This window comes from Xanthobacter autotrophicus ATCC 700552 (assembly GCF_043194565.1).
Taxonomy (GTDB): Bacteria; Pseudomonadota; Alphaproteobacteria; order Rhizobiales; family Xanthobacteraceae; genus Xanthobacter; species Xanthobacter autotrophicus_F.
In genome coordinates, this window is record NZ_JBAFVS010000008.1 from 170,106 (window position 1) to 212,658 (window position 42,553).

The following is a 42,553-nucleotide window of genomic DNA, read 5'->3' on the forward strand; positions in this document are numbered from 1 at the left end:
GGTGCAGCTTGATGGAGCCGTCGTCCTGCCGAACGGCGATCACGGCGTCGCCCAGCTCGATCAGATATTCCTTCTGGAGCTTCAGCAGCTCCTGACGCGCGGCCTCCGCTTTGGCCTCAGACTCATAGGCAATGATAACAAGGTCGGCCATGTCACTCTCCAAGGCAGTGCATTCGGGTTCGCATACGACCCGCCGCACGTCATACAGAGCATGTGCGTACAATACGCAACCCCGTCGATGCCGAGAAAAACGCGCGCCAGGGCGAGCCGGTACGCGTGGCCCATAAGACCGCGTCGAGCACCCTGCGATGATCGCAGGGCGGGCGACCGCCCTGCGCGCCGCTCTCAAGCAGGAACGGCGCGAAGAACTATAGTTGACTTCCAAAATGTCCGACTGCGCTACGTCCAGTAGATATAGGCACATCGTGCCATTTCGATTATTCGTGCGTAACATTAATTCAACATCGAAATGAAATTATTAGTTTGAAATATAGATATAAACATTATAAATAAACCTGCCGCGTTCAATCCGATAATTATTAACGCCATAATCACACCTCTATTGACGTTCTGAAATTCTGGATCTTTTTGCGACGCCCTGTCATAACTGCGATCAAACCGCGACACAAATTTATCCCATGAAAAATATATGTAATACATATAAATTGTCATAATAAAAAGCATAATAGGTGGCAAAAATAGATATTGTTCTATAGATACAGATTTATTTCCATTTGGCAATTTCACTTCTAAAAATTCTTTGTAGTTTATGTTGTACGACATTATTGAATAAAATATAGATATAAAAAGAAATAACGTATTTATTGCGCATGCTATTTTAATCCACAATATTTTATATCTTTTATTTCCATTTTGTATCATGTTTCATTCCATAGAAATTAAGTATTTTTTAATATATACTTTTGTTAGATGAGTTCTGTCTCATCACCTCTCCCTCCCGGCATCATGCCAGTACCTGATCTGCGGCAACAGCAGGAACGCGATGATCCGCCGTTGCCCGGTCTTGATCTCCGCCGTCACCGCCATGCCGGGCTCGATGGTTCGCCAGCCCTGCTTGGTGTCCAGGCCGTCCTCACGCACCGTGATGTGGGCCACATGGGCCGGCTGGCGCGCCTGCCGCTCGCGCCCCCCGGGCGGCCGGGCGGATGAGCCGGGGCGCCACGGGCCTGACTGATGCCATGATCTGCATGTTTTTGTCGATGCCAGAGCGACCTTGAGACTGCGGGACCGCGCGGATGCTCACCGGCTTTGGCGCGCGGCAAGCCCCGCGTTGCGAAGCGCGAGCTTGCCAGTCGACGCGTGAGCCGGCATACACCCGCTCAGCAAGACGCCCAGCGGGTGCCGGAGTAATATTTCGTCGGACAACAAGACATGGGAACTGCCAGATCATGATCATGGACGGTGAGAATGCCGCGGCCGGCGAAATCGACGAGGTCGCCTTCCCTGGGCTTCGGGCGGGATCGCTCAGCCGCCGGTCGTTTCTGTTCGGCTCTGCCATCGGTCTCGGTGCGCTGGGGCTGGCCGGTTGCGCGTCATCCGATGGCATGAGCCTTGCCGAGGCGGAGAAGGTCTACGGGCCGGTGCCCACCGAGAAATTCCCGATCCCGGCGGTCGATGTCAAAAAGGTCAATCCGAAATATTTCCGCCGGACAGTGAGTTACGACACCAAGGAAGCGCCCGGTACGATTATCGTCGATCCCGGCAATTACTACGTCTACCGCGTCGAGGATGATGGCTCCGCCACCCGCTATGGGGCCAATGTCGGCCGCGCCGGGTTCCTGTGGAGCGGTGACGCTTATGTCGGGCGCAAGAGCGAATGGGCGACCTGGACACCGCCCAAAGAGATGATCCAGCGCCAGCCCGAGGCGGCCAAATACGCCCGCGGCATGCCGGGCGGCCTCGACAATCCCCTCGGTGCCCGCACGCTTCATCTCTATCAGAACGGCACCTACACGCTCTATACGATCTACGCCACCAGCGATCCCGAGTCGATCGGCAGTGGCGTCACGAGCGGCTGTGTCGGCCTCCTCAGCCAGGACATGATAGACCTGTACTCACGAACGCCGGTCAAAACAAAGGTGGTCGTCCTGCCGGCATAGCAACGATCGTTCGTCGCCGCGTTCACCGCTTTCCTCGGCCGGGCGGATTCGGCGATCGGATGGCCCGCATCACCACGCCCGAATGCCGGCCCGTGCGCCCACTGATCCGGCTCGATGAGGGGAACCTCCCCGTGGGTCATGGCGTGTCGCAGTGATCGACCTCTGGTCCAGCAGTACCAGCCATAGGGACAAACGTTGGCCGAGCCGCCCATTGCCTGAGCGTCCGCCTGCGCCATGATGGAGGGCGCGCTTATCCGACCATCCTCCCTCTTCCTGGGCCGCCCATGCAGCACATTCTCACGGCCATTTCCGCCCTCGACCCGCTCATCGCGCTCGGCGTCTTCATCGCCACGGCGGCGACAGATGCCTGCTACGTGGCCTTCACATCGGCCGTGGTGGCGCGCAAGCGGCTTTCTGCCGCCAACTGGTCGAGCGTCTGGTACATGCTCTCGTCCTTCGCCGTGATCAGCTACACGGAGAACTGGATGTACGTGGTCTTCGCGGCGGTGGGGTCCTGGGTCGGCGCGTTCCTGTCGCTGACTCTGCTGCATCGCCCCGGAAAGGTGCCGGCGCCGGTCGGCTCCTCCCCTCCGGAGTAGCGTTGCTCGGGACCGGAGGGGCGGAGCGCTCACGAGGAGCAACCAACATGATCCAGGTAACGCGATGGGTCCGCGGTGCAATCGGGAGCGATTATCTTCAATGTATCGCCCGGAAACACGCTCATTTCGACACCAGGTCACCCATTTGGGGGACGCCAGATCTCGAGGGATAGCTAATATCAATGGCCCGTGAGCTTGACTCATGGGCCATTGGTCAAGCCCGCGCGGCGCTTGAGCGTACCCACTTGGCATCGGTCGAAGACCGAGGCCGATGGTATAAGTTGAGTGAAAGAGGGGGCTGAGTTCATCCCACTCAAGAATCCGGGCCCGCAAGAATCCGGGCTCGATCGAAGGCCCAACAGCTCGCGGCACCCAAGTGGGACGCCGCGTTGCGCCGGTCCGGTCCATACGGGTAGCGGCGGGTAAGTGCGTTGATCAGTTCAGCTTTGCGAGGCGAATATGGTCGAGCATCCGCGAGATGGCGGCATCCATCCCTTCTTTGGTGAACCGACCGGGCCGTTCGAGCCGCCGCGGCGCGTCTATGCCCGCTGGATCGAGGGGGAAGAGGGTGACTTCGCCCTGTTCGACGCCGTCGATGCCACCTCTTTCCACCACCTGTATGCCGATGTTGAGCGCGCCGACCGCGCCCCATGGCGCGAGCAAGTCAAAGCCGCGCAGATCTACGCCATAGAGGTCAATCCGGCCATCTCCGGCGATGCCGCCTTGGCATGGCTCGAAAAGTACGGGCCGGAGCCGATGCCGGGCTGGCTGGACATCGCGATCGCCCCGGATCCGGGAGGCCCGGCCGCCGCCTACAACACCATCACCGGTGAGCCGGCGCGCGTCGATATCAGCATCAGGCGTGCGTCGGAAGAGATGGCCGTGATCCTCGATGAGGCCTCTGATCTGACCGAATTTGCAGTCGAAGACGGCGTTATCAGCACAGCTCTGGGTTCTTTGGCCATCGACCAGGTGTTCGTGCTGGACGTGGGGCAGGGTTCGGCCAACGCGCTTCTTTCGAACCAAGGTAACGTCGTCGCTTATGTGGATCTCGGCGGCGGCGTGCAGAACGATACGGGCACCTGGCCTCCCGCGCTCACCGGCCTGTGCCTGTGCCACAGCCCGCCGGTCATTCTTACCCATTGGCACTATGACCATTTCGATGCCGCGAACCGCGTTTCGGCCGCGCAGGCGCTAACCTGGATCGCGCCGCTGCAGCAGCTCTCGACGGGCCCTCAGTTTGCCATGGCCGCGGGCATCGCGACCCAAAGCAAGCTCCTGCTCTGGAATGCGGCACCCGGCACGATCCTTTCGTCAGGCAACCTGCGCCTCGAACGCTGCGACGGTCCGGCCGGCGACCAGAACCGCACCGGCATCGCCGTCTGGGTGGACGGATCGGCGTCCGCCGGTCCGATGCTGCTTCCCGGCGATGCCGGATACCTGGATATCAACAGCCTGACCAATGGGATGGGCGTGACGGCCCTTGCCGTTGCGCACCATGGTGGCCGCGCCGCGGGTAGCCCACCGTCGCCCTCAATCCCGGGAGGGAGTCGAGCCGCCTTCTCCTATGGCTACAACAACAGCTACCGCCATCCGCTGTCGCGCACCATCGTTGCCAGCGGCGGGACCGTCTCCCCCGCGCTCACCGCCCTCACAACCGCCGGCTGGGTGATCGGCTATCCCACGGCGAGCGTCGACGAGCGCCGCACCGAGGACCGCAGGAGCAGCTACGGCGCACCCAGCAGCCCCGGCGGGAGCGGGCTCGGCCACATCCGGCTGAGCTGGCCGGGGAGCAATCATGCTCCGTTCACGTGCAACTGCGGCGCGCCGTTCGAACCGACGCAATGACCGGGGCGCCGGGTCTTCATTCGGGGGACCGCACATGAAAGACGTCGTGCTGGCGCCGGGGGACATGGGGAGCATCCTGACGACGCCGGACAAGGAGGAGGTCTGGCCGCCCACCATCATCGAAGCCCTCGGCCGTTACGGCCGCACCGACAAGCTGCTCCGCGACGATCTCGAGGTGGGCGGGGTCATCCACAAGGTCGCCCGAAGCGGGCGGCGGACACCGGGAGGATGAACCATGCCACAGCCGGGCGACAACACCATCGTGATGCTGAAATACCTCGATTCCGACCCCGGTCATGCCCCGCCGGACGCGCGCACCCTGATGCAGGGATGGAAATTCACCCCCGAGGAACCGCTGCTCGATGGGCCGGTGTCGCGCCGTGTGGCGGTGATCGATTTCGATCCGGTGACCGGCGCGGGCGCGGCGGGCGCGAAGTTCGTGCCGCCGAAGGACCGGGCGTTCGGCTATTACCAGATCGCCGACGAGCGCGACGTGGATTCGGCCGGTTTCAAGCAGGTCAGCGTCTTCACCGCGGTGCTGAAGATGATGGACATCTTCGAGGCGCCGGATGTGCTCGGCCGCAAGCTCAGATGGGCCTTCGACGGCGAGCAGCTTCTCGTGGTGCCGCGCGCGGGCAAGATGCCCAACGCCTTCTACCACCGGGATTCCCGCAGCCTGCAATTCTTCTTCATCGACGATCCAGCCGCCGCCGGCAAGACCGTCTACACCTGCCTGTCGCCGGACATCGTCGCCCACGAGACAACCCACGCCATCCTCGATGGCATCGCCCCCGACCTCTACAACGCCACCTCGCCCCAGTCCCTCGCCATGCACGAGGCCATCGCCGATCTCGGCGCGGTCATGCTCGCGGTGGACACCGACCGCCTCAAGAAAAAGGTGATGGCCGAGACCCGCGGCGACATCCGCAAGGCCGAGGCCTTCAACAGCATCGCCCAGCAGTTCGGCGCGGCGCTCTACGGCGCAGGCCGGCCGCTGCGCGACCTCTTCAACAAGATGGTTATGCCGGTACCAAGTGACCGCGCGCGCAACGAGCCCCACACGCTCAGCACCGTGCTCACCGGCGCGCTCTACGCTCTTCTCGTCTGCGAATACGAGGAGATCCAGCAGGAGGACTTCGAGAAAAAGCGCGCCGTGGAACAGGCGTCCCGCGCCGAGAAGGGCTTGCCGGCGCCGGACGCGGCAGAAGAGGCGGACTTTCGCTTCTCCGTCTCGGGGTTCGCCTTGTTCAAGGCGAGCGAGAAGTTCAAGCGCATCGCCTTCCGTGCCCTCGACTATTTGCCGCCGGGCGAGATCTGCTTCGCCGATTATGGCCGGGCCATGGTGGCCGCGGACACCCATTCCAACCCCGATGACAGCGAGCCGCGCGATTTCATCAAGGCCGAATTCGCGCGCCGCGGGATGGTGGCGGATCCGGCATCGCTCGAACCCGTCGATCCCGGCTTCACGCTGCCGCAGGATCTCGACCTCGATCTGCTCGTGCGCAGCGACTGGGCGGCCTACCGCTTCGCCGAGGAGTGGCGCGACAAGCTCCTGATCCCCGCGGGCCTGCCCTTCGAGGTGCGCCCGCGGCTGGACGTCACCCGCACCACCTGGCGCAAGGGCGGGGCGGAGGGATTGACGCGGGCGCTGCTGTTCAAGGTCGCCTGGCAGACGGTGCAGGCCGTCCCGCGATATGGCGACCTGTTCCAGGAGTTCGCGGTGGCCCGGGGCACCATGCTCGCGATCGACTGGCAGACCCGCAAGGTGGCCTGCCTGCTGTCCACGAGCGACTTTCATCCCTCGCAGGTGGATGCCTCCACCTCCAGCAACAATGCCATGCGGGCCACCTTCATCGAGGCCGGCCTTGAGGACGGCGTGCTGGAGCTCGGCTCCCCGAACGTCCAGATCCAGAACGGCATCCTGCGCATCAGGGCCATGGGCCAGATGCTGCACATGATGGGGCATTGAGATGACGGGCGATCTCAGGGTGCGGATCTACAACGTGCTGTTCGGCGACGCGATCCTCCTGACCATTCCGGAGGTCGGCGCCGGGGGCGAGGAGGCCCTCGTCCATGTGCTGATCGATCTCGGCAATGCCCTTGCCGGGGAGGCCGGGCGTGACGAGGTGTTCGCCCCGGTCCTGCGCAACATCCGCGACGAGCTCGCCGGCGCGCCGCTCGATCTTTACGTGATGACCCACGAGCACATGGACCATGTGCAGGGCCTGCTGTTCGGCGCGCAGAAGCTCGGCATCACGCTTGAGGCGCGGGATGTCTGGATGACCGCCTCTTCCGAGGGCGACGCCTATTACGCCGACCACCCCGAAGCGCGGCGCAAGCGCCTCTTGGCCCTCGACGCTTATGAGGGGGTGGCGGCCTTCCTCGCCCTGAACGCCGTCCAGGTGCCTTCCGGCATCCAGGGGCTGCTGGAGATCAACAATCCACGGGCCACCGCCGATTGCGTCAGCCACATCAGCGCGCGCGGCGTCGGCGGCAAGGCGCCGCTCTATATCCACCGCGGCACGGACGTGGACGGCCGGCATCCCTTCCGGCGCACAAAGGTGCGGCTGCTCGCGCCCGAGGCGGACACCTCCATCTATTACGGCGCCCTTCCCCCGCGCACCGCCGGCCCGCTCATCGAAGGCGCCGGCCTGGCCACCCTCGACCCAAAGGCGATCACGCCACCGGCGGGGGTCTCCGCAGGGCATTTCTTCGACCTGGTGAAGTTCCGCTCCAGTGGGCTGATGGCCAATCTGCGGACCATCGACAAGGCTGCCAATAATTCGAGCGTGGTGATCGAGCTCGAATGGAATGGCTGGCGCCTGCTGTTTCCCGGCGACGCCGAGGAGAAGAGCTGGGAGATGATGGACCGCAACGGCGCGCTGCGGCCGGTGCATTTCCTGAAGGTGAGCCACCATGGCAGCCACAACGGAACGCCGCGCCATCAGATCGACAAGGTGCTGCCGGAGCAGGGCGATGGCCGGGACCGCATCGCCATTGTGTCCACCCACGAGGATGCCTATTCCGGCGTCCCCGACCAGGCGACGCTCAACCTGCTCGCGAGCCGCGCCGAGCTTGGCGACACGCGGATGCTCGCCAAAGGGGGCTGGTTCGATGTGCTGTTCTCAGCGGATCCACAGGCCTCACCCCGGCTGGTCGAGGGCGCACCGGACTGAACCGATCCGGCCTGGCCGGCCGCATGAGGTTTTGAGACCGTTGAGCCTGTGCCGAGATCCCCGTCCTTTTCGTCAAACCGGCGACGGGCAACCGCCCGACATCATATCCAGGAAAGAGCACGCGTTTTCCGTTCGTACCGGCTCACGGCAATCGCTCTAGATTCTTGTATCGACGCGTTTTCTTCACGCGAACCGGTATCCACTTCGCTCGAAAACGCTCTGAACTTCTGAGTTAACGCATTTTCTTCACGCGAACCGGTATCCACTTCGCTCGAAAACGCTCTGAATCTCTGAGTTAACGCATTTTCTTCACGCGAACCGGTATCCACTTCGCTCGAAAACGCTCTCGTGGTTCGACCGCGACAGATGGGTTCCATCTGTCGCGGTCGAACCACAACCCTTTGATCTAGTGGATCAATTTTTCGAAACGGATGGGTACCATCCGTTTCGGTGAATCGCCCTCTAAACTTAAGGAAAGAGAACGCGTTGTCCGATCAGATTGCGATGCAATCTGATCGGCGCGTGCTCTAGGCCTCGCTGCGGACCTGGCGACGCACCTCGTTCGCCAGCGGATGCAGCCGATCCGGCGCCATCGCGCCGACAAGGCTGTAGCCGAGGCCATTGTCGGCCCAGGCGAGGCCGTTGAGCTCGCCCTGCGCGTGGGGCGACATGGGCATGTCGCCGTCGCTCCGCATGGGACGAGCCTGCATCACGAGCCGCGTGCCGCGGTCGTCGTCATACATGAAAAGCGCCGCGGGTCCGTGCTCGGTCGGCACCACCCGCCCGCCCATGAGACGGTAACCTGCTGCTGCCAGGTCCGGAATGGCAACCGGGCGGCCGACGCGCTTGGCGGTCCATGCGGCGAGCGTGTCGCGGTCGCTGGCGCGGATCTCGACCGGCCGGACCTGATCGGGAACATAGGCGACATAGCTCGCCGCCGCCTCGCGCGCCAGCGCCTGCACGCCTTCGGAGGGCGGGACCGCCATGCCGCGAACCGACCAGCCGCCAAGCCCACCGACGCAGATGAGCAGAGCCGCCGCCGCGGCCATCGCCCAGCGTGGCGGCCGCTGCGGACGGTGACGGTCCTCGATCATGCGGGAGAGGTCGAGCTCGGTCGGCACGGGTTCCTCGATCACCGGCGCGAAAGCGGCGCGCAGCATGTCGCGTTGCTCGCCATAGCGGGCGATACGCCCGGCCACCTCGGGGTGGGCGTCGAGCCAGGCCCTCACCTCGACATGGCGAGCGGGGTCGAGCGTGCCGTCGATGAGGCCGTTGAGGTCGTCTTCGGTGATGGGGCGAGAGCTCATTTCACGCTCCGGAGATAAGGCGGCGAGAGGGTCGCCCGCGGCTCAGCGGACATGAGCCGCGAGAGGCGTTCGCGGGCGCGCGACAATCGCGACATCACCGTGCCGATCGGAATGTCGAGCACGCGTGCGGCATCGGCATAGGAGAGTTCCTCGACGGTGACCAGCAGGAGCACGGTGCGCTGCTCCTCCGGCAGTTGCGCCAGCGCATCGAGCAGGTCGCGGTGGCGCAGCCCGTCCTCCTGTTGCGCGGCAAAAGACAGGTTCACCGCCTCGACTTCGTCAAGCGCGACATGGACCGGCCGCTGCGTCGCGCGGCGCAGCCGCGTCATGGCGAGATTATGCAGGATGGTGAAGATCCATGCTCGCGCATCATCCTCCTGGCGCCGTTGGTGCCAGCGGCTGATGGCGCGCTCCAGGCAGTCCTGCACCAGATCATCCGCCGCCGCCCGCTCGCGCATCAGCGCGCGGGCATAACGCCGCAAGGCGGGGATGAGCGGCTCGATGAGGCACACCATCTCGTGGTTCATGGCATCTCCTTCCCGGAAGGCGGGCCTCTCGCGTGAGAGCGGCCCGCCTTCCCCTCCATCCTGGGCCAGAGGCGTCAGTCGAGCGTCTGGGACTGGACGACGGCGCCGGGCTGCGAGCTCGTCCCTTCGGCGATGACGAGATAGCGCCGCTGTGCCTTCGCATTGCTCTGCACGATCTGCCGGATGGGTCCGGTGGCGTTGACGATAGCCGAACCGGCCGGGTTGGTCATGAACGCCGAGAGCGGTTCCAGCGCTCCCTTGCCATCGGGCTGGCTGGCCAATGCCAGCACATAAGGCTTCTTCGGCATCAGCCCGGTGACGGAGGCCTGCAGGATCTGGATCAGCCCCTGATCGAACAACGAGACGCTGGTCGGAGCCTTCCCCTCTCCCTTGCCTTGCTGGCTGAGGGTGAGATGCGCGGTCTGACCCGCCACGCCGAGCGGCTGAAGGTTCTGCATGCCATCGCCCTCGGGCACCGCGCCGGGGACGTAGTTCACCGCCTGCGGCGCCTGGCCGATCGGGATGGTGGCGATCACCGTGTTGGTCAGCGTGTCGATGCCGGCGAGCGCATCGGCGTTCTCCAGCCCGACATAGACCCGCGAGCCGTCGCCCGACGGCCAGATGCCGTGAGGCAGCTTGCCGACCGGGATGGTCGCGACCTGCGAGAAATCGTCGGTGCGGAACACCTTCACCTCGTTGAGGCCGCCCACCGTAACATAGGCGAAGCTGCCATGGGCGTTATGGGCGAAATTGACGTGGTTGGTGATTGGCCCGGTGTCGATCGTCTTGATCACGTCGAAGGGCGGCTGTGCATTAAACACCTGCGTCTTGCCGATGTCCTTCAGCGTGAACCACACCTGCTTGCCATCGGGCGTCGCCGCGATGTTCGGGCAGAAGGGGCTCTCCTGCTTCACATGGCCGACGATCTGGTGGTCGGCGACCGAAATCACCACCGTCTCGGGCATGAAGGAGGAACAGACATAGCCGTATTTCCCGTCGGGCGAGAAGATCTGCATGCCCGGGCCGTTCGGCACCTTGATGCGGGTCTTCTCCTCAAAGGTCGCGCCATCGAGCACGGCGATATAGTCCTCGCCACGCACGGTCACCCAGACTTCCTTGCCGTCCGGGGTGAAGAACGCCTCATGCGGCGAACGGCCGACATAGGTGGTGTGCTTCACGGCATTGGTCGCGGTGTCAATGAAGGTGACGGCGTTTGAACCGATCGACACCACCGCGATGGTCTTGCGGTCGGGCGCGAAGCCCATGCCGTGGACGAGCACCTGCCCCTTGTAGAGCGGGCTGAAATTCCCCGGCTGCGGATCGCCGAGCCGGATGACGCCGAGGAGCTTGTTGGTCCCGGGATCGGTGACCGAGATGGTGTTGGAGAACTGTTCCGCCGCATAGACGCGGTCATGGCTGCTGACCGCGATTTCGGGCGCGGAGGCGGCGAACGGAGCTTCACCGGCGAAGGCCGGAACAGTGCAAGCCAGAATGGTGCTGGCGAGCAGCGCGGGCAGGATAGTCTTGTTCATCGCTCGTGTTTCCTATTTCGCCGGAGCGGCTGGCTGGGTCGTGAAGGCGTCGTGCGCCAGGGAGGAATTGCCGTGGGTCAGGTGAGGCTGGACCGCGGCCGGAGCAGCATCCGGCTGGGTCGGTGCCGGCGCGGAGGGAGGCAGGGGCTGGCCGAGCGCGAGCCGCATCGCGGCGATCTCCTGCTGCTGCTCGACGACGATCTCCTGCGCGAGGCGCCGCAGCTGAGGATTCTTGCCGTAGCGTAGATAGGCCACCGCCATGTCGATGGCGCCCTGATGATGCGGGATCATCATCGCAGTGAAGTCGACTTCGATATCGCCGGTCGGCTTGACCTCCATGTCAGCCATCATCTTGTCCATGGCAGCGGCGTTCTCGGCGAGGAAGGGCGATTCATCGCTGGCGGCTGCGGCCGTGCCGGCACCGTGATCGTGCTCATGTGCTCCGGCGCCGGCTCCGGTGCCGGCGAGGCATGCCGCAAGCAGCACGCCGACACAGGCGAGGTGTCGTTTTCGCATGGGATGTTCTCCGTCCGGCGCGATGGCGCCTTCAGGAAGTTGGACTCCCACCGGCGCCGATTATTCCGGGACGACACAAACTTTCTTCGGGCCTTCACATCGGCCCATCCGGCGCCCCCCGCAGCACTGGGAGAAATTCGGGGATTTAAGTTCGGCCGGGTGGAATAAATCGGTGTGGCGCGAGTCTCCTGTGTACAGGCCACATTTGGAGATACACGCACATGCGCCTTTCAGCCCTCGCCGCCACCCTCGTCCTCGTCGCCGCTTCCGGCTCGGCCGCGCTGGCGGGACCCATCGAGGATCTCGCCAAGTCGCGCATCGACGCCATTGCCAGCGGCGACCTCGCCGCCGTGACTGCCGCTTACGGCCCCGCTGCAACCCTGCACTGGGTCGGCGGCCCGCTCGACGGCACCTATGGCCAGCCGGGTAAGATCAAGGAGGTCTGGTCGAAATTCTTCGCCGCCCAGGGCACCCAGAAGGCGACCGTCGCCGCGACGGCCGAGGCAGCCAATCAAAAGGGCGGCACGGTGACAATCGATGCCACCTTCGCCGGCAAGAACACGGTCAAGGTGCGCTACGTGCTGCTCTATCGCGACGGCAAGCTGGTCGATGAGATCTGGCAGGTCAATCCCGCCGCAGCCTATTGAGGGATCAATATGCGTCGGCCGGTAGCGGCCGAGTTTCCATCATCACCAACGCGACAGGACGGCATCGCGACCAGCGCCGGCCTGTCGTCGAGGACCCAGAACATGAAATGTCCCATCACCCCCGCGCTCGCGCTCGCCATCTGCCTCCTGTCGGCAAGCGGCGCGTTCGCACATGCCCATCTGGCGGCGGAGACCCCCTCCGCCGACGATGTGATCGCTGGGTCGCCGGCCACCCTGTCGCTCAGCTTCTCGGAGGGGCTCGAGGTCGGTCTCAGTGGCGTCACTCTCAAGGGAGCCGATGGCCAACCCATCCCGACCGGCGCGGTCTCGCTCGCGCCCGGCGACAACAAGCAGATGAGCGTTCCGCTTAACGGCCCGCTCGCCGCCGGCGAATATACCGTCGAATGGCATGCGCTCTCGAAGGACGGCCACACCACCCACGGTTCCTACCAGTTCACCGTAAGGCCGTGATCGCGCCGGAGACCGGACTGGCTCTCTGCCGGCTGCTCTTCTCCGCCGCGGCGATCATCGTATATGGCGCGGGATGCTTCTTCGCCGTCGTTGCGCCGCCGCGATTGGGCCTGGAGATCAGCACTGCGACGGGCGCTGGCATCAGGGTTGCCAGCGTCGTCGCGTTCGCGGCGAGCCTTTGCTGGCTGCCGATCGAAGCCGCCGTCATCGGTGGCGGCTGGCCCTCGGCCATCGACGGCTCGACGCTGTCGGTGCTCGCCTTCGACACGATGATCGGTACCGCCTGGATGGTTCGCGTCAGTCTCGCGCTGCTGACCGCAGCTGTCTTCGTTGCTCGACCGCGCGCGAACCGAAGACAGGCCGTGCTCGCCGCCATGCTGCTCGCAAGCCTTGCTCTCTCCGGCCACGCCGAGATGAACGAAGGCGCACGGAGGACGCTCCATATTCTCAATCACGGCCTGCATCTGCTGTCGGGTGGCTTCTGGCTCGGGTTGCTCATCATGCTGCCGCCCTGTCTGTCGCGATTGCGGGATCCTGTGCTTGGCGCGGAGGCGAGGACGGCGTTACGCCGCTTTTCGCTGGCAGGCCATGTTGCCGTTGCTCTGGTCATTGCGACCGGGATCGTCAACACCGCGCTCATCCTCGGTCGATGGCCGGACGATCCGACCTCGCCCTATCAGCGCTTGCTCGACGTCAAGATCATCCTCGTCCTTGCGATGACCAGCCTTGCAGTTCTCAACCGGTATGTTTTCGTGCCGCGCCTTAAAACCCAGCACGATCGCGCTGTTGCAAGCATTCGCACCGGTACCCTTATCGAGATCGCACTCGGCGCCGGAGTATTGGCGCTAGTTGCCGTCTTCGGCCTGATGGACCCACGCTGACACACTCGCTGCCTAGACAGCCTTGCGTCGATTCCATTGAAAAAGCCGCCGTTGCCGCGCGCCTTCGCCGGCACGATCCCCGGCCGCCAGCCCAGACCACAAATCCCCATGGCACCGCGACGACCGCGACCGTCGCACTCGTCGCACCGCGGTTTCCTCCCTTGGGGGCTTTCCGACGCCGGCCCGCGCGTTCGTCACCACCCTCAAAGCGGATGGTCGCGACGGTGTCGCCGTCGAACCCGAGCAAATCAGCTCCTCTGCCATCACCCGGTGGATGTCTTCAGTCTTGAGACGCAGGCCCTCACCGTCTCGACAAGCTGGTCGAGACGCGATGGCGGGCGGGCCCGGTAGAGGCGCGCGATCACCAGCTCCTGCGGCCGCAACGGCCCGTCCAGCGGCCGCGAGACGAGTTGGCCCTGGTCCTCGACCAGGTAGGGCGGCGAGAAGTTGAGCACAGTATAACCAAGGCCGTTTGCCACCATGCTGCGCAGCATCTCGAACGAGCCGGTCCGATAGGCGATGCGGGGCTCGATGCCCTCCGCGGCAAAGATGGAGAGGAAGTAATCCCTCGTCTTCGGAAGATCCAGAAGGATGAACGGCTCTTTCGCGACGTTGGACAGACGTAGCCGTTCCTGTTGCAGGACCGCATGGCCCGCCGGTACCACCAGCTGCACCGGCATGGTGCGCAGCGCGATGGTCTGCACGGTGGTGGGCAGGTCATAGTCATAGAGAATGGCGAGATCGAGCGCCCCGCTCTGCAGTCCCTCAAGAAGCCCGTCGTGGCTGTCTTCATGCCAGCGGGCCTGGATCTTGGGGTGCTCCTTCTCCACTTCCTGCATCAGCCGGGGAACGAGATAGGGCGCGAAGGTATTCAGGCAGCCGATGCTCAGCCGAATGGCAGCGCGCGGCCCGCCGCGCTCGCCCATGGTTTCGATCTCGCGCACATGGAGGAGGATGCTGCGCGCATGGACGGCCAAGTCCCGCCCGGCAGGGGTCAGCAGCATGCCGCGCGCGTGGCGCCGCATGAACAGCTTCAATCCCAGAATGCGCTCCATCTGGGAAATGGCGGTGGAGACGGAGGAGGGCGAGACGTTCAGCGTCTCGGCCGCGCGCAGCACGCTCAGCTGGTTCGCAGCCGTGAGGAAATAGGCGAGCTGGCGCAGGCTGAGATTGGGGACGTCCCGCCACCCGTCCTGGCCCTCGGGCATGCTCATGCTGTGCTTCCCATATCCATAAGAGGCTGCCCATCACCTGACCCGAACCCCTCCGCGACGCTCAAAAAGCGATCAAATGCCATGCGAAAGAAGCCTAGATTGCGATCACTTAGCTAAATCCATCGCCACCTATCTCGCATCTGCTCACGATTTTATCGCAAAGCACAAAATTTCACTGCGTCCTTGGTTCGGATTTATTGACTTTGTAATCGCACTAATTCGATTTGCCAACCTCAAGAGCCGGCGCAATGCTCATGACATCCCAAGCGGAGCCGCTTCCACGAAGAGAAGCACCTCCCCCTCCGCCGCCCCCGGAGCACGATGCATGGCCATTCAGAAGCAGTTTCTTTCGAAACCCTTCGCCGGTTACCTGAACGATCCGGCCCCCGAGGAGAATGTCGAGCTCACCCATGTGGAGAAAGGCTCGGCAGCCGGCGAGTTGCTGCGGCGCTATTGGCAGCCGGTGGCTCTAACCAGCGAGATCAAGGATGTCCCGCTCGGCATCCGCATGTTCGGCGAGGATCTGGTGGTTTTCCGCAACACCACCGGCGAATACGGTATCATCGACCGCCATTGCCCGCATCGCGGCACGTCGCTGGAATTCGGCCTCCCCACCGAGTGCGGCCTGCGCTGCTGCTACCACGGCTGGCTGTTCGGCATGGACGGCAAGGTTCTGGAAACGCCCGGCGACCCGCCCGGGAGCACGCTGAAGGATCGGCTCTACCACGCGGCCTACCCTGCGCGCGAATACAAGGGCCTCGTCTTCGGATATTTCGGCCCTGTCGAGACGATGCCGGAATTTCCGATCTACGATTCCTTTGATCATCCGGGCGACAAGCTCGTGCCCTACTGCGTCACCTATCCCTGCAACTGGCTCCAGGTGCAGGAAAACGTGATGGACCCGGCGCACGCGGTGTTCCTGCACACCCGCGTGACCTTCTCCCACTTCTCCGACACCTGGGGCGAGCTTCCGGTGATGGATTTCGTGGAGACGCCGACCGGCATGATCTATGTCACCACCCGCCGGTGGAAGGACAAGGTGTGGGTGCGCTCCAACGACATCCTCATGCCCAACCTCGCCCAGGTCGGCCATATCTGGGAGGACGGGCAGGAGGCCAAGCAGTTCGGCCGCGTCGGGATCACCCGTTGGACCACGCCCATCGACAACCGCACCTCCAAGGTGATCGGCTGGCGCCATTTCCACCCGGAGGTGGACCCGCGCGGCCTCGCCCGGGAAGACCAGTGCGGCCCCGGCTCCGTCGATTTCTACGGCCAGGGCGCCGGAGGCAGCTTCGAGGAGCGCCAGCGCCTGCCCGGGGACTATGACGCCATCGTCACCCAGCGGCCCATCGCCATCCATGCGCTGGAGCATCTCACCTATTGCGACAAGGGTGTGGTGATGTTCAGGAAGCTCCTGCGCCGCGACATCCGCCGCCTTGCCGCCGATGAGGCGATCCCGTTCTCGCGGCACCGCTCCAACGGGCTCGTCCCCACCTATTGCCATGACACCGTCCTCGACATCCCGCCCATGGATGGCGTGGACGATATGGAGCTGCTCGAGGAAGTCGGCCGGCGCGTCACCGAGATCATCCTGGAGGGTGAGCACCACGACGCGGACGACCGGCTCGAGATCGTGCGGCGCAAGCTCCTCGACTACCAGCGCTCCCTCATGCCCCGCGCGGCGGAGTGACCTGTCCCGGTGGCCTGCCCGGCCACCGGCGCCTTTCTCGCGGCCACACAGCACCGCCGCACCGATACGCCGGCCACACAGTTTGAAGGCCACACAGCACAAGGATCTGCCCCGTGACCAAGCACCCGATCCATACCGGCGCCGTTGACTGGAGCGGCGAGAACCCCGGAATCTATCTGAAGGAGCAGCCCGACGGCCCCTGGACCGGGCTCATGTGCTTCTTCCGCATCGTCTATTCCCCCTACGGGCTCGGCAACGGCATCGTCGTGCTCGACGAGCCGAACACCGCCAGGGGCCTGCCGGACGTCGCCAATTTCTGCATCTCCGACAACGAGGAGCTGGCGCGCTACCTGGTCGCAGACTTCTTCTCCCAGTTCGCCGCCTTCCGGGTTTCGCCCGGCACCTCCGCCATCAGCTATCTCCCGGCGACCGAGGTGCGCCGCGAGGGCGACACCCGCAGCACCTACCGCGAGATCGTACGGTCGCCGGATTTCGAGGTGGTGGCCACCTGGAACGGTCTCGGCGCGCCTTATGCGGTGGACATGCCACCGGAGAAGGGTCCCACCAAGAAGCATGAGATGTACAGCGTGTTCCTCGACGCGCCCGACGCCAGCGTGACCATCAACGGGCGTCCGCTGAAGGGCTCCGTCACGACCCGCAACTGCGCCGATACCGTCAAGAGCTCGGCTTTTCTGGCATTTTCCGAATCCTGGATGCGAACGGAAGCCTGACCGGGCAACCAGCGGAGGGTCGGACCATGACGGACGCGCTTCAGTTCCTGCTCAGCGGCATCGTCGTCGGCAGTATTTACGGGCTCATCGGCGTCGGCTTCACGTGCATCTACAACGTGACCGGCATCGTGAACTTCGCCCAGGGAGACTTCGCGATGGTGGGCGCCATGTCGACCATCGCCCTCCTCGCGGCGGGTGTACCGCTGCCGTTGGCGATCGTGCTCGCCATCCTCGTCACCTGCCTGGTGGCTGCCGTCATCGAGCGCACGGCCATCCGCCCGGTACGATCGGACGTGGTGCGAGGCATCATCGTCACCATCGGCATCGGCGTGATCCTGCACGGCGTGGCCGCGTTGCTCTGGGGCACGGACGCCCAGCCCATGCCGGCCTTCTCCGGTGACGCGCCCATCCGCATCGGCGGCGCCACCATCGCGCCACAGGCCCTGTGGGTGATCGGCGCGGCGATCGCCGCCATGGTGGTCCTGGAACTGCTGTTCCGGAAGACCTTCCTCGGCCAGATGTTCCGCGCCTGTGCCATCAACCCGTTCGCCGCCGGCCTAGTGGGCATCCGCGTGGGCACCATGAGCCTCATCAGCTTCATCGTGTCGGGCGCGCTCGGGGCCCTCGCCGGCATCGTGGTGGCACCCATCGCCCTCACCCAGTACGACAGCGGCCTCCAGCTCGGCATCAAGGGCTTCGTCGCCTGCATCGTCGGCGGCTTCGGCGGCCCCATCGGTGCCGCCCTGGGGGGCATCCTGCTCGGCGTCCTCGAGGCCTTCGCGGCGGGCTATGTGAGCTCCGGCTACAAGAACGCCATCGCCTTCGTCCTGCTCCTCGTCTTCCTGCTGTTCCGGCCCGGCGGCCTGTTCGACGACCTGGAAAAGGTGAGGAACTGACATGCTCCGCATTTCCCTCCTCACGACAGCCCTCGCGGCCTGCGTTCTCGCCGGTGGCGACTATGCGATGAGCCTGGCTGTGGTCATCGGCCTGCAGGCCCTGCCGGCCCTGGGGCTGACCCTGCTCACCGGCTACACCGGACAGATCTCCCTCGGCCATGCCGCCTTCTACGGCCTCGGCGCCTATGGCGCGGCACTGATCGGCTCCGCCCTCGGCCTGCCCCCCATCCTCGGCGTGCTCCTGGCCGCGGTGCTCGTCGGCGGCATCGCCTGGGCCATGGGCTGGCTGGTTTTTCGCCTGAAGGGCCACCACCTCGCCATGGCGACGCTTGCCTTCGGCATCATCGTGCAGATTGCCTTCGTGGAGATGCACGGCCTCACCGGGGGACCCAACGGCTTGTCGGGCATCGCGCCGCTGTCGATCTTCGGCAAGGACCTGATCACCGACGCCCAGGTGCTGCCGGTGGTGTGGACAGCCCTGATCCTCGCGCTCCTGTTTGCGCAGAACCTCATCTCCTCCCCCGCCGGCCTGGTGATGCGGGCCATTGCGGAAGGCGACAAGGTGGTGGGGTCGCTGGGCAATGACGTCGCCGCAGTCAAGCGCAAGGTGATGATGCTGAGCGGCTTCCTCTGCGCCGTCGGCGGCGGGCTCTATGCCCATTATGTCGGCTATCTCAGCCCCGGCCCGTTCGACGTGGGTTTCTCCGTGCGGCTCCTGCTCATGGTGGCGCTCGGCGGCTTCGCCAACATCTGGGGCGTGCTCTTCGGCGTCGCCTTCGTGACCCTGGTGGGCGAAGCCCTCAAGCCTCTCGGCGCCTTCGACGTCATCGCCTACGGCGTGCTTCTCGTGGTGTCCGTCATCTTCTTCCCGCAGGGGCTGCTCGCCGGCGTCGTCGATCCGATCGCGGCGCAGGCGCGCCGGCTGCGAAAGGTCGTTACCCGATGAACGCGCATCCGCTCCTCTGTGTCGACAATGCCAGCGTCACCTTCGGGACCTTCCCGGCGCTGAGCGAGGTCCGGTTCGATGTGGCCGAAGGCGAGCTTGTGGCGCTCATCGGTCCCAACGGCGCCGGCAAGACCACCATCCTCAACGTGCTCTCCGGCGAGGTGGCGCCCACCGCCGGTGCCGTCCGCTTCCGCGGCCAGCCGCTTTCCGGCCTCAAGCCTCACCAGGTGGCGCGGCGCGGGCTGGCCCGCACTTTCCAGGCAGCCGACCCCTTCCTGCACCTCACCGTGCGGGAGAACGTCATGGTGGGCGGCGTCCCGGCCTCGGGCCTCGGCCTCGTCGCCGGGCTCGGCTTCCGCGTCGACATGCTGCCCTCCGCCCGCCGCCTGCGCGCCGAGGCGGACGGACATCTGGAACGCGTTGGTCTCCTCGACAAGGCGGACGCGCCGGCCGCCCTCCTCACCGCCGGCCAGCGGCGCCTGCTCAGCATCGCCCGGGTCCTGGCCACGGGCGCCAGCATGCTGGTGCTCGACGAGCCCGGCGCCGGCCTCAACGAGAGCGAGAAGGCCTTTCTCGGCGACGTGATCCTGTCCATGTGGCGCGACGGCAAGACGGTGCTGTTCGTGGAGCATGACATGCCCCTCGTCAGCCGCATCGCCCGGCGCATCATGGTGCTGGACCGCGGCCGCCTCATCGCCGATGGCGAGCCGGCGGCGGTGCGTGCGAACCCGCAGGTGATCGAGGCCTATCTCGGCCGGCGTGCGCCAGATGATCCGAAGGCGGAGCCGGCGACGGTGGCCGCTGCGTCCGTCACCGCCACTGCGGCGCCGCTGCTCGCCGTTCGCGACCTGACCGTCACCTATGGCGGCCTCACTGCCGTGGACGCCGTGTCCCTCGAACTCAAGGAGGGTGAGGTGCTGGCGCTCGTCGGCGCCAACGGCGCGGGCAAGAGCAGCCTGCTGAAGGCCATCGCTCGCGTCGAGCCCGCCCGCGCCAAGGAGATGAGCTTCGCCGGCGAGGACCTCGCCCGGCTGTCCGAGGATGCCGCCGTGGGCCGTGGCATCTGCCTCGTGCCGGAGGGCCGGGCGCTGTTCGGCTCGCTTACGGTGGCCGAGAACCTGGCCGCTGGCCGCTATGCCCGCCGTCGTGCCCGGGGCTTCGCCCACCTCCTCTACCAGAGCCGGGCGGAGCGTGCGGTGTTCGACGAGCGGCTCGACATGGTCTACCAGCTGTTCCCGGTGTTGAAGGAGCGCGCCCACCAGCTCGCTGGCACGCTCTCGGGCGGACAGGGCCAGATGCTCGCCATCGGCCGCGCCCTCATGGGCGAGCCGCGGCTCCTGATGCTGGATGAGCCCTCCCTCGGCCTCGCCCCGCAGGTGATCGACGAAATCTTCGCGTCCATCGAGCGCCTGCGCCGCCAAGGGCTCACCATCCTCCTGGTGGAGCAGAACATCGCCTCCGCGCTCGCCATCGCCGACCGGGGCATGGTGCTCGCCGGCGGCCGCGTTGCCGCCACCGGGACCGGTCACGAGCTCTTGCGGGATCCCCGTATCACCGAAGCCTATCTCGGCGCCGGCGACGGCCCGCAGACCGCCTGCGCCGCCCCCCACCTCACGATCGCGATCTAGGAGGGACACATGGACGACATCACGGCCCCCTGCGCCCTTTCGGACGCCGATTGCGCTGCCCTCGCCCTCATGCACCAGGTGGAGCCGGCCTGGCGCGGCGTCGCGCTGGCAGGCGATGCCATGGATTTTCCCGAGCGCACAATTCTTCATGCCGGCCCGCCCATGGACCCGTCGCAGGTCGCCCGGCCGATTCTCAACAGCGCCATCATGGCCGCGCTGCTCGAAGACTGGGCCGCCGAGCCCGGCGAAGCGGAGGCGATGATCCTCTCCGGCGCCATCCGCCTTGCTCCGGCGCAGGACCACGGCGCGATGGTGCCGCTCGCCGCCGTGTTCTCCCCCAACATGGCGGCCCAGATCGTCGTCGACCTCGCCAGTCCGGACCGGCGCGTGCTTGCCCCGATCAATGGCGGCATGGCGAAAGCCCAACGGCTCGGCCTCGCAGGACCCGATATCCTCGCGCACCTCAAGTGGATCAACGGCAACCTCGCGGCGACGCTGTCCATCGTCGTTGACCGGGACATTCCCCTCCTGCCCATCGCCGATGCGGCACTGGTGGCCGGCGACGACTGCCACGGCCGCACCGCGGAGGGGACGCGGCGCGTCATCGAGGCCATCGCGCCGCGCCTCGGCACCGACACGCTGGAGCGCCATTTTCTCGACGGCGCGCCCGGCTTCTTCCTGAACCTGTGGATGGCGGCGGCCAAGCTCATGGCCGCCGCCGCCGAAATCCCCGGCTCCAGCCTGATCACGGCCATGGGCGCGAATGGGGTGGAGACGGGCGTGCAACTGGGCGGCCAGCCGGGCCGCTGGTTCACCGTGCCGGCCGCCCCGCCCGAAGGGCTGCTCATCGACGGTGCGACGGCCGACGATCGCCTCGGGGCCATCGGCGACAGCGCGCTGGTGGATGCCCTCGGCTTCGGTGCGATGCTGGTCGAACGGGACGGCCTCCCGCGCGACCGCCTCCTGCCCCTCGAACATCCCGCCTTTGTCCAAAGCCACGCCCGCGTCGGCCTGCCGGCCACAACGCTGGTGGCGAACGCGGCCGTGCCGAACGTAGCGCTGGGCATCCTGGACCGCGCAGGCCGCCGCGGACGCATCGGCGGGGGGATCTACACACCACCCCTCGCGCTCTTCGCCGAGGCATTCCAAGGCCTCTCCTGATCTTTATCTCCCGACCGAAGGTGTTCCCATGCTGCCCCTGAGAACCTCGCTCGCCACACTGCTCCTGGCCCTCGGCCTCACGACCGCCCAAGCGGCCGATCCCATCAAGATCGGCGGGCTGTTGGAGACGTCCGGCCCCGTCGCCTCCCTCGGCCAGCCCGGCCTCGACGGCGCCATGCTCGCCGTGGAACAGATCAACAAGGCCGGCGGCATCAACGGCCGCCCGGTCGAGTTCGTGAATGTGAACACGGAGAGCGACAACACCCGTGCCGTCACCGCCGTGAAGCGCCTGATCGGACAGGGTGATATCGCGGCGATCGTCGGCCCGATGAACTCGGGTTCCTCCTTCGCCATCATCGACACGGTGCAGCGCGCTTCCATCCCGATGATCTCCAACGGCGGCTCGCGCAACATCGTGCTGCCGGCGGAAGAGAAGAAGTGGATCTTCCTCGCCCCCCTCACCGACGTCCTGGTGCAGAGCGTGATGATGGAGGACATGAAGAAGCGCGGCATCACCCGGATTGCCCTCCTGAATGCCGACTCCCCCTTCGGCACCAGCGGCCGCGAGCAGTTGGAGAAGAACGCCGCGGGCTATGGCATCACCATCGTCTCGCAGCAGTCTTTCGGCAATGCCGACCAGGACATGACGCCCCAGCTCACCAAGATCCGCGGCGCAGAGGCGCAGGCCGTGGTGGTATGGGCGACGGGTCCCGGTCAGGCCATCGCGGTGAAGAACTTCCGCCAGCTCGGCGTCGACCTGCCGCTCTACCTCTCCCATGCGGCGAACGACTTCAACTTCCTGCGTCTTTCCGGCCCCGCCGCCGACGGCATCTTCATCCCTTCGTCCAAGATCTACGTGACGGCCGCGCTCGTCGGTAGCGATCCGCAGAAGGCGGTCATCGACACCTTCGTGAAGGACTATGAGGCCAAGTATGGCAAGCCTCCGGCCACATTCGCGGGCAATGCCTACGACGCCGTGATGATGCTCGCCGCCGCCATCGGGAAGGCCGGTGCCACCGACCGGGCCGCCATCCGCGATGCCATCGAGGGACTGAAGGACCACGTGGGCGTCACCGCCCTTTATTCCTACGGCCCCAACGATCATTTCGGCGCCAAGGCCGACAGCGTGGTGATGCTCACCGTCAAGGACGGAAAGTTCGCCCTCGTGCGCTGACCGGAAGCGGCGGCCGACCCCGCCGCGACCGATCCATCCCGTTCACACGGTTCCGTTCGGCCATGCGGCCGGGCGCGGAGACCTGCGCGCCCGGCCGGCGGCCCTGAGGAGACGGACTATGCCCAACGTGACCATCGTCTTTGCGGACGGCGAGCGGACCGAGATCAAGGCCCGCTCCGGCGAGATGATCCTTCAGGCGGCGCGCCGCAACGGCCTGGCGCTGAGTTCCGATTGCGAGGTGGGCGACTGCCAGACCTGCCGGTGCACCATTCTCGACGGCGCGGTGGAATATGACGAACTCGCCACCACCTCCCTCACCACGGCGGAGATGGAGAGCGGCGAGGTGCTGACCTGCGTGGCCGCCGCCGACGGCGATGTAACGCTCAGGATGCCTTACGAGCGCACCCGCCTTTTACCGGCGAAACCCTTCTCGCTGCGCATCGAAACCCTTGAGCGCCTCGGCGCCGGCGTGGTCCGCCTCCGGGGACAGACGCTCGGCCTGAAGCCGCTGGCGTTCCTGTCCGGCCAGTACATCAACCTGAAGGTGCCGGGGACGGGGGCCACGCGCTCCTATTCCATGGCCAACCCGCCGTCCGGGGATCGCTCTCTCGAACTGCTCGTCCGGCTGCTCGACGACGGTGCCATGTCCGCCTATCTGCGGGAACGTGCGGCCCCCGGCGACCAGATCGAGTGCGAGGGTCCCCGTGGCACCTTCTACCTTCGCGAGGACACGCGCCCCCTGCTGATGGTGGCCGGCGGCACCGGCCTCGCCCCGATGCTGGCCATGCTGCGCCATTTGGCGAACACGACCGTCCCTCGCACCGTGACGCTGTGCTTCGGCGTGAACACGCCCGAAGACCTGTTCTGCCTTGACGATCTTTCCGACCTCAAGACACGACTGCCGGGCCTCCACATACGCGTCGCGGTGGCGCGCGGTGGCGCCGGCCCGAACTGGCAGGCGGGATACGCCACGGATCTCCTGACCCCCGAGGACGTGCCGGGGCGCGACATCTACCTGTGCGGTCCGCCGCCCATGACCGACGCGGCCCGGACCTTCCTGGCGGCGCATGGGGCGGACCCGGCCGCGATCTTCCTTGAACGCTTTGTTCCAAGCGGGGCTGCCGCCCTGTCACCGCAAGTCACCTGAACGAGGGTTGGGTCCATGAGCATCTTCGTGAGGGAAGTCAGCCTTGGTGGCGACGGGCTGCGTGTCGCCGTGAAGGACACGATCGACATCGCGGGACTGCCGACGATGGCGGGCAGCCGGGCCCTGGCCGGTGCTGCGTCTGCGGCCGATCATGCCGAGGTGGTGGAGCGGGTGCTGGCGGCGGGTTGTCGCATCGTCGGCAAGACGACGCTGCACGAACTCGCCTTCGGGGTGACGGGCATCAACGACTGGAGCGGGACGCCCGAGAATCCGAAATGGCCGCAGCTGGTGCCCGGCGGCTCTTCCTCGGGATCGGCTGCGGCGGTTGCGGCGGGTCTCGCCGACTTTGCCCTCGGCACCGACACAGGCGGCTCCGTCCGCATTCCGGCCGCCTGCTGCGGCGTGTTCGGGCTGAAGCCGACCTTTGGCCGGGTGAGCCGGCGCGGGGTGATGCCGGCGCACAGCACCATCGACTGCGTCGGCCCGTTCGCGGCAAGCGCGGACATGCTCATGAGCGCCATGGAGATCATCGACCCCACCTTCGTGCGACGGAAGATAGAGGCACCCCGCATCGGCCGCGTGGCGGTGAAGGCCAATCCGTCGATCGAGCGCGCCATCGCGAAGGCCCTCGCAGCGTCTGGCCTCGACAGCCTGGATGTCGAGCTTGCCGGCCTCGAAGCGGCCTTCGCGGCCGGCGTCGCCATCATCAATGCGGAGAACTTCATCGGTCTCGGACACCTGCTCAAGACGGGGCGCGTCGGGGCCGACGTGGCGCGGCGCCTTGCCCAGGCCGGCACGGTGTCGGCGGAGGACGTCGCAGCCTCCGAGCATGTGCGCACGGACTTCACGGCGGAGATCGACGCCCTCCTCGGCACCTGCGATGTGCTGGTGCTGCCGACCATGCCCGACTTCCCGCCCACGCTGCTTGAGGCGCGTACCGATCTCTCCGCGGTGGGCATGACGACGTTCGTGCGCCCCTTCAACCTGTCGGGACACCCCGCCGCAACGGTGCCGCTGCTGGCGGAAAGCGGGGCGCCGGTGGGACTGCAGATCGTCGGCCCAAAAGGCGAGGACGCGCTGGTGCTGGCGGTCGCCGACCGGCTGAGCAGAATTTGACAAGGGCGTACCAGGGGCCGGGTTCCCCTGGCAGGCTCACCTGGTCGCGAAGCTGGAATAAACAACCCAGAAGCGGACGTTCGACGCGATGCTCGCGCCTCTGCGCCGGGCCGAGTGGGTGGTCGATGCCAAGTGTCCCTTCGCCGGGCCGGCGGCGGTGCTGGCCGATCCGTCGCTCTATACCCACCGCGTCGCCAACCCCGCCGCTTCGCCCATCCCGAAAAAACGCCGCCTCTATGCCGATGCGATCGTGAATACTGACTTCATGAGCTTCATGAGGTATCGACGATCCCATCAAGCCCGCAGATGCGGAATCGCAGGCGACGCGAGAGCGCGTCAACCAATGGTACAACAACACACTGCGATCCCGACACGACAACAATCTCGACGGGATCTGCCCTGTTACACTATACTTATTAAATCGCCGATGATCGGCAGAAGTGCTGAATTATATGGTCCACGAGCGTAAGATCGAGCACCCCATTCCAGCCATCGACAACTCGGTTCGCGAGCATCCTGGAAAGAGCCTGCCGCTTCCCGCCCAAAGTCCCGTCGATCGGGCCAAGGCAAACCGCCGGCCGGAGGACCAAGCAAGGCATCCCGGTGTTCCTGCGCTCCAAAGGGCGGCCCGCAGGAGCAGGAGTGCGCCTCCGCCTCGCTGGGGTCAGGGCAGGACTGGCGGATGATAGATGAATGTGCCCATCAGCACGGCCGCCAGGAGAAGCACCAGCGGCAGATGGATGAAGAACTGCACGGCCGTGTAGCCGATGAGGTCCTTGGACTTGAGGCCAAGGATACCCAGAAGCGGCAGCATCCAGAAGGGGTTGATGAGGTTCGGCAGGGTCTCGGCGATGTTGTAGACCATCACCGTCCAGCCCAGATGCGCGCCGATCTCGTTGGCCGCCGCCATCACATAAGGCGCCTCGATGACCCATTTGCCGCCGGCGGACGGGATGAAAAAGCCGAGCACGGCTGAATAGAGGCCCACCAGGAAGGAGAATGCGGTGGTGTTCACCGATGCGCTCACGAACCAATGGGCGATGGTGTCGGACAAGGTGACGCCGGCGGCGTTGGGCACGTGGGTCAGCATCTGGGCGATGCCCGCATAGAAGGGAAACTGGAGCAGCACCCCGGCCACGCTCGGCATGGCCGCGCCGAAGGCGTCGAGGAGGTTGCGTGGGCGCCAGTGCAGAAGGATGCCCAGCACCAGGAAGAAGAAATTGTAGGTGTTGAGGCCGGACAGATGAACGAGCGGATTGCCGGCGCTGAAGGTTTGCCACAACCAGCCCAGTGCCAGCGCCGCCACCAGGATGGAGAGCACGGGGCTCTGTTCCAGGGCATCGCCCGGCCGGGCCGGCCTCTCGGCGGAGTGGGGCTTGTCTTCGAGCAGGACGCCGAGATCCTGGGCGGTTCGCGCCGCCGCCTCGCGGGGCGCGGTGGCGTAGCAGATGGCGAGGGAGAGCGCCATGACGAAGAGGATTGTCACGCCGTTCTGCCAGGTGAGGATGGTCTCAGAGAAGCCGATGACGCCGGTGATGGGCATGAGCGCCGGCGGGATGCTCGCCGCGTTCGCCTGCAGTTGCGCGGCGGAGGAGCTGATGCCGAGGGTGAAGCCGACGCCGAGCCCCAGATAGCCCGCCGCCCCCGCCGCGCGATAGTCGAGACGGATGTCGTCCCGGCGGGCGATCTCGCGCACGAAGAGGCCGGAGAAGATGAGGCTGAGGCCCCAATTGACCAGCGAGAGCGCGATGCTCAGCAGCCCCACCATCACGATGGCGCCGCGCCCCGAGGCGGGAAGGCCGGCGAGCCATTTGAGCGCGCGGCCCGCCGGCGGCGAGGTGGCGACCACATATCCGCCGATGGCGACGAGGGCCATCTGCATGGTGAAGGGGATGAGGTTCCAGAAGCCGTCGCCGAACGCCCGGCTGGTCGCCAGCGGTGCGCCGCCATGGAGCATGGTCGCACCCGCCACGGCCAGAACCGCCAGGAGGACGAACACATAGGCGTCGGGAAACCAGCGCTCGGCGAGCCGCACGAGGCGATCCGCCAGGACCGCAAGCGTGCCGTCGGGCCCCCTATCGCGCCCGCTCTCGATCTCGGCCGGCGTTGGGACGATTGAGGGATCAGGACCAGACCCGCTCACCTGCCGCTCCCGGGGGCCTTGTGCGCAAAGGTGTGGATTGGCCAAGCGATCGAGCCTTGCAGGCGCGGCGGTAATGCGTCATAGTAATACATTAGTTTTGGATCCTTCCTGAATATGGCACCCGAGCCCGCGACGGGAAGCCGCAGCTGGCGAGAAGAAACGACGCGGAAAAAAATGGAACAGAACTTACGCGAACAGGTGCTGCAGCACGTGAGATCCGAAATCATCTCCGGGCAGACCGGGCCTGGCAAGATGTATTCGGTTCCCACCCTTGCGTCCGATCTCGGCGTGTCCACCACGCCGGTGCGCGAAGCGCTCCTGGAGCTTGCCCGCAACGGCCTCATCGAGCCCATGCGCAATCGCGGCTTCAAGGTGGTGGAGCCCACGGTCGAGGAATTGCGCGACCTGTTTGACATGCGCGAGCTTTTGGAGGTGCGCGCCGCGGAGATCGTCGCCGCGGCGCCGAAGGCCAAGAAGAAGCTTGCAGGCCTCACGGCCCTCGCCGACGACGTCAAGCTGGCGGTCGCCGCCGATGACGTGCCAGGCTATCTCGCGGCGGACCGACGCTTCCACCGGGCCTTCATTGCTGCGGCGGGAAATGCGCTTCTGACTGAGATGGCCATGGGCCTGCGCGACAAGATGCGCCTCTACGGCATCTCCTCGCGTGCCGGCATGGAGCGGCAGGCCGCCTCCGTGGACGAGCACTACCGCCTCATCGCTCTGGCGCAGACGGGCGACATGCCGGCCATCAACACCCTGCTCAGGCAGCACATCCGCACTTGGGAGCCCATCTTTGTGGACGCTATCATGAAGCGCGCCCGCGACCCGCTCCAGGCGCGCGCCTGATCAGGCCCGCGCCGTTCGACCGGGCACAAGGGTCATCCGAAGTTTCCCTGGGCTTCGGGAGGTAGAAGGCGACCCCCAATGCAATCTGATCGGCGCGTGCTCTAGCGCAGCTGCGGCACGAGCGCCCCGAGGGTCGCCATGGTGCGCTCGAAGTCGCGCAAATTCTCCGCTTCCGACTTGCCCAGAATCGAGCGGATCTGGCTGCGGACGGTCATGAGCGAGACGCCGCGTCCGCGCGCCACGTCCTCGGCGCTGGCGCCGCCGGTGAGCGCGACGGCGACCTCCGCCTCGGCCCGGCTGAAGCCGAACATCTCGCACAGCGTGTCCGCCTGCGGCGCCACCTTGCGGTTGAGCGGGCGCAGGATGATGAGGGCAAGCGGCTCCCTGGCACCACCGCTTTCCGAGCCGCTCACGTCATTGGCAAGGCCCTGCGGCGCCGGGGCGACCATCAGCGCCACGACTGCGCCGTTGCGCGAGGTCACGCGCATGGCGCCGCCGGTGCCCCCTGACGTGGCGGAGGCCACGAGCCGGCGGAGCACGCCGGCCTCTTCGCGGGACATGGCGGCGAGGTAGACGCCGCTGCCGGCATAGGGTCCCGAGCGCAGGGAGAACAGGCCGGAATCCGGGCCGGCCAGATACCTGCGGGCGAGATCGTTGATGAAGCGGATCTTCAATCCCGCATCGACGACGCTCACGCCCACGGGAAGCGCGTCCAGCGCGGCCCGCGTCAGGGCGACCGTCTCGTCGTCCCGCCCCAGCCGCGCGCGCAGCTCGATGGCCCGCTGGACATGCGGCATCAGGGTCTTCAGCAGGCGGACATGGGTTTCGTCGAATGCCCCCGTGTCGTCGCCGCGGAACACCAATATCGGAGTCGCCTCGGTGAGGCCGGCCATGCCGCCGATCACATGGCGACGCTCGTGATGCCGGGCGAAGTCATAATAGAACTCGCTGTTCAGGAATTCGGTCTCGGCAACCAGCTCGGCGCCGAGCTTCGCGTTGCCGAGGTGGTAGGCCCGTGCCATCGCGAAGTCATAGCGGGCCTTGGCGGCATAGGGGTCCCTGGCGTGGAAATAGGCCGAATAGGTGCTCTCGCTGCCGTCGGCGGGCATCAGAAGATTACGCGGCCCGCCTGGCCCCCCGAGGTTCAGCAAAGCGCGCCGGGCATCCATCAGCCGGCAGATGCGGTCGCCGACGTCGAGCCAGCTGCCGTCCCCGGCGCCGGCCTGATAGATGGCGCCGACGCAGTCGGCAAGATCACGCTCCGTGTCTTTCACGCTGGGCAGCCCCGAAAGTCGCCCGAAGATGCCAGAGACGCCGCTTGTATTCAACGCTTAGCCGTCCCCCGCCGGGCATCCCGTGCGCGTCTGTGCGCAGCGCGGCGCATGGCCTCGAGCGGCATGGGGAAAGGGTCGTAGGCATCACCACTTCTGTCGATGCGCTGACGATGTGGTCGAGATAGGTTCAAGCCACATTGATCACAGCCGGACGGCGCACAAGCCACCGCCGGGGCCGTTTGGGAGGCAAATGATGACGACCATCCGCGACCTGACCTACGACCTGCTCCGACGGCACGGCATTACCACCATCTTCGGCAATCCCGGCTCGAACGAACTGCCCTTCCTTGAGGACTTCCCGTCCGACTTCCGCTACATCCTCGCCTTGCACGAGGGCGCGGCCATCGGCATGGCCGACGGCTATGCCCAGGCCACGGGCCGCACCGCGCTCGTCAATCTTCACTCCGCCGCCGGCACCGGCAACGCCATGGGCGGTTTCGCCAATGCGTGGAACGCCCACACGCCGCTGGTGGTGACCGCGGGCCAGCAGATCCGTGCCATGATCGGCATCGAGCCGCTCCTGACCAACATCGACGCGACCATGCTGCCGAAGCCGCTGGTGAAGTGGTCCTATGAGCCGGCGCGCGCCGAGGACGTGCCGCTTGCCATGAGCCGCGCCCTGCACCTGTCGGCCTTGCCTGCGCCGGGGCCGGTCTACCTCTCTGTTCCCTATGACGACTGGTCCAAGCCCGCCGAGCCGGAATCCCTGCGGCTGCTGGAGCGCATCGTCTTCGCCGCCGGCGCCCTCGATGCCGGCGCGCTGGCGGCGCTCGCCGCGCGCCTTGATCGCAGCACCAATCCGGTCATCATCCTCGGGCCGGACGTGGACGCGGCGCGGGCGAACGCGCATGCGGTGCGGCTCGCCGAGCGGCTGAAGGCGCCGGTGTGGGTTGCCCCCTCGGCGCCGCGCTGCCCCTTCCCCACCACCCATCCCAATTTCCGCGGCCTCCTGACCGCCAGCATGGCCGACATCTCCCGGCAGCTGGAGGGCCACGATCTGGTGCTGGTGGCCGGCGCGCCGGTGTTCCGCTATCACCAGTACGAGCCCGGCCCCCTGCTGCCCCCCGGTGCCGAGCTGATCCAGATCACCTGCGATGCCGATGAGGCCGCCCGCGCGCCCATGGGCGATGCGGTGGTCGGCGACGTGGGCCTCATCCTCGCGGCGCTCGCCGACAAGGTCAGCGCGGCGGCGCGGCCGGCGCCGCAGCCGCGGGAGAAGCCGGCGCGCGCCGCTCCTGGCTCGCATCCCCTCGCGCCCGAGCGCGTCCTCGACCTCATGGACGAGCTCGCCCCGTCCGACGCCATCTATGTGAACGAATCCACCTCCACCATCGAGGCCATGTGGGAGCGCATGCGCTGGGAGCAGCCGGGGAGCTATTATTTCGGCGCGGCAGGCGGCCTCGGCTTCGCCATGCCGGCGGCTGTTGGCGTGCAGCTCGCCGAGCCGGACCGGCAGGTGATCGCGCTCATCGGCGACGGCTCGGCCAATTACAGCATCACCGCCTTGTGGACGGCGGCGCAGCACAAGGTGCCGGTGGTGTTCGTCATCATGCGCAACGGAACGTATGGCGCCCTGCGGTGGTTTGCCGGCGTGCTGAAGGCGGAGCATGTGCCTGCCCTTGATGTGCCGGACATCGACTTCGTCGCCATCGCCACGGGCTATGGGGTGGAAGCGGTGCGCGTCGACACCGACGCGGCCTTCGCCGATGCTTTCACCCGCGCGCTGAAGGCCGGCAAGCCGTCCCTCATCGAGGTCGCCACCGCCTGGCCCGAGACTTGAGCATCCGGAACGTCTTCTTTCGACGCAGAAATCACAGCTTGTGCGAGGGAGCGGTTACCATGGACGCGGCATTTCTCGACCTGACCGTCCCGGCACATGACGCTGCTGGCCTAAAGACGGTCGAAGATGAGGCCGCCCTCATCGGGGACCTTCAGGAGATCGTCGGGCGTTCGCACGTCCTGACCAGCCCCGAGGCGACGCGGCGCTTTCGCACCGGCATCCGCTTCGGCTCCGGCCCAGTCGTCGCCGTGGTTCGGCCGGGCTCGCTGGTGGAGCAGTGGCGGGTGCTGAAGGCCTGCGTCGCGGCGAACAAGATCATCATCATGCAGTCGGCCAATACTGGCGTGACGGGCGGCTCGACCCCCGACGGGGACGACTATGACCGCGGCGTGGTGCTCATCAACACCATGCGCATCGAAGGCCTGCACCTGATCAACGATGGGACGCAGGTGGTGTGCCTGCCGGGCACCACCCTGTTCCACCTGGAGAAGGCCCTGGACAAGATCGGCCGCGCGCCGCACTCGGTGATCGGCTCGTCCTGCATCGGCGCATCGGTGTTCGGCGGCGTCTGCAACAATTCCGGCGGCGCCCTCATCCATCGCGGCCCGGCCTTCACGCAGCTGGCCCTGTTCGCGCGGCTGGATGAGGCGGGCGGGCTGCATCTCGTCAATCATCTGGGCATCGCGCTGGGCAATGATCCGGAGACCATCCTTCGGCGGATCGAGAGCGGTGATTTCACCCCCGCCGACATCGTCAACGACCCCTCCCGCGCCGCCTCCGACCACGACTATGCGGACCATGTGCGCGACGTGGCGGCGGCGACGCCGTCCCGCTTCAACGCCGATCCGCGCCGCCTGTTCGAGGCCTCCGGCAGCGCCGGCAAGGTGATGCTGATGGCGGTGCGGCTCGATACCTTCCCGAAGGAGAAAGAGCAGGTCGTCTTCTACATCGGCTCGAACGACACCGGCGAGCTGGAAGGCATCCGCCGCCATATCCTCGGCAGCTTCAAGGAACTGCCGATCGAAGGCGAGTACATGCACAAGGATTCCTTCAATTGCGCGGAGGTCTACGGCAAGGACACCTTCGTGGTGATCCAAACTCTCGGCACCGACATGATCCCGCGGCTGTACGCCCTTGAGGCGGCCTTCGACAATCTGTGCCGGCGCTTCAGTTTTCTGCCGAAAAATCTCAGCGCCAAAATCCTCCAGGCCTTGAGCCATCTGTTTCCAAAGCATCTGCCGAAGCGCATGACCGACTACCGCGATCGCTTCGAGCATTATCTCCTCCTGAAGATGGGGGACGACGGGATCGGCGAGGCGCGCGCCTATCTCAAGTCGATCTTTCCTTCGAAGACCGGGGACTATTTCGAGTGCACGCCCGACGAAGGCGACAAGGCCTTCCTGCACCGCTTCGCCGCCGCCGGCGCGGCAATCCGCTACCGCGCGGTGCACGACAAGGAGGTGGAGGACATCGTCGCGCTCGACATCGCGCTCCGCCGCAACGACGGGAACTGGTTCGAGACGTTGCCCGAGGAAATCAACAAGCACCTGATCCGCAAGCTTTATTGCGGCCACTTCTTCTGCCACGTCTTCCACCAGGACTACATCGTAGCGAAGGGCAGCAACTGCGAGGAGATCGAGCACGCCATGTGGCAGCTCCTCGATGCGCGCGGCGCCGAATACCCCGCCGAGCACAATGTGGGGCACCTTTATTTCGCGAAGCCTGCCATGGTCGACCATTTCAAGGCGCTCGATCCCTGCAATGCGTTCAATCCGGGGATCGGCCGCACCACCAAATGCGCGCACTGGATGCCGCGCGGACAGGCATCCGCCAAGCCCGAGCTGCGCTGCGAGGGATGAGGCCGCGGCCGCAGCGGCGGGGCGCTGGCACGGGCAGCGCGCAAAGCGACCGGAGGAGAGGTTCATGTCCGGAGATTTCGAGAAAGAACTGACCAGACGCGTGTGGACCGACGACGCCTTCGCTGCCCAAGTGGAGAGCGACCCCGTCGCGGCGCTCAAGACCATGGGCGTCGAGGTGCCGGCGGGCGTCAAGGTGAAGGTGGTGGTGCAGCGGCGCGACCGGGTCTATTTCACCATTCCGCCCGCCCGCGCGCCCCATTCGCCGCCCGCCACGACGCCCCTCAACCAGATGGACCTGTGGTCCAGCCAGGGGCTGTTCATCTGGCTCGTGCCCGTCGCCGCCAAATTCAAGCTGCTGGCCCTGCGTAATGCTGCCCGCACCGAGGGAGATCAGCCGTGAGCAACGCCGATTTCGTCGAGAAGAATTACGAGCGCATCGCCACCGATCCCGACTATCGCGCGAAGCTCATCGCCGACCCTGTCGGGGTGGTCTGCGAAGAGTTCGGCTACACGCCGGGCCCGGATTTCAGGATCGAGATCATCGAGCAGGCGGAAGACACCATCGTCATCATGGTGCCCCCGAAGCCCGAGGCCGGGACGGATCTCGAGCAGGCGCTCACCCAGGTGACGGAGCGGGTCTTCGACCTGCTCTTTTCGTCCGGCATCGGCGGCTTCTTCATCCCGGACGACAAGCAGAAATGGGTGGTGCGGGAGATGCGGCTGGCAGCGCAGAAGAAGACAGGCCTCGACATCTCGCAATTGTAGGACGCCACGCGCCACGACCTGGCGCGGCGAGCCTGAGAGAGGGGGGAAACGCACATGACCAAAAACGGGAAGCCGGGCTTCTGGGATAACCTCATTGCGCCGAAAGGCGGGCTGTTCGGCGCGCAGCTGGCCGGCTGGACGCCCGGCCCGGCCGCGAGGTCCGGGCTCGGCTGCCGCGTCCTCGCCGACCAGATGATCGAGGTCGCGCCCTCCATTGCGCTGGCGGCCGACGTCTATGTGCCCAGGACCGAAGGCCGCTGGCCGGCGGTCATCGCCTTTTCGGCCTATTCCAAGGAATTGCAGGCCGCAGGCGTGCCCGCCGGCAACAACGAGAGCGGCAGCCCGCCGGTCTTCACCGATCGCGGCTATGCCCATGTGATCGTGACCCGCCGCGGCATGGGCCGCTCGGGCGGGGAGGATGCGGTCTATCTCAACGATACCGACGTGGAGGACCACGCCAGGGTCATCCAATGGGCCGCCGCCCAGCCCTGGTGCGACGGGCAGGTGGTGCTGTTCGGCACCTCCTATTACGGGCTGACCCAGCCGCAGGTGGCGCGGCTTCGCCCGCTCGCCCTGAAGGGCTTCTTCACCAACGAGATGTGCACGGATTTCTTCCGCCACATCGCCATGTTCGGCGGCGCGCCGCAGCCGGATTTCTTCGCGCTCTGGATGGGGGCGAACTTCACCCCCCTGCAGTTCCGCCTGCACCTGCCGCCGCTGCTGCGGGCGGTGGTGAGCCACATCACCAACTCAGCCCTGAAGCACCTGTGGTGGCCACAGTTGAAGAAGCGCATGACGCGGATCATGAGGACTTTCGAGCGGCAGGTGCCGACGCCGCAGGCGCGCAAGTTGTTCGCCGGCCTCATGCTCGACGGCAAGACCCGGGAGACGAGCGTGCTGCCCGCCGGGCCGTCCGGCGCGCTCGGCGACATCGAGGTGCCGTTCGTGGTGGTGCAGAATGCCGGCTACCTCAACCTGCACCAGTTCGGCGCCTATGATCTGTTCGAGAATGCCGGCACGCCAAGGGATAAACGCTGGCTGATCATTGGCCCGGCGACCTATGATCTTCCGGTCTATGCCTGGCAGTTGGAGGCGCTCGCCTTCTTCGACCATCTGGTCTACGGCGCGGACAATGGCTATGCCGCGCAACCGCGGGTGCGATACTGGACCGAAGGCACGAAGGACTATCGCAGCGCGTCGGACTGGCCGCTTCCTTCCAGCTCACCGCTCCGCCTCTACCCGGCCTCCAATGGCGCCGGCGCCGCCACGCACCGGCTCGACCGCGCGCCGGGCACGGCCGGGACGAACCGATGGGCGGCGGTGCCCCTCGGCGCCATCGTCACGGCCGGCTTCGACGAGGTGGAGAACCAGCGCCTCACCTTCGAACTGCCGGTTGAGGAAGAGATGGAGCTGACCGGGCCCATCACCTTGTGCCTTTCCTTCAGCTCCAACGAGATTGATTCCTACGTGGTGGCCCGCACCGGGCTCATCGCGGCGGATGGTGGCTACCAGATCCTCTCCATGGGTGCGATCCGCCCCGCCTGCCGCAGGATCGACGCGGCGCGCTCCACCTTGACCGAGGTCGCCATCGACATCGATGTGCCCGAGCCGCTGGTGCCGGGCGTGCCGGTGACGCTGCGCTTCAGCCTCACGCCCCAGCCGGTGGTGCTGAAGCCGGGCGAGCGGCTTGTCCTCGACATCGCCAGCCGCACCGACCTGCTGCGCAGCGACGTGAGCCATGGGCACGCGCAGTTCGACATGCAGGTGCCCCCCTATTACGCCCGCAACACCCTGCATTACGGGCCTGACACCTACATCGAGCTCGCCCGGGCGGGCGAGGCCAGGAGCGATTTTCATGTCTGAGGCGACGGCCCCATCCATGGCCACCGCGCTGAGCGGTTACGAACTGCTGGCCGATCCCCAGCTCAACAAGGGCACGGCCTTCTCCGAGGCGGAGCGCGACGCCTTCCATCTCCACGGATTGCTGCCTCCGCATGTCTCGACCCTGGACGAGCAGATGTCCCGCGCGCTCCAGTCGCTGCGCCAGTTCGAGACCGATATCGAGCGCTATGCCTTCCTGCGCGAGCTGCAGGATATCAACGAGACATTGTTCTACGCGACGCTGGTCGGGAACCTGGAAGAGTTGCTGCCGATCGTCTACACGCCCACGGTCGGCGCCGGCTGCCAGCAGTTCAGCCGCCTCTACCACAAGCCGCGTGGCCTGTTTCTCAGCATTCCCCACAGGTCACGGCTCGACCAGATCTTCGCGCAGCCGCGCTTCGACGCGGTGGAGGCAATCGTCGTGACCGACGGCGAACGCATCCTGGGGCTGGGAGACCAGGGCGCGGGCGGCATGGGCATCCCCATCGGCAAGCTCGCGCTCTATTCGGGCTGCGGCGGCCTGCATCCGGCGACGACCCTGCCGATCCTGCTCGATGTCGGGACCGACAATGCCGACTGCCTCGCCGATCCGCTCTATGTGGGCTGGCGCCACGAGCGGGTGCGAGGCCAGGACTACGACGACTTCATCGAGGCGTTCGTGGCCGCCGTCACCCGGCGCTGGCCCCGGGTTCTGCTGCAGTGGGAAGACTTCGCGAAGAACAATGCGACGCGCCTGCTGGAGCGCTATCGCGACCGGCTCTGCACCTTCAATGACGATATCCAGGGCACGGCCGCGGTGGCGACGGGCACCTTGCTGGCGGCCGTCACTGTCACCGGCGTGCCGCTCGCCGAGCAGCGGGTGGCAGTGTTCGGCGCCGGCTCGGCCGGCTGCGGCATCGCCGGCCTGATCCGCGCAGCCATGTGCGATGCCGGCCTGTCGGAGAGCGAGGCGGCTGAGCGCTTCTTCATGGTCGATCGCGACGGGCTCCTGATCGAAGGCATGCCCGGACTTGCCCCATTCCAGCTCCCCTTTGTGCAGAAGCGGCAATCGATCGAGGGCTGGACACTCGACCATCCGGACAGGATCGAGCTCCTCGACGTGGTGCGCAACGCCCGGCCAACCGTGCTGATCGGCGTCTCCGGCCTGGCGAGCGCCTTCACCGAGCCGGTGGTCCGCGCCATGGCGCAATGCAACGAGCGGCCGGTCATCTTTCCGCTGTCCAACCCCACCTCGCGCGCGGAAGCGACGCCGGCGGATATGGAAGCCTGGACCGAGGGGCGGGCCCTGGTGGGCGTCGGCAGCCCGTTTCCCCCGATCACCCGCAACGGCGTCCGCTTCAAGGTGGACCAGACCAACAATTCCTATATCTTTCCGGGAGTTGGCCTCGGCGTTCTGGCGGTCGGCGCGAGTCGCGTGACGGATGGCATGTTCATGGCGGCAGCGAAGGCGCTGGCCGATGCGTCGCCTGCGCGCGACAACCCGCGGCACAATCTCCTGCCCCCCGTGAGCGCCCTGCGCGAGGTCGCGGCAAAGGTCGCCCTCGCGGTCGCGATGCAGGCCCATAAGGAAGGATATGCCCCCGATGTCACGGTCGATCAGATCCAGCAGCGCCTGCGCGCCAAGGTCTGGACGCCGCGTTACGTGCCGCTCGCGGCGAGGCGGGCGTAACCGCCCGCAACCGCGCGGCGCTCGTCGGCGCAGGGCTGCTATTGTCCGCAGACCGACTCCAACCGCCTGACGAAGCCTTCCGAGATGGTCCGGATCGTTGTCGGAGTGGCGAACTCTTCCACATATACGATATTGGCGATCAACATCCCATCGTAGACCGACACAGAGACATTTGGAAACTTCTTGAGCCAACCCAGTGCATACTCGAAACCGGTCACTGTCAGCCGCTCCATCGGCCAGTGAAACTGCACCGTCTGGATGTCGGAGATGTTGATGGCGACCGGCGCCTGTTGAGGGCTGCCGAACGCCCTTGGGTAGTTGATGTAATCGTGAAAGATGCTTCCGTTGGCCATGCCCTGATGGATGTCATCAAAGATGAGCTGCGCGATCTCGACCATGGGCCGGTCGAGGTCGAGGATGGGCGTGATGTGCCCAGTGATGGCCGTGAAGACCAGTTCGGGTGAAACGTGGGGCTCGAGCCGCCGGCGCATGTCCACGGACGATCGCACGAGAATCTGGCGCGGGTGTCCCTCGGCAACGTCACGGATCGCCAGGGCGAACGCCGCCAGCAGAAGCGAATGCACGGAGGACCCGGTTGCGTGGCTCGCCTCCTTGATCCGATGCATCGCCTCCGCCTCGATCACGACGCGTTCGAGGCGATGGGTGACGGGGCCGCCATCATGCGGAGCGCGCATGGGAATCTCGGCGAACACACCGGAATAGGAAGACGGGGGCCCATCCGTTCCAAGCGCCGCCAGGCTGCGGCTCACGGCCTCGTCGACCGGCCTCGGGAACGGCTGCACGCCGAGGGCCGGGGCCTCGCCGCGCACGACGCAGTCGCACATGTGGGCAAGACAGGAATGCAGTTCGATCAAAGATGTCGCGTCCGTGATCGCATGGGACGTGAGCATGAAGACATCGAGCGCGTCATCGGCGGCGATGACGTGGATTTCATAGAGGGTCTTCCCAGTATCCAGGTCGGCGTTCAGCAATTGCGCGTACATGGTCTCGGCGGAGCAGCTATCGGCAGGCAACCAGGTCTCGACCGCGGACTGTCCATCGGTCCGCTCCACGAAATGCCCGTCCTCGACCACCGCACGCAGGATGCCATATCTGGCTTCGAGATCGGCGACGGCCGCTTCAAACTGGTCCCTGCCGACCACTCCGGAGATGCTGCTGCGGCTCACGACGATCATGCGCGTGGCGATGTAGATCAATTCCGTAGGCGAGGCTTCGCGATACACGCGCCGACCCGTGGGGCTCTCCCCCGAGGGCATCAGCTCACTCAGGTCATCCTGCATCTACGTGTCCTATTCATGGAGTTTGATGTGGTCCGTGGGATCAGCGGTCACCGCTCCACCCCGATCTGCTGAAGATAAGGGACGAGAGCCTGCCAATCGTCATCGGGCACCTGCGCGGCAAGGTAGCCGTCCGGCCGGACCAGCGAGACGAGAGGCTCCCCGCCGGACGGACGCGGCAGCGCCTCCACGAGGCCGGGAAAGCGGGAGGCGAGTTCGGTCGCGCCGGCGCCGCCGCACGCGGCGAACAGCGGCGTGTCGCCCGCGCCGAACGGCACCTCCCCCACCACCGGCCGCACCCGCGAGCCAGCCGCCGCTTCGCCCAGCGATGGACCATTGAGCGGGCTATGGGGATAGCCGATGGAGACTTCCGCCATCAGCCCGATCATGGCCCGCTGTACCGGCGCAAGCCCCAGCAGCAGATGGACGGCCACGTCGCGCAGATGCTCCAGGATCGGGTTGGCCAGCGTCGCCATCCGGGTCATCCGGCCGGAAGCCTCGATCACCTGTGCACCCACCGGGCGGCGCTCCGCATCATAGCTGTCCAGCAGCGCCGGCGCGGTGGCGATGCCGCGGCTCACCAGCGCCAGCTTCCAGGCGAGGTTCATGGCATCCTGCATGCCGGTATTCATGCCTTGTCCGCCCGCCGGGCTGTGGATGTGGGCGGCGTCGCCGGCGAGGAAGACCCGTCCGGACCGATAGTTCTCCACCTGCCGCTCGTTGATGTGGAAGGCGCTGATCCAGACCGTTCCGGTGAGCGTGATGCCCCCGGGGCCGCGCACATCGAGCACCTTCTGGAAGGCGTCCTGGTCCAGCGGCACCGCGGGCTTTCCGGTGGTCTGGCCGAGGCTGGTGATAATGCGGGCGCGATCGGGCCCCATGGGGAAGAACAGCATCGGCCCGTCCTCGTGACAGAAGATGGACATCTGCGAGGGCGGGAAGGGATATCCGCTCAGGTGAAAGTCGCCCTGGGTCCAGTCGAGGCCCATGGTGTCACCCTTGAAGTCGAGGCCGAGGCCGTGCCGCACCACGCTGTGCGCCCCGTCGCAGGCGACCAGAAAGGTGAAGCGCTCGGTGCTCTCGGCACCATCGCTGCCGCGCAGGCGGGCCGAGACGCCGTCCACATCCTGTTCGAAATCGAGCAGTTCGATACCGAGGTCCGGCACGATCCCGTGGGCCGCAAGATGACGCCGCAGCACGGTTTCGGTGTCGTATTGCGGCACCATGAGCACGAAAGGATAGGGCGACGGCACCTGATCGAGCGACAAGGCGGCCACGGGCCGGCCGCCGGACAGGAGGTTGGCGACGGTGACCTGGTTGCCGAGGGGGATGAGGTCGGCCGCCGCGCCGGAGCGGTCGAGAAGCTCCAGCGTGCGCGGCCACACCGCGACCGCCCGCGAGGTGTGCGCGGCGTCCGGGATCTTGTCGATGATACGGACCGGCACGCCGTAGCGCGCCAGCTCCAGTGCCATGGTCAGTCCGACCGGTCCCGCGCCGACGATGAGAACGCGATCCGTCACGATGTCCTCCCGAATGTCGCATTGGCCGGCCCGCGCCGCGGGCCGTGGTTTGGGTCGATGAAAGGGCGGGCTGTCCCCGCCTCAGGCCGTGGGCTGGTCGGTCTTGCTCACCGGCGGACCGAGGAACTCCACATGCCACTTCACTCCGAAGGCATTGAGCGCGGCCTGGTCGGGGATGCCATCGTGCATCACTCCGGCCAGCTCGGTGAAGAAGGCCGCGGCATCGAGCGCCGGGGCCATCAGGATATACTGGCGCGCGGGCTTGTCGGTCACGTTGCAGAAGCCGTGCTCGACCCCGCCGGGAATGCTCACCACGTCGCCCGCTTCGGCATAGAAGCGCTGGCCGTCCGCCTCATAGAGATATCGCCCCTCGATGACGCGGAAGATCTCCGCTTCGCGGTGGCGATGCCGGGGCGGACCGGCGCCCGGTGCGTTGATGGTCTCGATGAAGCAGAATTCGCCCGAACTCGCCGCCGGCGGCATGCGCACGAACAGGTCGAGCCCGATGGCCGGGATCTTGATCGGGGCTTCGGTACCCCTGGAATGCAGGAAGGATATGGACATGGGAGCCTTCTTGAAGTGGATTGGGGGACGACCTCGATCGCACCCGAGTGGATCAACCGAAACGGATGGTACCCATCCGTTTCGAAAAGTTGATCGACCAGATCAAAGGGTTGTGGTTCCAGTTACCGCGACAGATGGAACCCATCTGTCGCGGTCTAATTCCAAGAAACGAGAACGTGCTATCCGAGTGGATTGCGATGCAATCTGATCGGCGCGCGCGCTAGTTCTCTTCCTCGAACAGCCAGATCTCGGCTGTGGGCTGGGGCAGGCCGCCAGCGCCCTCGCGCAGGCCGAGGAAGGCGGGAATGCGTCGCTGCTGCTCGGGGGTGAGGGACGCGACGAGGGGCTTCAGCGCCTGTGTCACCGTCTTGAGGTCCTTCGCACGCATCGCCTCGGCATCGGCGATCCGGTCCAGGATGTCCACGAAATCGGCCGGCGCCGGCGCCTTGGCCCGCTCCGCCCGGCGCGCGGCGGAGAGTTTGGCCACCTCGCGAATGGCGGCCTCCACCGGCGGCCAGAGCTTCTGCTGCTCCGGGGTGAGGGTCATCACCGTCTTCAGCGCGAGAAGGCGCGCCTCGAGCACGGCCTGGGCATCCGCCGGGCTGTAGAGTTCCACGGCGGGGGGCTCCGGCGGCACGGCGGCGGACGGTACCGTCTGGGCCTGCGCGGCGGGCACGGCGATGAGAAGCGCGCCCGTCAGGGCGGCCACAAGGGTGCGGTTCATAGGGTGGATCTTTCGTGTGATTGGAGGTGAACGGGAGACGGCGCCCGCCGTCACTGCCATCCGCCGCCGGGCAGCCGGCCGTGATAGGGGGTATCGCGGCAATGCCCCCAGGGCCCATGCCAGTAGCCGGGCGGGCAGCCATTGCCGAAATAGCCGTAGGTCTGGGGCAGGTCGTAGGCCCATCCGCCGCCCGGCACGCGGCCGGTATAGGGGGTGTCGCGGCAATGGCCCCACGGCCCGCGCCACGCACCCGGGCCGCAGCCCTGGGCGACGGGGGTCACGATGGCGGTGTCTGGCACAGGGGATGGCGCAAGCGGCATCGCCGAGGCCGGCAATGCCGCCAACGCACCGAGCCACAAGCCGGAAAGCAGTCCGAAGGTGTTTCGCATGGGGAGAACTCGCATTGTGACGTTCCGGGCCACCGGAAGGTCACGGCCCGCACCATGCAGACCTGCCTTTGCCGACCCGAATGCCAATTGATTATACTTACCCCGCCGCAAGCGCATCGACAGAAGTGGTGATGCGCCTGTTCTTTTCATTTTATGTCTGCCGCGCGGACAACCGTGAAGGGCTTACTGGCCGGCACCCTTGCGGGCCGTGTCGCAGCCGGGCGTGAGTGAGAGCAGGAGGCCGCCGGCGTCAGCCGGATAGCCGGCCGACGCCATGGCGCGTGCCTTGTCTTCCCATCCGGCTTTGAGCGGACAGGTGGCGGGTGCGCCGACCCCTGGGGCCTGGGCCGGCGCAATGGTCTGCCTCATCCCCATGGACGCAAGGAGCGCCGGGGGCCCGGCGCCATGGGCGGAAGGAGCGCCGGGGGCCCGGCGCCATGGACGGAAGGAGCGC

The 42,553-nt window shown here is 66.2% G+C and carries 40 protein-coding genes and 1 pseudogene (1 of these 41 running past the window's edge); 25 read left to right on the plus strand and 16 right to left on the minus strand.

All coding sequences use genetic code 11. From position 1 onward, the window contains the following. The 3 genes from V5F48_RS11225 to V5F48_RS11235 all read right to left on the minus strand — a co-directional run. Nucleotides 1-151, minus strand: the start of a protein-coding gene (locus V5F48_RS11225; RefSeq protein ID WP_394258779.1) for a DUF1269 domain-containing protein. It extends 335 nt beyond the left edge of the window; only the first 151 of its 486 coding nucleotides appear in the window; the start codon lies at nucleotides 149-151; its stop codon lies beyond the left edge, outside the window. Between the two features lie 49 nt (nucleotides 152-200). Continuing rightward, nucleotides 201-353, minus strand: a complete 153-nt coding sequence (locus tag V5F48_RS11230) for a transposase (RefSeq protein WP_394258818.1) — start codon at nucleotides 351-353, stop codon at nucleotides 201-203. Between the two features lie 592 nt (nucleotides 354-945). Further along, the gene (locus tag V5F48_RS11235; RefSeq protein WP_394258780.1) at nucleotides 946-1,116 is read right to left on the minus strand and encodes a hypothetical protein; all 171 of its coding nucleotides are present in this window, start codon (nucleotides 1,114-1,116) and stop codon (nucleotides 946-948) included. Between the two features lie 293 nt (nucleotides 1,117-1,409). On the opposite strand from V5F48_RS11235, the gene V5F48_RS11240 reads away from it, so the two are divergent. The 6 genes from V5F48_RS11240 to V5F48_RS11265 all read left to right on the plus strand — a co-directional run bounded on the left by V5F48_RS11240 (nucleotide 1,410) and on the right by V5F48_RS11265 (nucleotide 7,743). After that, nucleotides 1,410-2,120: a L,D-transpeptidase gene (locus V5F48_RS11240; protein WP_394258781.1), complete on the plus strand. Its 711-nt coding sequence runs from the start codon at nucleotides 1,410-1,412 to the stop codon at nucleotides 2,118-2,120. 305 nt (nucleotides 2,121-2,425) lie between these two features. Then, nucleotides 2,426-2,719: a hypothetical protein gene (locus tag V5F48_RS11245; RefSeq protein ID WP_394258819.1), complete on the plus strand. Its 294-nt coding sequence runs from the start codon at nucleotides 2,426-2,428 to the stop codon at nucleotides 2,717-2,719. Between the two features lie 459 nt (nucleotides 2,720-3,178). Then, nucleotides 3,179-4,567, plus strand: a complete 1,389-nt coding sequence (locus tag V5F48_RS11250) for a ComEC/Rec2 family competence protein (protein ID WP_394258782.1) — start codon at nucleotides 3,179-3,181, stop codon at nucleotides 4,565-4,567. A gap of 34 nt (nucleotides 4,568-4,601) precedes the next feature. After that, complete coding sequence (locus V5F48_RS11255) at nucleotides 4,602-4,799, plus strand: hypothetical protein (RefSeq protein ID WP_394258783.1); 198 nt, start codon at nucleotides 4,602-4,604, stop codon at nucleotides 4,797-4,799. Between the two features lie 3 nt (nucleotides 4,800-4,802). Next, nucleotides 4,803-6,536, plus strand: coding sequence for a gluzincin family metallopeptidase (locus V5F48_RS11260; protein ID WP_394258784.1), 1,734 nt, complete (start codon nucleotides 4,803-4,805; stop codon nucleotides 6,534-6,536). A 1-nt stretch (nucleotide 6,537) separates the two neighbouring features. After that, nucleotides 6,538-7,743, plus strand: coding sequence for a ComEC/Rec2 family competence protein (locus V5F48_RS11265; RefSeq protein ID WP_394258785.1), 1,206 nt, complete (start codon nucleotides 6,538-6,540; stop codon nucleotides 7,741-7,743). A 527-nt stretch (nucleotides 7,744-8,270) separates the two neighbouring features. Here V5F48_RS11265 and V5F48_RS11270 read toward each other — a convergent pair. The 4 genes from V5F48_RS11270 to V5F48_RS11285 all read right to left on the minus strand — a co-directional run bounded on the left by V5F48_RS11270 (nucleotide 8,271) and on the right by V5F48_RS11285 (nucleotide 11,625). After that, on the minus strand, nucleotides 8,271-9,050 hold the full coding sequence (locus tag V5F48_RS11270; RefSeq protein ID WP_394258786.1) for an anti-sigma factor family protein: 780 nt from the start codon (nucleotides 9,048-9,050) through the stop codon (nucleotides 8,271-8,273). Then, on the minus strand, nucleotides 9,047-9,577 hold the full coding sequence (locus V5F48_RS11275) for an RNA polymerase sigma factor (RefSeq protein WP_394258787.1): 531 nt from the start codon (nucleotides 9,575-9,577) through the stop codon (nucleotides 9,047-9,049). Before V5F48_RS11275 ends, V5F48_RS11270 begins: the two co-directional genes overlap by 4 nt. 74 nt (nucleotides 9,578-9,651) lie before the next feature. Then, entirely contained in the window at nucleotides 9,652-11,109 is a 1,458-nt protein-coding gene (locus tag V5F48_RS11280) for a YncE family protein (protein ID WP_394258788.1), read from the minus strand. A gap of 12 nt (nucleotides 11,110-11,121) precedes the next feature. Then, nucleotides 11,122-11,625 carry a DUF305 domain-containing protein gene (locus tag V5F48_RS11285; RefSeq protein ID WP_394258789.1) on the minus strand — a complete coding sequence of 168 codons (504 nt, stop codon included), beginning with the start codon at nucleotides 11,623-11,625 and terminating at the stop codon, nucleotides 11,122-11,124. A gap of 221 nt (nucleotides 11,626-11,846) precedes the next feature. Between V5F48_RS11285 and V5F48_RS11290 the strand changes: the two genes are divergently transcribed. From V5F48_RS11290 to copD, 3 genes are all read left to right on the plus strand, one after another. Beyond that, a complete protein-coding gene (locus V5F48_RS11290) occupies nucleotides 11,847-12,272 on the plus strand; it encodes a nuclear transport factor 2 family protein (protein WP_394111002.1) in 426 nt (141 codons plus the stop codon). Between the two features lie 102 nt (nucleotides 12,273-12,374). Continuing rightward, nucleotides 12,375-12,743: a copper homeostasis periplasmic binding protein CopC gene (gene copC, locus V5F48_RS11295; protein ID WP_394258790.1), complete on the plus strand. Its 369-nt coding sequence runs from the start codon at nucleotides 12,375-12,377 to the stop codon at nucleotides 12,741-12,743. Next, nucleotides 12,740-13,624, plus strand: a complete 885-nt coding sequence (gene copD, locus V5F48_RS11300; protein ID WP_394258791.1) for a copper homeostasis membrane protein CopD — start codon at nucleotides 12,740-12,742, stop codon at nucleotides 13,622-13,624. The genes copC and copD overlap by 4 nt, the downstream gene beginning before the upstream one ends. 263 nt (nucleotides 13,625-13,887) lie before the next feature. Here the strand turns inward: copD and V5F48_RS11305 are convergent, their stop codons facing one another. After that, nucleotides 13,888-14,838 carry a LysR family transcriptional regulator gene (locus V5F48_RS11305; RefSeq protein ID WP_394110999.1) on the minus strand — a complete coding sequence of 317 codons (951 nt, stop codon included), beginning with the start codon at nucleotides 14,836-14,838 and terminating at the stop codon, nucleotides 13,888-13,890. A 325-nt stretch (nucleotides 14,839-15,163) separates the two neighbouring features. Here V5F48_RS11305 and V5F48_RS11310 point away from each other — a divergent pair, with 325 nt between their 5' ends. The 9 genes from V5F48_RS11310 to V5F48_RS11350 all read left to right on the plus strand — a co-directional run bounded on the left by V5F48_RS11310 (nucleotide 15,164) and on the right by V5F48_RS11350 (nucleotide 25,327). After that, a complete protein-coding gene (locus tag V5F48_RS11310) occupies nucleotides 15,164-16,528 on the plus strand; it encodes a Rieske 2Fe-2S domain-containing protein (RefSeq protein ID WP_394258792.1) in 1,365 nt (454 codons plus the stop codon). A 113-nt stretch (nucleotides 16,529-16,641) separates the two neighbouring features. Next, the gene (locus tag V5F48_RS11315; RefSeq protein WP_394258793.1) at nucleotides 16,642-17,259 is read left to right on the plus strand and encodes a hypothetical protein; all 618 of its coding nucleotides are present in this window, start codon (nucleotides 16,642-16,644) and stop codon (nucleotides 17,257-17,259) included. Between the two features lie 26 nt (nucleotides 17,260-17,285). Continuing rightward, nucleotides 17,286-18,155 carry a branched-chain amino acid ABC transporter permease gene (locus tag V5F48_RS11320; RefSeq protein ID WP_394258794.1) on the plus strand — a complete coding sequence of 290 codons (870 nt, stop codon included), beginning with the start codon at nucleotides 17,286-17,288 and terminating at the stop codon, nucleotides 18,153-18,155. 1 nt (nucleotide 18,156) lies between these two features. After that, the gene (locus V5F48_RS11325; protein WP_394258795.1) at nucleotides 18,157-19,101 is read left to right on the plus strand and encodes a branched-chain amino acid ABC transporter permease; all 945 of its coding nucleotides are present in this window, start codon (nucleotides 18,157-18,159) and stop codon (nucleotides 19,099-19,101) included. Beyond that, nucleotides 19,098-20,729, plus strand: a complete 1,632-nt coding sequence (locus V5F48_RS11330) for an ATP-binding cassette domain-containing protein (RefSeq protein ID WP_394258796.1) — start codon at nucleotides 19,098-19,100, stop codon at nucleotides 20,727-20,729. Before V5F48_RS11325 ends, V5F48_RS11330 begins: the two co-directional genes overlap by 4 nt. Nucleotides 20,730-20,738: 9 nt before the next feature. After that, complete coding sequence (locus V5F48_RS11335; protein WP_394258797.1) at nucleotides 20,739-21,890, plus strand: YlbE family protein; 1,152 nt, start codon at nucleotides 20,739-20,741, stop codon at nucleotides 21,888-21,890. A 28-nt stretch (nucleotides 21,891-21,918) separates the two neighbouring features. Beyond that, the gene (locus V5F48_RS11340; protein WP_394258798.1) at nucleotides 21,919-23,064 is read left to right on the plus strand and encodes an ABC transporter substrate-binding protein; all 1,146 of its coding nucleotides are present in this window, start codon (nucleotides 21,919-21,921) and stop codon (nucleotides 23,062-23,064) included. A 118-nt stretch (nucleotides 23,065-23,182) separates the two neighbouring features. Beyond that, nucleotides 23,183-24,211, plus strand: coding sequence for an FAD-binding oxidoreductase (locus V5F48_RS11345; RefSeq protein WP_394258799.1), 1,029 nt, complete (start codon nucleotides 23,183-23,185; stop codon nucleotides 24,209-24,211). Nucleotides 24,212-24,226: 15 nt separating this feature from the next. Further along, nucleotides 24,227-25,327 carry an amidase gene (locus V5F48_RS11350; RefSeq protein WP_394258800.1) on the plus strand — a complete coding sequence of 367 codons (1,101 nt, stop codon included), beginning with the start codon at nucleotides 24,227-24,229 and terminating at the stop codon, nucleotides 25,325-25,327. A 664-nt stretch (nucleotides 25,328-25,991) separates the two neighbouring features. Here V5F48_RS11350 and V5F48_RS11355 read toward each other — a convergent pair. After that, nucleotides 25,992-27,470: a short-chain fatty acid transporter gene (locus V5F48_RS11355; protein WP_394258801.1), complete on the minus strand. Its 1,479-nt coding sequence runs from the start codon at nucleotides 27,468-27,470 to the stop codon at nucleotides 25,992-25,994. Nucleotides 27,471-27,644: 174 nt separating this feature from the next. Between V5F48_RS11355 and V5F48_RS11360 the strand changes: the two genes are divergently transcribed. Then, nucleotides 27,645-28,316 (plus strand): GntR family transcriptional regulator, encoded by a 672-nt coding sequence (locus V5F48_RS11360; protein ID WP_394258802.1) that lies wholly within the window; start codon nucleotides 27,645-27,647, stop codon nucleotides 28,314-28,316. Between the two features lie 101 nt (nucleotides 28,317-28,417). Here V5F48_RS11360 and V5F48_RS11365 read toward each other — a convergent pair whose 3' ends face one another. After that, entirely contained in the window at nucleotides 28,418-29,590 is a 1,173-nt protein-coding gene (locus V5F48_RS11365; RefSeq protein WP_394258803.1) for a hypothetical protein, read from the minus strand. 253 nt (nucleotides 29,591-29,843) lie between these two features. Between V5F48_RS11365 and mdlC the strand changes: the two genes are divergently transcribed. The 6 genes from mdlC (at nucleotide 29,844) to V5F48_RS11395 (ending at nucleotide 37,604) form a co-directional block, all read left to right on the plus strand. Further along, nucleotides 29,844-31,430 (plus strand): benzoylformate decarboxylase, encoded by a 1,587-nt coding sequence (gene mdlC / locus V5F48_RS11370; RefSeq protein WP_394258804.1) that lies wholly within the window; start codon nucleotides 29,844-29,846, stop codon nucleotides 31,428-31,430. A gap of 59 nt (nucleotides 31,431-31,489) precedes the next feature. After that, nucleotides 31,490-33,289, plus strand: coding sequence for a D-lactate dehydrogenase (gene dld, locus V5F48_RS11375; RefSeq protein ID WP_394258805.1), 1,800 nt, complete (start codon nucleotides 31,490-31,492; stop codon nucleotides 33,287-33,289). 64 nt (nucleotides 33,290-33,353) lie between these two features. Continuing rightward, a complete protein-coding gene (locus tag V5F48_RS11380) occupies nucleotides 33,354-33,689 on the plus strand; it encodes a hypothetical protein (protein ID WP_394258806.1) in 336 nt (111 codons plus the stop codon). Next, entirely contained in the window at nucleotides 33,686-34,054 is a 369-nt protein-coding gene (locus V5F48_RS11385; RefSeq protein ID WP_394258807.1) for a hypothetical protein, read from the plus strand. Before V5F48_RS11380 ends, V5F48_RS11385 begins: the two co-directional genes overlap by 4 nt. 54 nt (nucleotides 34,055-34,108) lie before the next feature. After that, the gene (locus V5F48_RS11390; RefSeq protein ID WP_394258808.1) at nucleotides 34,109-35,917 is read left to right on the plus strand and encodes a CocE/NonD family hydrolase; all 1,809 of its coding nucleotides are present in this window, start codon (nucleotides 34,109-34,111) and stop codon (nucleotides 35,915-35,917) included. Next, nucleotides 35,910-37,604, plus strand: a complete 1,695-nt coding sequence (locus V5F48_RS11395) for an NAD-dependent malic enzyme (RefSeq protein ID WP_394258809.1) — start codon at nucleotides 35,910-35,912, stop codon at nucleotides 37,602-37,604. The genes V5F48_RS11390 and V5F48_RS11395 overlap by 8 nt, the downstream gene beginning before the upstream one ends. Before the next feature lie 38 nt (nucleotides 37,605-37,642). Here the strand turns inward: V5F48_RS11395 and V5F48_RS11400 are convergent, their stop codons facing one another. The 6 genes and pseudogenes from V5F48_RS11400 to V5F48_RS11425 all read right to left on the minus strand — a co-directional run. Next, nucleotides 37,643-38,905 carry a phthiocerol/phthiodiolone dimycocerosyl transferase family protein gene (locus V5F48_RS11400; RefSeq protein WP_394258810.1) on the minus strand — a complete coding sequence of 421 codons (1,263 nt, stop codon included), beginning with the start codon at nucleotides 38,903-38,905 and terminating at the stop codon, nucleotides 37,643-37,645. A gap of 47 nt (nucleotides 38,906-38,952) precedes the next feature. Then, nucleotides 38,953-40,422 carry an FAD-dependent monooxygenase gene (locus V5F48_RS11405; protein ID WP_394258811.1) on the minus strand — a complete coding sequence of 490 codons (1,470 nt, stop codon included), beginning with the start codon at nucleotides 40,420-40,422 and terminating at the stop codon, nucleotides 38,953-38,955. Nucleotides 40,423-40,503: 81 nt separating this feature from the next. Then, a complete protein-coding gene (locus V5F48_RS11410; protein WP_394258812.1) occupies nucleotides 40,504-40,986 on the minus strand; it encodes a cupin domain-containing protein in 483 nt (160 codons plus the stop codon). Between the two features lie 220 nt (nucleotides 40,987-41,206). Beyond that, nucleotides 41,207-41,710: a Spy/CpxP family protein refolding chaperone gene (locus V5F48_RS11415; RefSeq protein WP_394258813.1), complete on the minus strand. Its 504-nt coding sequence runs from the start codon at nucleotides 41,708-41,710 to the stop codon at nucleotides 41,207-41,209. Between the two features lie 50 nt (nucleotides 41,711-41,760). Further along, nucleotides 41,761-42,099, minus strand: coding sequence for a GCG_CRPN prefix-to-repeats domain-containing protein (locus V5F48_RS11420; protein ID WP_394258814.1), 339 nt, complete (start codon nucleotides 42,097-42,099; stop codon nucleotides 41,761-41,763). A 183-nt stretch (nucleotides 42,100-42,282) separates the two neighbouring features. After that, nucleotides 42,283-42,553: pseudogene (locus tag V5F48_RS11425) on the minus strand (hypothetical protein); the annotation flags it as partial.

Bases quoted from the DNA above. Each gene is read 5' to 3' on its own strand.
- V5F48_RS11395 (WP_394258809.1), top strand. From the start codon at position 35,910: ATGTCTGAGGCGACGGCCCCATCCATGGCCACCGCGCTGAGCGGTTAC.
- V5F48_RS11290 (WP_394111002.1), top strand. From the start codon at position 11,847: ATGCGCCTTTCAGCCCTCGCCGCCACCCTCGTCCTCGTCGCCGCTTCC.
- V5F48_RS11320 (WP_394258794.1), top strand. From the start codon at position 17,286: ATGACGGACGCGCTTCAGTTCCTGCTCAGCGGCATCGTCGTCGGCAGT.
- V5F48_RS11325 (WP_394258795.1), top strand. From the start codon at position 18,157: ATGCTCCGCATTTCCCTCCTCACGACAGCCCTCGCGGCCTGCGTTCTC.
- mdlC (WP_394258804.1), top strand. From the start codon at position 29,844: ATGACGACCATCCGCGACCTGACCTACGACCTGCTCCGACGGCACGGC.
- V5F48_RS11260 (WP_394258784.1), top strand. From the start codon at position 4,803: ATGCCACAGCCGGGCGACAACACCATCGTGATGCTGAAATACCTCGAT.
- V5F48_RS11255 (WP_394258783.1), top strand. From the start codon at position 4,602: ATGAAAGACGTCGTGCTGGCGCCGGGGGACATGGGGAGCATCCTGACG.
- V5F48_RS11305 (WP_394110999.1), bottom strand. From the start codon at position 14,838: ATGAGCATGCCCGAGGGCCAGGACGGGTGGCGGGACGTCCCCAATCTC.
- V5F48_RS11410 (WP_394258812.1), bottom strand. From the start codon at position 40,986: ATGTCCATATCCTTCCTGCATTCCAGGGGTACCGAAGCCCCGATCAAG.
- V5F48_RS11350 (WP_394258800.1), top strand. From the start codon at position 24,227: ATGAGCATCTTCGTGAGGGAAGTCAGCCTTGGTGGCGACGGGCTGCGT.
- V5F48_RS11345 (WP_394258799.1), top strand. From the start codon at position 23,183: ATGCCCAACGTGACCATCGTCTTTGCGGACGGCGAGCGGACCGAGATC.
- V5F48_RS11360 (WP_394258802.1), top strand. From the start codon at position 27,645: ATGGAACAGAACTTACGCGAACAGGTGCTGCAGCACGTGAGATCCGAA.
- V5F48_RS11390 (WP_394258808.1), top strand. From the start codon at position 34,109: ATGACCAAAAACGGGAAGCCGGGCTTCTGGGATAACCTCATTGCGCCG.
- V5F48_RS11310 (WP_394258792.1), top strand. From the start codon at position 15,164: ATGGCCATTCAGAAGCAGTTTCTTTCGAAACCCTTCGCCGGTTACCTG.
- V5F48_RS11415 (WP_394258813.1), bottom strand. From the start codon at position 41,710: ATGAACCGCACCCTTGTGGCCGCCCTGACGGGCGCGCTTCTCATCGCC.
- V5F48_RS11420 (WP_394258814.1), bottom strand. From the start codon at position 42,099: ATGCGAAACACCTTCGGACTGCTTTCCGGCTTGTGGCTCGGTGCGTTG.
- V5F48_RS11265 (WP_394258785.1), top strand. From the start codon at position 6,538: ATGACGGGCGATCTCAGGGTGCGGATCTACAACGTGCTGTTCGGCGAC.
- V5F48_RS11335 (WP_394258797.1), top strand. From the start codon at position 20,739: ATGGACGACATCACGGCCCCCTGCGCCCTTTCGGACGCCGATTGCGCT.
- V5F48_RS11280 (WP_394258788.1), bottom strand. From the start codon at position 11,109: ATGAACAAGACTATCCTGCCCGCGCTGCTCGCCAGCACCATTCTGGCT.
- copC (WP_394258790.1), top strand. From the start codon at position 12,375: ATGAAATGTCCCATCACCCCCGCGCTCGCGCTCGCCATCTGCCTCCTG.
- V5F48_RS11270 (WP_394258786.1), bottom strand. From the start codon at position 9,050: ATGAGCTCTCGCCCCATCACCGAAGACGACCTCAACGGCCTCATCGAC.
- V5F48_RS11330 (WP_394258796.1), top strand. From the start codon at position 19,098: ATGAACGCGCATCCGCTCCTCTGTGTCGACAATGCCAGCGTCACCTTC.
- dld (WP_394258805.1), top strand. From the start codon at position 31,490: ATGGACGCGGCATTTCTCGACCTGACCGTCCCGGCACATGACGCTGCT.
- V5F48_RS11275 (WP_394258787.1), bottom strand. From the start codon at position 9,577: ATGAACCACGAGATGGTGTGCCTCATCGAGCCGCTCATCCCCGCCTTG.
- V5F48_RS11400 (WP_394258810.1), bottom strand. From the start codon at position 38,905: ATGCAGGATGACCTGAGTGAGCTGATGCCCTCGGGGGAGAGCCCCACG.
- V5F48_RS11250 (WP_394258782.1), top strand. From the start codon at position 3,179: ATGGTCGAGCATCCGCGAGATGGCGGCATCCATCCCTTCTTTGGTGAA.
- V5F48_RS11380 (WP_394258806.1), top strand. From the start codon at position 33,354: ATGTCCGGAGATTTCGAGAAAGAACTGACCAGACGCGTGTGGACCGAC.
- V5F48_RS11340 (WP_394258798.1), top strand. From the start codon at position 21,919: ATGCTGCCCCTGAGAACCTCGCTCGCCACACTGCTCCTGGCCCTCGGC.
- V5F48_RS11285 (WP_394258789.1), bottom strand. From the start codon at position 11,625: ATGCGAAAACGACACCTCGCCTGTGTCGGCGTGCTGCTTGCGGCATGC.
- V5F48_RS11240 (WP_394258781.1), top strand. From the start codon at position 1,410: ATGATCATGGACGGTGAGAATGCCGCGGCCGGCGAAATCGACGAGGTC.